We start from the raw sequence: 55,122 nt of genomic DNA, 5'->3' as shown, positions 1-55,122 counted from the left end.
TTCCGGTACGCGGCGACGGCGGCCTCGGTGCCGGCCGCGGTGGCGGGGAAGACGACGCCGTACTTGCCGACGACGGTCTGGCACTTGTCCGAGGCCAGATACGCCACCCACTTCTTGGCGCCCGCCTTGTTCCTGGAGGCCTTGGTGACGGAGTCGGCGAGGCCGTTCATCATGGTGGCGCGCTTGCCGGTCGGACCGACCGGCGTCCGGGCGGTCTTCATGTCCCGGCCCTTGAAGCCCGCGTAGGTGGAGATCATCCAGGCCCCGTCGAAGGTGGTGGCCGCCTTCCCCGCCGCGATCTGCGTGTTCTGCTGGTTGGACTGGATGTTGTAGTCCGACAGCGGCGGCATGTAGCCCTTCTTCGCCAGGCCGAAGTACCAGTCGACGACCGACTGGAAGGTCTTGCTGTCGTACTGGTACTTCGTGCCCCAGCGCGGCTTGTTCAGGTAGTTCCACCCGGCGGAGCCGGTGAAGGGGCTCCACTGCGTCTGGCCGTCGCCGAAGCCGCCGCCGCCCGTGGCCATGCCGTACACCTTGACGTTGTTCTTGTCGAAGCCCGGCTCGTCGCCCCGCTTGCCCTTCCTGTCGATCGTGAGGTGGGCGATGGCCTGCTCGAAGGTGCCGCCGTCCTTCGGGTTCCAGGACAGGCTGTTGAGCTGCTCGGCGCTGAGCCCGGCCTCCTCGGTCATCTTCGAGTTGTAGAACAGCGAGACGGTGTCCCAGTCCTTCGGAGTGCCGTAGCGGTGGCCGTCCTTGCCGACCCAGTTGGCGGCGAGGCCCGGCTGGTAGTCGGAGTCCTTGATGCCGAGGTCGTCGAGCGGTTCGAGGACCTTCAGATCGGCGAACTGGCCGAAGTTCTGGATGTGGTCGGTGAACACGTCCGGCGCGGTGCCGGCGATGAACCCGGCGGTGAGCTTGGTCCAGTAGTCGCTCCAGCCGAGCTGCGTGATCTTCACCTTCAGCCCCGGGTTCTCCTTCTCGAACCCCTTGGCGCAGGCCTGGTAGGCGGGCAGCTGGTTGGCGTCCCACAGCCAGTACGTGACCGTGTTCGCGGAGGATCCGGCGGCGCCTGACTGCGCGCATCCGCTGACCAGGGACAGCGCCAGCGCTCCGGTCGCCGCTATGAGCGGACGAAGTCGAATTCGCATCACAGTCCCCTTACTTGATCCCGGTGAAGCCGATGGAGCTGACGATGCGGCGCGCGAAGCAGGCGAAGAGCACGAGCATCGGCAGCGCGGCGATCAGCGTCGCCGCCATGAGCCCGGACCAGTCGACGCCGGTCGCCGGGGTCTGCGCCCGGAAGACCGCCAGTGCCACGGTCAGCACCCGCGAGCTGTCGCTGTAGGAGACCATCAGCGGCCAGAAGTAGTCGTTCCAGGAGGTGATGTACGTCAGCACGCCCAGCGTGATGATCGGCGTGGACGCCATCGGCAGCACCACCCGGAAGAAGATCTTGATCTTCCCGGCGCCGTCGAGCAGCGCGGCCTCCTCGACCTCACTCGGGATGTTCATGAAGAACTGCCGCAGGAAGAACACCGCGAACGGCGTCATGAACATGGTGGGCAGCGCGATACCGAGGAGCGTGTCGATCAGGTGCAGTTGCTTGATGAGCACGAAGTTCGGCAGCAGTGTGAAGATGGCCGGCACCATCATCCCGGCCAGGAACAGCCCGAAGACCTTGTCCCGGCCCCGCCAGCGCAGCCGTGAGAAGGCGTACGCGGCCATCGCGGAGAAGAAGATCTGGCAGCCGGTGATCAGGGTCGAGACCAGCACGGAGTTGAGCAGGTAGCGCCAGAAGTCGAGCCCGCCGCCCGCGCCGCCCTGTTTGACGGCCTCCTCGGCCGACTGCAGTCCCAGGGCCCGCTCGAATCCGCTTGTGGTGAGGTCCACCGGCAGCGGGTTGGTCGGGTCGGCGCTCAGGCCGGCGTTGGTGGAGAGCGCGGTGCGCAGGATCCAGTAGAACGGCAGCAGGGTGATGAGGACGATCAGTCCCATCACGGTCCAGGCGGCGGCTCGCCCGAAGGGGAACCTGCGCCGGACCGGCCGCAGGGTCGTGGGCGTCGTTGTCGTCACGGTGGCCATGTCGGTGTCTCCCTTCCGTCAGCCGAGGTCGGTCCGGCCGGCCCGGGTGAGCCGGTACTGGAGGATGGTGATCGCGCTCAGCACGACCAGCAGGGCGACGGACATGGCCGAGGCGTAGCCGAACTGGAAGCGCCCGAAGGCGGAGCCGTAGATGTAGAACTGGAGCACGTTGGTCGCGTTCGCCGGACCGCCCGCGGTGGTCACCGCGACGGTGTCGAACACCTGGAACGACCCGATCACGGTCATGATCAGCACGACCGCGAGGATCGGCCGCAGCAGCGGCATGGTGATCCGCCAGAACATCCGCCACTCGCTCGCGCCGTCTACCCTGGCCGCCTCGTACATGTCGTTCGGGATCGCCTGGAGGCCGGCGAAGAGCAGCAGGGCGGTGTAGCCGACGTGCCGCCACACGTTGATGAGCGCGATCGTCGGGATGGCCCAGGTCTCGTCGGCGAGGAACGGGATGCGGTCGGCGCCGAGTGCGCTGATGATCTCGTTGCCGATGCCGAGCTGTGTGTCGAGGATCCATAGCCAGACGAGGCCGGCCACGACGTTCGACATCAGGTACGGCGTGAGCACGATCCCGCGCAGCATCGCCGACTGGGTCAGCCGCTGCAGCAGGACGGCCATGGCGAGCGCAGCGACCGTCTGCACGCCGATGTTGATCACGACGTACTCGACGGTGACCCACAGCGAGTCCCAGAAGATGGGGTCGTTGACCATGCGGACGTAGTTGTCCAGGCCGACCCACTCCGCCGGCGTCAGCAGGTTGAAGCGGGTGAAGCTCAGGTAGATGCCCCGGAGCGTCGGCCAGAGCAGGAAGACCAGGAAGCCGAGCAGCGCCGGCGCGATGAACACCGCGGCCAGCCGTCCGTCTCCCCGGTTGTCCCCCACCTCGGTCCGGCGTGTCCTGGGTTTGCTGCGTGCCTCCGCGGCGCCGCCCGCGGGCAGACGCGACGGAGGACTGCTGGAGGCGATGGTCATCGGGCGACTCCCTCGCATACGGCGGCTCGTCCTCTGGCGGGACTTACTTTTGGTGCGAAACAATTGCTGCGTCAAGGGGTGCGCAAACATCTTTTCGCAGGAACCCTCATCGCCTTAGAGTGGTCATGTTGGTTTCGGTGTGAAAAAAAGGGCTGAGGGGAGTCGGACGTACATGACCGCAGGCACCGCCGACTGGCTGCCGCTGAGCGCGGGGGAGCGCTCCGTGGCGATCGAAGTACTCGTCCACGGCCCGCTGTCCCGGACCGAGCTCGCCCGGAGGCTGGGACTGTCGCCCGGCAGCCTCACCCGGCTGACCAAGCCGCTGATCGAGTCGAACCTGCTGGTCGAGGCGGCCGAGGCCGGAGCGCCTGCGGAGACCCGCCAGGGCCGTCCCTCGCAGCCGCTGGACATCGTCGCCGACTCCGGTTCCTTCCTCGGCTTCAAGATCACCGAGGATACGGTCTACTGCGTCGTCACCACCCTCCGCAGCCACATCGTCGCCCGCCACGACCGTCCGCTCACCACCCACGACCCCGCCGGGGTCGCCGATGTGCTCGGCGCCATGACCGCCGAACTGGCCGCCGAGCACCCCCGGCTCGCCGGGATCGGCATCGGGGTCGGCGGCTTCGTCCGGGACCGTGCCGTGGTCGGAGAGTCCCCGTTCCTGCTGTGGCGCGACGTCCCCCTCGGCGAACTCGTCGAGGAGCGCACCGGACTGCCCGTGGTCGTCGAGAACGACGTCGCCGCCCTGGTCGAGGCGGAGACCTGGTTCGGCGCCGGGCGCGGTCTGGACCGCTTCGCCGTCCTCACCATCGGCGCCGGCATCGGCTACGGGCTCGTCCTGGGCGGGAAGCGGGTGTCCTGCGCCGAGGAGGACCGCGGCTTCGGCCGTCACTGGATCGTGGACCCGAGCGGCCCGCTCACCCCGGACGGCCGGCGCGGCAGCGCCGTCTCGCTGCTGACCATCCCCAACATCCGCTACCAGGTCCAGGCCGCCACCGGCCGCGACCGGACCTACGAGGAGATCCTCGCGCTGGCCGCCGCCGGGGAGCCGATGCCCGCCCGGGTCATCGGCGAGGCCGCACGCGCGCTGGGCACGCTCGTCGCCCAGATCTCCAACTTCGTGATGCCGCAGAAGATCCTGCTGGCGGGGGAGGGGGTCGGGCTGATGGATGTGGCGGGCGACACGGTCGAGGAGGTCATCCGCGACAACCGGCACCCCCTGGCCGCACCGGTCGATCTCGAGACGAAGGTGTCCGATTTTCACGACTGGGCGCGCGGCGCCGCCGTGCTGGCTATCAAGGTGCTGGTCCTGGGATCGGCCGAAGCGTGAACAGCCTCACGTTTACCGGGAGATGGACGTGATCAGTAACACTGTCCGGAATGCCCGATTGGCTCGTGATTACTCACATCGTCTTCACGTCCGGGATCGTATGCTTCACAGCATGTCCACCACTGTTGAATCCTCATCCGAGCGATCGGCTGACGAGGTCAACGAGGAGATCCGGGCCCTGTGGCGCCGGTCGGGCGGGACACTGAGTGTCGAGCAGCGCGAGGAGTACCGGCGGCTCGTCCTGGAGTGGGCCGCCGCGGCCCCGCAGTCCGTGCCGGCGGCCTGAGCGTCATTCAGATCCGCGGACACCCCGGACCCTCGTCCCCCGGGCACCCCTGACCAAGGGGGTGCCCTTCTTTCATGCACCTCTCTCATGCGCCCCGGACGTCCGCCGAGGCGCCCCCGATCCGGCAGCCATCATCCCCAAGTGGCCGAGTAGTACTGCCGATACGCCTTGCGGTCCTGCTCCGTGCGGATCCAGCGGGTAGCCACCAGGGCGAGGAGGCTGCCCGCGATGACGAGCAGGCCGGGGCCGACGTTGCGCGGGTCGGTGAGGCGGGTCAGCACCCCCGCCACGTCCTCGCCCGTCACCGGTGCCGACGAGCCGGGCGAAGCGGCACCCGAGGCCGACGGCGCGGGCGCGGCGCCACCGGCCTGCTCGGCCACGATCAGCTTGACTCCCAGCTCGGTCAGCGCCTTCGTCACCGGCTGGAAGAACGTCGTGCCGCCCGCCCTGCAGTCCCCGCTGCCGCCCGAGGTCAGGCCGAGCGCGATCCCGTCGGCGAACATCGGGCCGCCGCTGTCGCCCGGTTCGGCGCACACGTTCGTCTCGATCAGCCCGGTGACCGTGCCCTCGGGGTAGTTGACCGTCGCGTTCAGCGCCGTCACCTCGCCCTCGCGCAACCCGCTGGTGCTGCCGCTGCGGAAGATCTTCTCCCCGACCTCGGCATCGGCCACACCCGTGATCCGCACACCCTCGCCCTCGCCGACCGCGACGACCTCCGCGCCCTTGCCCGCCTTGCCGCTGTCGTACTTCACCAGGGAGTAGTCGTCGCCGGGAAAGCTCCCCTTCAGCGACGTGCCGACCTGGTCGCGGCCCCGGTCGTCGGAGAACCAGACGGAGCCGTCGGGTCCGCAGTGCCCCGCCGTGAGGATGTAGTCGGTCGTCCCGTCCGTCACGTTGAAGCCCGCGGAACAGCGTCCGGCGGTCGACAGGATCGGCTCCGCGCCGTTGATGCGCGTCGTGAACGTGCCCTCGGTGCGCTCCATGCGCACAAAGCCGCCGATGCCGTCCGCGACCTCGGTCAGCCGGGACCAGTCGGACGAGGAGACCGTGCTGTCGCCCCGCACGACGACCTGGTTGTTCTGATAGTCCAGGGCCCAGGAGGTCCCGGCCACCCGCGGCGCCGAACGCAGCGTCGACGTGGCGGACTTGAGGGCGCTCATGCTGTGGCGCACCATCTTTGCCTTGGCGCCCGCGCGCTCGACCTCGGCGGCCGCCTTCTCGTCGGTGACCGCGACGACCGGGCGCCCGGACGAGTCGACCCAGCTGCCCGCCGTGCGGGAGGTCCCGAGCCGGGACACGAGGTCGGTGCCCATGCCCGTGCCCGGCTTCGCCGAATAGGGCACGCCGACGGTCGAGCCGGGGGGCTCGCTCGCCACAGCGGTGGTGACCATCGTTCCTCCGAGGAGGAGTCCGCCGACGGCCGCCAGCTGTGTCACTCGCCGGACGACCCGTCGTCGTGCGTGCCTCATGCATGGCTCCCGAACCCGAACATCGCGGTGCGAACACCGCGGGGCCCTCCTTGAGTTGAGCGCCCTGTTCTCCATACGGAGCGGAGCCGCGCCGTGTTCAGCGCGCGCGTGATCTCTTCACCGCCGGGCCGGTGACCGGAGCGGCCGGGGCCGCGAGCAGCGCCAGGCTCCGGGTGTCGCCCCACACCGAGGCCGGATCGACATAGGGCCGCAGCAGGGCGGTGAGCTCGCGGTCCCCGCGCCCGTTCAGCTCGTCGGAGGCGATCTTGCGGGCGATCCCGGCCAGGAAGTCCGCCACCTGCACCCGCGCGTCCTCGCGCGCGACGACGAGCCGCAGCCCGGCCAGTGCGACCCCCGCACGCCGGGCCGCCTCCCCGATCCACGCGATGCGGTCGGGCGTCAGCATGTTCTGCCGGTCGTGCACCAGACGGACCTCCCGCCCGTCCCCGCTCCAGAGCGCGGACGTTCGCACGATCGCCGGGAGCAGCGGGTTGAGCACCGGGATCAGGGGCGGTCCGTCCAGGAAGCCGGCCCGATAGGACACCGCGCGGGACCGGGTCGCCCCGAGCCGGGCCAGGACCCTCCCGGCGTCGGTGTGCGGATGCGCCTGCCGCAGGGCGTCGACCGTGTCGTAGAACCCCTCGACGGGGGCGCCCGGCTCTCCGTTGTTGCGGACCCGCAGGAGCCTGTTGGCCGCCTCCAGAAAGGCCCGCCAGCCCTCCTCCCCGAAGGTCCGGCGTCCCTCGCGGAACAGGACGACCGCCGCGGCCGGGTCGCCCAGCAGCAGACCGGCCGTCCGGTCCACCACGAAGAACGACTTCTCCATGAGATGCACCCGCGCCTGCCCGTGTATCGGGCCCTCCGGCACCAGCAGCCACTCCAGCACCGCGCGGTGCTTCTCCCGCAGCAGGTGGTTCGCCTTGTACTCCTCCGCTGGCGATCTGATCCGGTCCCGGATCTCCCGTACGGCCGCCGCGGCCGACGTCACGGACAGCGAGACACTGGCGTGCGCGAACACGTCCGTGTTCCCGCCGGTGAGGTTCTCGCCGTCCGACCCCGACTCGTCGCAGGCGATCTCCAGGAACCGCCCGCCGGCCCCGCCCCGCACCCCGTCCGTAAGATTCCCGCTCACCGCACAGCCTTCTATCGTGTGACCATGACCAGGATCCCGCACGAGACGTCCGGTGAACCGAATCCGCTGCGAGTCCTCTCCCTCGACCGCCTCCGTCGCCGTACGAGCATGAAGTGGCGCACCTACCCGGAGGACGTGCTGCCCCTGTGGGTGGCCGAGATGGACGTGCCGCTCGCCGAGCCCGTCGTGCGGGCCGTCACCGACGCACTCGCCCTCGGGGACACCGGCTACCCCGCCGGCACGGCCTACGCGGAGGCGCTGGCGGCCTTCGCCGAGAAGCGGTGGAACTGGGACGGGCTCGCCGTGGAGCGCACCGCGATCGTGCCCGACGTCATGCTGGGCGTCGTCGAGATGCTCAAGCTGGTCACCGGGAGCGGGGACGCGGTGGTCGTGAACCCGCCGGTGTATCCGCCGTTCTACCAGTTCATCGCGCACATGGACCGGCGTGTGGCGGAGGCTCCGCTCGGGGCGGACGGGCGTATCGACCCCGGTGCCCTGGAGGAGTCCTTCCGGCAGGCGGTCTCGGGCGGAGGGCGGGCCGCCTACCTGCTGTGCAGCCCGCACAACCCGACCGGCGTCGTCCACACGGAGGAGGAACTGTCCGCCGTCGCCGCGCTCGCCGAGCGGTACGGCGTGCGGGTCGTCGCCGACGAGATCCACGCGCCGCTGGTGGTCGGTGGCAGGGACTTCGTGCCGTACCTGAGCGTGCCGGGCGCCGAGCGCGGCCTGTCGCTGATGTCGGCCTCGAAGGCCTGGAACCTCGCCGGGCTCAAGGCCGCCCTCGCGATCGCCGGGCCAGGGGCCGTCGCCGACCTGGCCCGGATGCCCGAGGAGGTCGGGCACGGACCGAGCCACGTCGGCATCATCGCCCACACCGCCGCCCTGCGTGACGGCGTCGCCTGGCTGGACGCCCTGCTGACCGGCCTCGACACCAACCGGCGGTTGCTCGCGGATCTGCTGGCCGAGCACCTGCCCGCGGTCCGCTACCGCCCGGGTGACGCCACCTACCTCGCCTGGCTCGACTGCCGCGCGCTCGGCCTCGGCGGGGACCCGGCGGACGTTTTCCTGCACCGCGGCCGTGTGGCCCTCAACTCCGGCCTGCCCTTCGGCACCGGCGGCGCCGGGCACGTCCGCCTCAACCTGGCGGCCTCGCCCGAGGTGATCACGGAAGCGGTGCGCGCGATGGCCGCCGCGCTGCGCTGACCCGGGGGCGCGCCGCGCGGGTCACGCTCATACACTGCCCGCCATGGACGACAGTGCGCTGGACGAACTGGGTGCGGGCAAATACCTGCTGATCACCAGCTACCGCAGGAACGGTACGCCGGTCGCCACCCCCGTCTGGGTGGTACGCGACGGGGACGCGCTCGGCGTCTGGACGGTGGCCGACTCCTGGAAGGTCAAGCGGATCCGCAACCGCGCCGACGTCCTGGTCGGCCCCTGTGACCTGCGCGGCAACCCCACCGGCGAGCCGGTGCCCGCGACGGCGGAGATCAGCGACCCCGCCACCACCGCCCGCTACCGGAAGCTGATCGCCCGCAAGTACGGCCTCACGGGCCGGCTCACCCTGCTCGGCAGCCGGCTGCGCCGGGGCCTGGACGGCACCGTGGGTCTGCGGATCGTTCTCGCACCCCAAGACGCCGAGCCCGCAGGCTGAAGGACGGTCAGCTCCAGGCCCGGTACGGCTCGTCCAGCAGCTGGAAGACCGGCTCGCTCCGTACCGGGTCCTTGGCCGTGGAGAGCCGCACCCGGTCCCCGCTGTGGATGCCGATCGGCGGGCCCATCACCCGGCCGCGCACGACGAACCCCTCGGCCATCTCGATCATGGACACATTGCGCGCCGCGGGTGTGTTGCGGTGCACCACCGTGGAGTGGCGCACCGTGCCCGTGCCCTCGCTGCGCTCCGTCCGCAGGTCGCTGCCCCGGCAGACCGGACACAGCAGGCGGTGGAACATGGCGGTGCCGCACCAGGTGCAGCGCTGGAAGAGGATGGCGTCCGTGTCCTGGGCCCTCGGGTCGAGGAGACCCATGGAGGATCCGGCGGCCTGCTGAGTGACGCTTCCTGGGTGGTGGTACACGCTGGTCAACTCCCTGCACTCGGGCGGAATCCCGGGTGCGCGGTCTCCCGCGCACACGCGTGCCCGGTTCGCCGTGCCACCGTGCACGCAGCACAGCGTATGGCACTCAGTGCCACTCGTAAAGGCACTCCGTACCCTCGAATGTGCGGACCTTCAGGATCGCCCCAGCGTCGACTCGATCTCCTGCACGACCCGCCACAGAGGCGCTCCGCGCCGCGAGACGACGACCACCACGTCCTCCGGCTGCGGGTCCGCCACCGGTGCCGGCGTGCTGCCGAAGGCCGACTGCACGTACGCCAGCGCGTGGTCCACCGTGGCGCCGGCCTCGTCCTGTCCGTCCGAACGCAGCCAGGAGCGCAGCGCGTTGTTGTGTGCCGCGACCACCGCCGCCGCGATCACGTCGGCCTGCAGGGTCCCGTCCCGGCGGGCCGCGAAACGCCGGCGCAGATACTCGGCGAGGGCGCGCTCGTAGCGCCACACCACCGACAGTTCGTAGGCGCGCAGCCCGGGGACCTGCTTGGTCAGGCGGTAACGCTGGACGGAGAACGTCGGGTTCTCGGCGTACATCCGCAGCACGAGCCGCGCCGCGTCGCAGACCCGCCGCACGGGCTCGTCGTCGTCCGAGCCCTCCGCCAGGAAGGCCGTCATGTCGGCCAGGCACCGCTCGTGGTCCGGGAAGACCACGTCCTCCTTGGAGGGGAAGTAGCGGAAGAACGAGCGCCGTCCGACGCCGGCGAGCGCCACGATGTCGTCGACGGTGGTCTGCTCGTAACCCCGCTCGAGGAACAACTGGAAGGCCGCCGCCACCAGGGCGTCCCGCATCGGCGGCTTTCCGTTCCCGAGGTCGGCTTTCTCGGAGCTCATGGGCTGGAACGTAGCACCCGAAAGGCCGCCGATGGCACTCAGTGCAGTCATCGGAAGGAACTGAGTGCTCTCTGAACTCCTGGCCCGGAAGCCGCGTATCTAGCGGCGGAACGATCCTCGAAGACGGGCGCCTGTGAGCCCGGACGGAAGGAGAGCAGCGTGTCGACACCGTCCGAGCCCCGGCAGCCGCACGACGGCCCGGCCCTCGAACCCATACGCGTCCTGCGGCCCCGCCGCACCGACGGGCTGGCCGAACTGATGCGGGAGTACCGGGAACAGACCGCCTCCGCGTCCGGCGTACCCGAGTCCGGCGGCTACGAATCCGTCGCTCTGCCGGGACCGCCGCCCGGCTCCGAGGCCCTGACGCAGGAGATCCCGCCGGTGGCCCGAGCCCGCCGTGACGGCCGTGCCGTACGCCCCGGATCCGGACTGCGCCGCGCCGCCACAGCGGTGGCGGTCGTCGCGGCGGCGGTGATCGGCTTCGGCGGTGCGCTGCTGCTCCGCGGCGAGAAGACCGAGGACACCGCGGCCCCCGCCCCCCGCCCGACCGCGTCCGCCCCCACGCCTGCCGCTACGCCCACCCCCACCCCACCCGCCGCCGTTCCGGCCGACCCCGACGGCCCCGGCACCCTTCGCGAGGGAGCCACCGGCCCCGAGGTCACCGAACTCCAGGAACGCCTCCTGCGCATCCCGGACGTCTACCGGGACGGCTCCACCAGCGGCAGCTACGACCCCACCCTGACCGCGGCGGTAGCCCGTTTCCAACTCTGGTACGGCATCCGCGGCGACGAGACAGGCGTCTACGGCAACGACACCCGCACGGCCCTGGAGTCCCGCACCGCGGCGAACACGAGCTGACGGGCGTCGCCTGCCTCTGCTGTCGGGTCGCATCGGCCCCGGCGGCGGCACCGTGTCCCGGCATGGCACCCCCACTCCCGGCATGGTGAGGTGAGGACGAGAGGTGTCAGCCACGGTGGCGGAGGTGTGGTGGTGTGGGCATGGACGCGTTCGTCGGTCTGCTGGATTCCGACATGTGCGTGGTCACGGCCGTCGCGGAGGGCGAACGGGCGGGCTGTCTGGTCGGGTTCGCCTCGCAGTGTTCGATCCGGCCCGTGCGGTTCGTGGTGTGGCTGTCCGAGCTCAACCACACCTTCCGGGTGGCCCGGAACGCCGAGGTGCTGGCCGTGCACCTGCTCGACCGTGAACAGCGCGGCCTCGCCGAGCTGTTCGGTGGGCGCACCGGCGACCGGACGGACAAGTTCCAGGGGCTGCCGCTGAGGGAGGCGTACGGAGGGGCCGTCGTCCTGGAGGACGTGCCGGCCTGGTTCGTCGGCCGGATCGTGACGCGTGCCGGCGGCGGAGACCACATCGGCTTCGTTCTCGACCCGGTCGAATGGGGCGGACAGGAGGCGTACGAGGGTCACCTGCTGCGTCTGTCCGACGCCCAGGCCATCGCGCCGGGTCACCCGGTCGACTGATCTCGCACCCCGCCTGCGACACCGCGGTGAGTCCCGCCCCGGGGCCCCGGCCTGCCCTACCGCTTCGGGACCCTCGGAACCCTGACGTCCACCACGCACACGTCGTCCCGCCGCTCCTCCGGGAGCATCCGCGCGAGCAACGGCCCGAGCGATCCGGGCCCGTCGGTGTGCGGAGCCGCCACCGCCTCGGCGAGCCGCTCCATCCCTCGGTCGATGCTCTCCGGAGGGTGCTCGACCAGACCGTCGGTGAAGAGGATGAGCCGGTCGCCCGGTTCGAGGCGGCACTCCGTCTCTTCGTAGACCGGCGTGGAGGTCGCCCCGAGCACCATGCCGCGGGGCCGGCGCAGATACCGCGCCTCGCCGTCCCGCAGCAGCAGGGGCGGGGGATGCCCGGCCTGGGCCCAGACCAGGCGCCGCTGCCGGGGGTTGTAGCGGGCCAGCACCATCGTGGCCGTCGCATGGGAGTCGCGGGAGTGCAGCAGCAGCGTGTTCAACCGGGCGAGCGCGCCGGTCAGCGACGAGCCGGTGATGACCATGCCCTTCGCGGTGAAGCGGAGCTGCGCCATCGTGGCGACGGCGCCGACGCCGTGCCCGGCGACATCGCCGACCACCAGCAGCGCCCCGTCGTCGGGCAGTTCCACGGCGCTGAACCAGTCGCCGCCGACGTGCACCCCCGACTGGGCGGGCAGGTAGGCGACCTCGACGCGCAGTCCCGCCAGTTGCACCGGCCGGTTGGCCATCGGCAGCAGCGCGTGCTGAAGCCGGGACGCCAGGGTCCGCTCGGCCCGGAGCACGTCGTTCTGCGTGAGGATCGCCTGCTCGCTCTCGACCAGGGCCAGCTCCGCACGCCGCTGGTCGGTCAAGTCCTGTACGACACCGTGCACTTCGACGGGCGTGCCGTGCATGTCGGCCACGGTCTCGGCCACCAGGCGCAGATGCCGGATGACCCCGGACGTCCTGATGCGGAACGGCAGGTCGAACGCCCGGCCGTCGTCGACGAGCGCGCGGACGGCACGGGTCAGCGCGGGCGCGTCCTCGGGCAGCGCGAGCTCCGGAAGACCGGCGAGACCCACCGGGCCGTCCGCGGGGTCCCGGCCGAAGATGGCGAACACCTGGGTCGACCAGGAGGCCTCCAGGGTGGCCAGGTTCCAGTTCGCCCAGCCGAGGTTGCCCAGCCGCTGGAGATCCGCCAGCCGCTGCTCCTGCCGGTCGGAGGAGCCGCTCCGGACCCAGCTGACGACCAGTGCGTCGCCCAGCGGCGCCACCCGCGCCGTGTACGTGGAGAGCGCGGCGATGCCCGCCAGGACCTCCTCGTGCGCGAACTGCTCGCTCTCGTACGGCTCCCCAGTGGCCAGTGTGTGCACGCAGCCCCACCACAGCGGCTCGCCCGCCAGAGCGGGCCGGAACTCCAGCAGCCGCCGCCCGGCCAGCTCCTCACCGGGACGGCCCAGCAGATCGCCCGCCTGAGCGGTCGCGGCCTCCACCCGGAAGTCCTCGGTCTCACCCGACGCGGTGCTCAGCGGGGTGAGCAGCATCGCCGCGAGCGGCAGCGCGTCGAACAGTTCCTGCACCGCGTCCGTGGCGGCGTCGGCGGACCGCTCCGGCGGTGCGTCGAAGGCACGCAGCCGGCCGGCGCACAGCCCGGTGACACCCCGCAGGTGAGCGCGGTCGCGGGGCGTGAACGACTCGGCCCGGCCGCGCAGCACGCCGATGCAGACGGCGGCCGATCCGGCCGTGGACACCGGCAGCCAGGCACGTGACCGCCACCGCTCGGGGGGCTCGCCGATCAGCAGGTACCGCCGGGCGTCCGAGGCGAAGTCCTCCAGCCAGCGCGGCTCGCCGGCCCGCAGCGCGTCCAGCGCCGCGATCCCGCTCAGCGGCGGCACCTGGCTCCACTGGGCGGCCAGCTGGTCCTCGATGCCGGCGTGCCCGATCAGTTCGAGGCCGCCGTCGGGCCTGCGGGCGTAGAGCATGATCGCGTCCGCGGCCATGTCCGGCGCGAGATGCTCCAGCAGGCACCGCGCGAGGTCCTGCGGTGTCGTCACCCGGACGAGGGCCTGGCCGATCCGGGCCAGGGCGGCGGCGACGTCGTCCGGGGTGGTCGTGTCCTCCGGGAAGCCGGGCACGGGCCCCGAGGTGCCGGTGCCGACGGGACCGGTCGCCTCGCCCGGGTCGGGCGGAGCCGGCGCCAGACGCCCGAGCGTGATCCAGCACTCCTCCAGCAGGGTGTGACGGGCCGCCTTGGCCCGCTGGAGCAGCTGTTCGCCGGCCGCGTCCGCGGAACACCCGGTCAGCGCCATCTCCGCGCCCGTGGCCCGCTCCACGACAGCTGACATCGCCGCCTGGTCGCGCAGCCGGTCCAGCTCGGCGCGCTGCCGGGCGACGATCTTGGCCAGTTCGACCAGGTCCGGTGCGGCACTGGGCTGCGCCGGTGTCACAGGCTCGCTCGTCACGCGTCGAGCATGGCACACCCGGGCCCGTTCGAAGACCGTCTTGTGCGCACGGACCGCCCCCGGGACCCCGCCGCGTCCTGCCCGTCAGGTCCGGCTTCCCGCGCTGGTCAGTGGCCGTCGCGCGGATACAGCCACAGCCGCAGCAGCCGGCTGAGCCGCGGCATCACCAGATAGGTCAGCACCGGCAGCAGCACCAGGGGAAACACGGCGGCCCGCAGCGGCAGCGGCCAGCCGGTGGTCTGCGGCGTCACCAGCCACGTGATGAGCAGCGTGAACGGATAGGCGCCGAGGAACGTCGTGAGGACCATCTTCCACCTGGGCGGGGCCTGCACGGTCGTGCCCGGCAGACTGAACCACGTCTCCATGCCGGTGGTCGACTGGCGCTCGCTGGTGACCTCGGTGGCGATGTCCTCGATCTTCCGGTGCCAGCGTGCCCGCTCCCCGGACTCCAGCCAGGCGGCGAGCCGGTGCTGGTCGGACCAGCGCAGCACCGCGTGGAAGCGGTGGCCGTCCTCCGGCTCCAGCCAGGAGACGCCCTCGTTGCCCGGGAACTGCCTGGCACAGCGGGAGATGCCACGCGTCCACTTTTCGAACTCGCGCTCATGACCGGGGCGCACCTGCCAGGTCAGGACCGTGGTCACCGGCTCTCCGCGCCGGACTTCGGTGGTGCTCATTCCGTCACGTGTGCCACGCACGGCGCGGGTCATGCACCCCCGGTCCCCGGGGTCACGGCTGGCGGTTCGCCTCCACCAGCGCCTGGGTGACCGCCCGGACGCTGCGCGCGATGTGCTGCAGCTGCATGACCTCGGCCGCGTACAGCTTGATCGTGTGCTCGATGACGCCCTCGTGCAGGCCGAGACCGGGCAGGTCGGCGCGGGCGGTCTGCAGGGCGGTGCGGGCGACCCGGATCTCCTGCTGGACCTGGATCTGGGCGTGCCGGGCGAGGAGGACGGGATGGCGGATGAACACCGGGTAGCCGCCGTAGCGCGTGGGCACCAGCTCGCGCAGCCACTTGGCCGCCGAGCGCTCCCAGTCGTAGCTCCCGGGGGTCTTGACCTGGCAGGGCCAGTCCGGGCTGATGCGCGTGGTCGTCAGGGGCATGATCATCGCTTCCGGGTGTGCGGCGTCGTGAGGGTGGACGACGGGTCGGGGCGGCCCCGGCCTAGGGGATGGCCGGGGCCGCCACGGACACCCGGGACGCCGGAGTGGGTAGGACCCGGCCTCCACGGGCGGGAACGGATCCGGAAGGGCCGGGTCGCGATCCGTGAGCAGTATTTATATATGCCATCCGGTTTGCAAGGAGCATGAAAACATTCATGCGTGCTTTGTTGCGGATGATCCCTTTGTCTGGTCCGGTGACCGGTCCGGCCCGCCGTGCCTCAGTCCCTGAGGAAGAAATGGTGCTGGTCGGCGACCTGTTCGTACTCCTCGAGCCGGGCTTGCGTCCGCTCCGGGTCGGCGTCCGTCATGGCCTGCAGCAGCGCCGAGCACATCACGCCCGGGGCCGCGTAGGAGTCGAAGACCAGGCGCGATCCGGTGCCGGTGGCGAAGGCGACGTCGGCCTCGTCCGCGAGCGGCCCGAGCGCCAGGTCGGTGATCAGGGCGACCTTGAGCCCGGCACCGCGTGCCACGCGCACGGCCGTCAGGGTCTCCTGTGCGTGCCGGGGCATGGAGAACGCCAGCACCCAGGTGCCGCCCGCCTCCCGCGACTGCAGCAGGGCGTCGTAGGCGACACTGCCGCCCCGGGTCACGAGCCTGACGTCCGGGTGGATCCGCCGGGCGGCGTAGGCGAAGTACTCGGCGAGCGAGACGGAGATGCGCAGTCCGAGGACGGTCAGCGGGGTCGACGACGACAGTTCACGGCCGATGTCGATCACCAGGTTCGGATCGGCGAGGTCCCGCCGCAGGTTCTCCAGGTTCTCGATCTCGGCGTCGACCGCAGCCTGCAGTTCGTTGCCCCGGATCTCTTCGGCCGGGCCGCCCGCGAGGGTGCCGAGCGCGATCGACTGGAGCTTCTCCCGCAGCGCCGGGTACCCGCTGAAGCCCACCGCCGAGGCGAACCGTGTCACCGACGGCTGGCTCACGCCCACCCGGTCGGCGAGGTCCGTGATCGACAGGAACGCCGCCTCGGTGATGTGCTCGATCAGGTACTGGGCGATGCGCCGCTGGCCCGGGGACAGCCGGGGCCGGTCGAAGAGTGTTCGCAGCTGGGAGGACGGGGAGACCTCCGCTTCGGGTGCGGCCTTCCCCGAGGTGATCGCGGATGCCTGTGCGCGTGCCTGCTGCGGCGATGGCACCGGTGCGCCTCCTTCGTCTCCCACGAACGTTCAACATAGCTCACGCCCTGAGGTGACCAGGGCTTCCTCGGACAGCACATGAGGTGCCCGGCGCGGGGATACCCGGACGCCGGGCGGGAACCCGCCGCCACAGATCATCCCGAGAGGAGCAACCGCCATGACCGTCCCCGAGGAGAACCGGCCGAAGACGCAGACCACGGACGAGATCCTGGAGCACCAGGACGATCCCCGGTCCCGGCCGCCGGGCGCCACCGGCCGCACGCTCCGCGAGGCCCTGGAGGAGGCCGAGGTGCGGCCCGACGACTTCGAGGAGCGGTAGTCGGCACCAAGTCCCCCTTCGCCCCGACCCACCCGACGACGTTCCGGCAGGTGACACCGTATGGGCGCGCTGAGTGCGCTGGAAGAAACCCTGGAGAACCGATTTGACGCCCTGTGGGCCCGGGTCCGGGACAAAGGCCCGGTCGAGGTCGTCGACGCCCTGCGACGTGAGTGCGACGACAAAGCCGTGGTGTGCCGGGAGGGCCGTGTCATGGTCCCCAACGCCTACGACGTGGAACTCGTCGACGACATCCACGACCGCCTGGCCTGCCACAGTACGTATGTGTGCCAGGCCCTCACCGACGCCCTGGTCCGCCACGCGGAACGCAAGGGTTACGAGTTCGCGGGGCCGCTGGCCGTCCACGTCGCCAGGTGCCCCGAGGTCCCCAACGGCCGCTACCACGTGGCGAGTCGCGTCATGGAGCACGTGAGCGTGGACGGCTTCTTCCACGCGACCCATTGAGCATCGCTCAACGGCGATAGATCGTGATCGAGTGCCCCACGTCGTCAACGGGGCGGCTGCTGCCGATCAATCCGGCCAGCCGCCCCGTCGCCTTCGCGGCAGCCGAGTCCGACACCACCAACAGCCCCCGCACATCACCGTCGGGCACCCCACGCGGATCCCCGGCCTCGATGCCATACGCGGCCGGCACTCCGCTGCCCTTGTACACCAGCCACACCCGCTCGTCCGGATACCGCTCCCGCAACCGCTCCGCGAGCCGCCCGAGATCCTGTCCCCAGTCCACGTTGGAGTCGTGCAGCCGCTCCCGCGTCCGGCCCGGCCCTCCGAACGCCTCGTTGGAGTACGGCAGATAGCAGGGAAACGTACGCACCGAACTGACCGCGACGAACACCACCAGCGCCCCCACCAGACCGGACACCCACCGCCGCCGCACCACGAGAACACAACCCGCCCCCACCGCGAGGAACAGCGGCAGGAAGACGGCGTACCGGGTGCCGAAGTCCCGTGCCCCCTGCATGGCCGCCAGCAGCAGCACCACAGGAGCGGCCAGCACATACGGCGCCGCCGGCCGCAGCCGCCGCACCGCGGTCACCACCACCGCACCGCAGACCCACAGGCCGAGCATCCCCAGCGGCGTCTTCACCAGCAGCGCGGCCGGCAGGTAGTACCAGAGCGAGCCCGAGTACAGCCGGCCGAACAGAAAGCCCTGCCACGGCCGGCTCTCCAGGCCGAACTGGATCCGCATCCCGTCCCGGTACGCCTCCGGGAACGGCAGCAGCTCGACCAGCAGCCCCCGCAGCCCCCGGACGTGCGGCACCTGCTGCTCGGGAGCCCACCGCAGTCGCGGATCGACCATCAGATACGTGGCCCACACGACCGCGACCGCGGCCAGCGCCATCACACCCGCGCCCGCCACCGCCCGGACCAGCACCCGGGCCCGGGTGCCCGCCGACGCGTGCCACACCGATACGGCGCCCAGTGCCATGAGCACCGGTACGGCGGGAAGCGTGCTTATCCTCGTCGCCAGGGCCGCCCCCAGCGCCACCCCGGCGAGCGGCATGTACAGCAGGGGCCCGCGGCGGGCCCGCCACAGCAGCCACGCCGACGTCAGCACGAACCCCGCGGCCGGCACGTCGAGCGTGGCGAGCGAGCCGTGGGCGATGACGTCGGGGGAGAAGCAGTACAACGCGAGCGCGGTCAACGCGCCTGCCGTCCCGGCCACTTCACGGGCGAAGGCGAACACGACCAGACCGAACAGCAGCGTCAGCGCGATCACGGGGAGACGGGCCCACAGCATCAGCCGCCACGGGTCGTTGCCCGACTCGTAGAGCAGGTGCTGTCCCAGCCTGCCCTGGTCTCCGGTGAAGGAGGGGTCGAGGTGCGGTTCCGCGAGGGCCACCCCGGCGCCGATGACCAGCTTGCCGAGCGGCGGATGCTCGGGGTTGTGGCGCAGCCGGTGCTCGTGCGTGTACTCGGCGGCCGCGCCCACGTACACCGGTTCGTCGATGGTCGGGGTCTGCCGCACGGCGGTCGTGACCATCGCGAAGGCCATCTGCGCGAGCAGCACGATCACCAGGAGCGGCACCCACCACCGGCGGCCGGGCCGCCGCAGGGCCCCGGCCGGTGCCGGGGGAGGGAGCGGCACCGGCCGGGGAACGGCGGGGGCGATGCGGAGGTCCCTCATGGGCCCACTCTGCATCAGCCCCCGCCGCGCACGGCGTCACCGCAGCACGAGTCGCACCGAGAGGCCCTCGGACGTGTGCACGGGCACGGCTCGCAGCGTGTCGGAATCCAGCTCGACGCGGGCGAACCCGCCGCGCAGGGCCGGAGCGGACAGGACCGGGACCGTCGTCCCCGCGACCGGCGGGCGCTCGGTGTCGAGCCGCAGCGACAGCACGCTGCCCCGGCCCAGCAGGACCCGCCGGCTCACCGTGAGTGCCGGGCCGTGGTTCTTGCGGAGCGTCAGCTCCAGCGTCGACTCGCCCTCCTGGACGTAGGAGCCGCGCACCCGCAGCACCTTGACCGCGCGGAGCGTGCCGCCGGTGACCCTGACGTCGCCCTCGCCGAGGGCGTTGGGGGAGGCGGCGACCAGCACGCCGTTCTCGACGACCGTCCCGCCGTGGTAGCGGTTGTGGCCCGTGAGGGTGAGCGTGCCGGTGCCGCGCTTGGTCAGCCCGCCGTCGCCCTCGATGTCGTTGCGCCAGCTGTCGGCCGCGTGGAAACCGCCGGCCGACGCGTCCAGCGTCACGGTGACATCGCGGTCGAAGGCGCCGTACCCGTCCGCCGCCGCGAACAGGTTCAGCCGGCCCCACTGCTCGAAGCCGTCCAGCAGGACGTACCCGGAGGGCAGCGCGGTCGTCCGCAGCACCTCGCGCCGCTGGGCCGCGTCCAGATAGGGCAGCCGCGTCTCCAGCAGGACCTCCGCGCCCTTGGGCACCGCGAGCGGCTTGTCGCGGCCCCGCCGGGGCAGGATGTACGTCAGCCGGGGCCGGACCGCACGGGCGTTGGCGTCCCGGTCGGCGTAGGGGTCGGTGCCGGTGTCCGCGGAGTGCGCGTACGCGTACAGGGTGTCGGCCGTCGTGCCGGTCTTCTCCGTGAAATAGGCCAGGGCCTGGGCGCGGGCCGCCGCCTTGAGCCCGGCGTTGGCCGGGTCCGCCAGCGTGGCGGCGGCCAGCGCGGTGGCCATGATCCGGCCGCCGATCACATCGACGGGGGAGTGCATGCCGGCCACGATCCGGGTGTGGGCGAGTTCCAGGGCGCGTGTCACCAGTTCCTGGAAGCGCTCGGGAACCGCGTACGCGTAGGCCAGCGACGCCAGATGCAGGGCGTTGGTGTGGCCGCTGGGGAAACCACCGTCCTCGGCCGGCTTGTCGCCGCGCTGGCGCAGCAGCTGGGGGGCGACGACCACCTTCGAGTCGTAGACGGGGAAGCCGAACTCGTCCGTCCTGCCGGTGTCGACGACTTCGCTGTCCTCGTTCATCCGCCACGGCCGCGGGTACTGGTAGGCGAACTTGGCCGGGTTGCTGGAAGCCCAGTTGCCGCGCAGGGTGTCCTGCAGCCGGGCCACCTGGCCCAGCTCGGAGTCGTACGAGCCCGCGCCCAGCGCGGAACCGGCCGGGGCGTCGGCGGGCACGGCGTCGTTGATCTTGGCCGGCGGGGTGCCGTCCGGTGCGCTGGTGATCGACGTGACCGCCTTGGCGCCCTTCTTGTAGAGCGCGGAGAGCGGACCGAGGCCGTCGATCACCGAGTAGCTCTGGTGCTGGCGGTCGATGACGAAGGCTTCCTTCGCCTCCGCGTCGGTGCGCTCGGCGGTGATCCGCTCGCAGTAGCGCACGTTGGCGCGCAGAATCTCCGGCATGAGCGGTGTGCCGGTGTTCCAGACGCCGGTCTTCCATATCTGGGCGAAGCCCCCCAGGACCCGGACTACCGCGTTGGTCTCGGGGGTCAGGTTCGTCGCGAGGTTCGACTTGTAGTCGTCGACGAACGCGGCGGGACGGGTGGCGGCCTTCGCGTCGGCGGCGGTGAGCCAGGTGGCGAACGTCGGTGCGGCGAGCATGCCCGCCGAGGCACCGAGGGAGGTCTTCAGAAAGCCCCGTCGGTCGACGGTTGCGCTGGAGCGGTGCCCGGCTGATGACGGCATGTGTGCGCCTCTCTTGAGTTCTGCGAAGGGGGCCAGCGGAGGGTGCTTCGGCCGTACGGCCGGGAGCTGCTGCGGAGTGTGCGACTCGGGGTGCCTCTGGCGACTTCTGTGGCACCTGTTGCGTACGAGCGAAGATCTACGGCCGTGTCGTGACCCTTTGGAGAGGGAACGGCCACCGGCCGGTGTCCGGAACGTGAACGGCGGCTGCCCGGCTCACAGGAGTGAACGGGCCAGCGCCACCGCTCCCTCGACCGGCGGCACGCGCAGAGGGTGCGGCCGGGCCCCGGGCAGGACTTCGGCGAGCGCGGAGACGAACGCCGTGTACAGCGCGGGCTGAGCGAGCACCATGCCGCCCGCCACCACCACGTCGTCCACCGCGACCCCGCGCCGGGCGAGCCGCACGACGAGCGCGGCGAGCGCCCGGCCGCCCTCGGCGATCACGGCCCGGGCGAGCGGTGAGCCCGCCTCGGCGGCGGCGAACACCACGGGGGAGTGCCGGCCCCACTCGGCCGAGACGTCCGCGGCGGCCTCCAGTGCCGCGCCCAGCGCGGGCACCTCGGCCACCTCGAAGGCGGCGATCAGCCCGGCGGCCAGGGCGTCGGGCTGATCGCCACGGTCGTGCGCCGCCCAGACGGCCCGCGCGGCCTCGCGGACGAGTCCGGCCGCGCCGCCCTCGTCGCCGAGCACGGCACCCCAGCCGCCGACCTGGACGGGACCGCCGTCGGGCAACCGCCCCACCGCGACCGAACCGGTACCGGCGACCAGACCGACGCCCTTGTCCAGCCCCGCCGCGGGGACGAGCAGTTCGGCATCGCCCACCACCAGGACGGGGACCCCCAGCCGCTCATGGAGCGCGGCCCGGATCGCTTCGCACTGGCGTGGTGTCTCGCAGGCGTGACCGCCCACGGCGACGGCGGACGGCTGCGCGCCGGCCGGAAGGGCGTCGTGGATCAGGGCGGCCAGCCGGTCGGCGGCGGCCCCGGGGTCGTGCGGTCGCCAGCCCGTACTGCCGCGGACGAGATCGACGGCGCGGTCACCGTCCGCGACGGCCCGCAACTGTGTCTTGGTGCCGCCCACGTCGATACCGACCGCGTAAGGAGTGGAGTCCTGCACGGGTCCTCTTTCGTCGTTGCGCGGTCATGACGGACGCAGGCGAACTGCCCGTCGGACCACGGCGGTTGAAGAGGTAAGGAAGCCCCGGGACGGGCTTCTGCCGACCACGGCAGGCGAGTACCGTGAAGTTCGTTAGGAAGTTAACTAACGAAGTATGGTGCGTCAAGAGGCACGGAAGACCCGATGCCGCGCCACCCTCGCGACCGGCCGGTACGGCCGCAGCACGACCTGGGGAGACCATGCGCCTGAGTGAGAGTGCCCGTGTGGTGTTCGACGTACTGGCCGGGGCGGGCACGGCCACCCGCCCCCAGCTGGCGGCCGGTGCGGGCCTTTCCAAGCCGACCGTCTCCTCGGCCGTGGCCGAGCTCGAGGCCGCGGAGCTGGCCGCCCACTCCGGGCGGGCCTCCGGCGGCACCGGCCGCAGCGCCGCCGTCTACCGGCTCGGCCCGGCCGCCGGCGCCGTCCTCGCCGTCGACCTGGGCCCGGCCCGGACCCGGGTGCGCGGCTGCGCTCTGGACGGCACCCTCCTCGCGGAGGGCACCGGCTCCCGCCGGGAGGCCGCCGGCACCGTCCGCAAGGTCCTCGGCGCACTGCCCGCCGGTGCCCCGCTGCGGGCCGTCGTCGCCGCCGTCGGTGATGTCACCACGCGCGACGGGGAGGGCGCCGGGGAACGCCCCGCGACCGCCAAGGCCGGACCCGTCTTCGACGCCATGGCCGTCGCCCTGCCCGAGGGTGTGCCCGTCCACCTGGAGAACAACGTCAACTGCGCCGCCCTCGCGGAACTGCACGAAGGCGCCGCCGCGGGCCGTGACACCTTCGGCTACCTGCGCATCGGCGTCGGCATCGGTCTCGCCGTCGTCATCGGCGGCCGGGTCCTGCGCGGTGCGAACGGCGCCGCCGGCGAGGTGGCCCGGCTGCCCTACCCCTGGGACGACACCCGCGCCCCGCACCACGAAGGCCTGGAGCAGCGCATGGGCTCGCGCACCCTGCTCCGCCGGGCGGCCGAGACCTGGCAGGACACCGACGGCCCCCGCCCCCGCACGGCCGAGAGGCTCCTCACCCTCTCCGGGCAGGGGCATGCCAGAGCCCGTGCCGTCCTCGACGCGCACGCCACCGACGTGGGCCGGCTCGCCGCCGCCGTCGTCGCCGTCATGGACCCCGGACTGATCGTGCTGGGCGGCGCCACCGGCGCGGATCCGCAGCTCCTGCCCGGTGTGCGGGCCGAGCTGGCCCGGCTGAGCTGGCCCACCGAGGTGGTCAACAGCGTGGTCGGGGACACCGGCACGGTCGCGGGCGCCGCCAAGCTCGCGGTCGCCCATGGAATCCAAACCGTGACCGGAGCTGTGCTGGCGAGGCATTGACGGCTGCGCCGTCGGTCTGCCAATGTCCGGACAAGCGCTTTCTGAGTCGGCCGGGACGCCGACTCCGGGTGAGCCTCCCGCTCGTACGCGAAGTACGGCAGCCGCACGAGGGCGTGCTTGTGCGACGTCGGCCGTCATGGCCGGGGACCCCACCCGTCAGGGCGATGCGGCCGGGCGAGGCCGTGCCCCCGGAAAGCGAAATTTCCTGCAAAATGCACCCGTGCCGCCTCGGCTGGCGCCGTGCTTCTTCCGCTACGACGAAAAGGGATTGAAGATGACCAGTCTGGGTGTGCGGCGCTCGCGCCGGCTCGGCCGCGGCGGCATACGCCGCGTTGTTCCCCTCGCTGCCGTGGCCACGGCAGGTGCCCTCCTGCTCACCGCCTGCGGCGGCTCGGACTCCGGCTCGGGCGGGACCTCCAAGTCGCTGACGTTCTGGATCTCCACGGTTCCGGGCCAGGACGCGGGCTGGAAGAAGATGGTGGCGCAGTACAAGAAGGAAACCGGCGTCAAGGTCAACCTCGTCAACATCCCCTACGACGGCTACGACGCGAAGCTGCGCAACGCCGCGCAGGCGAACTCCCTGCCCGACGTGGCGGCGGTGCCGAAGCTGGACCCGATCTGGGCGAACAAGCTGATCGACCTCGGCTCCATCGCCAACAAGAAGAGCAACAAGATCAACAAGAACTTCATCGCCAAGGACTCGTCCGGGAAGGTGCTGTCCATCCCCTCGGACATCACCGCGTCCGGCATGTTCATCAACAAGTCGCTTTTCGAGAAGGCCGGCGTCTCCTACCCGACCTCGCCCGAGAAGACCTGGACCTGGACCGAGTTCATCAAGGCGGCGGACAAGGTCCGGGAGAAGACCAAGGCCAAGTACTCCCTGACCTTCGACCCGTCGCCGTCCCGGCTGCGCGCCATGGTGTACGAGATGGGCGGCAAGTACGTCCACGCCGACGACTCCGGCAAGTTCTCGGTGGACGCGGCGACCAAGAAGGCCGTGAACACCTTCGTCGGATGGAACGACGACAAGACCATGCCGAAGTCGGTGTGGACCAGCGAGGCCGACCCGTCGGCCATGTTCCAGAGCGGTGACGTCGTCGCCTACTGGTCCGGCGTGTGGCAGGTCGCCGCCTACGCGGAGAGCATCACGAAGTTCGAGTGGGCGAGCGTCCCGACTCCCGCCGAGCCGGTGCAGGCCAGTGACGTCAACAGCGGCGGCATGACGGTCGGCTTCAACAACAACGCCGACGCGGCCGCCGCCGCGGAGAAGTTCCTGTCCTGGCTGTACGAGCCGGCCCACTACCAGGCGCTGTGCGAGGCGTCCGGGTTCCTGCCCGTCGAGACCGGTCTGAACCCGAAGTACCCCTTCAAGTCCGAGGCGGCGCAGGCGGCGTTCAAGCTGTACAACGAGTCGATCCCGCTCTATGACCCGATCTCCGGCTACTTCAACCGCGCGCAGACGCAGTGGGCGCTGAAGGGCAAGAGCATCACCGAGGACCCGACCCCGACGGAGCTCGGCAAGGCGATCAACGGCCAGCAGTCGGCCGACAAGGCCCTGGAGAACATCGTGGCCGGCTACAACCAGCAGGTCGGCGGCGCATCGTAGACCACAGGGCAGGGCGGCGGGGTCCAGACCCGCCGCCCGGCCCTGGGCGCCCACGTGATGCCGGGCTCATGGCCTGAGCCCACAGCAATCCATTCCACCAGCACGGAGTCAGGAAGATGACAAAACGCGCCTCGGCCGTGTCCGCGAGCCCGCCCAGGAGACGCAGTAAGTACACCGTCGCGCCGCTCGTGCTCATCGCGGGCAATGCCGTGCTCTTCGCGCTGTTCTTCGTCTGGCCGGCGGTGATCGGGCTCGTCTACTCCTTCACGAACTACACGGGCATCGGGGCGTTCCAGTTCGTCGGACTGGACAACTACAGCAACCTGCTCGGGGACTCCACCTTCTTCGACGCGCTGACCCGGACGCTGCTGTACACAGTGCTCTTCGTTCCGCTGAACTTCGTGTTGTCGCTGCTCATCGCCAATGTGCTGGTGAGCAAGCACGCCAAGGGCGTGTCGGTCGCCCGCGTCTTCTTCTTCATCCCGTGGCTTCTGTCGCCCATCGTCGTGGGTGTCCTGTGGCGGTGGCTGTTCGGTGAGAACTTCGGACTGGTCAACCACATCATCGAGAAGCTCGGCGGAAGTGCCGTTCCGTGGCAGTCGAACGCGGACCTGTCGCTGATCGTGGTGGTGGTGGCGGCATCCTGGGCCTGGACGGGCTTCTCCATGCTGCTGTTCATCGCGGCGATCAAGAACGTGCCGGTGTCGTACTACGAGGCGGCCGCGCTCGACGGTGCCGGTCCGTGGCGCCAGTTCATCAGCATCACACTGCCGAGCATCGCGCCCACGTCCTTCATCGTCATCCTGCTCAACACGATCCACGGGATGAAGGAGTACCCGCTGTTCGCCTCCCTCAACAACGGCGGACCCGGAACGTCGAACAACCTGCTTGTCCAGTACATCTACCAGACCGGCTTCAAATCGGGCCAGATCGGCTACGCGAGCGCCGCGTCGTTCGTGCTCATGCTCATCCTGATGGCCGTCGCGGTCATCCAGCTGATGGTCAACCGGCGGGTGGAGAACCGATGACAACCACAGACATGCCACGCAAGGTCGACGCCGGGCCCGGACGGGCTGTTCCCAAGAAGCGGCCCCGCGGGGCGGCCAGCGGCGGGCTTCGGCGCGCGGTGCCCGCGACCACACTGCTGTGGGTCCTGGCGGCCATCTACGGGTTTCCGGTGCTGTGGTTCGTCCTCAGCTCGTTCAAGCCGGCGGGAGACCTGTTCTCCTCGCTGTCGCTGTTTCCGGACGACCCCACCCTGTCGGGCTACAAGGCAGCGTGGGACGGCGCCAACTTCTCCCAGTACTTCATCAACACGGCCATCGTGTGTGTGATCGCGACGGTCCTCACGGTGGGAGTCAGCTGCTGCACGGGGTACGCGCTGGCCAAGTACGACAACAAGTGGCTCAAGGTCTTCTTCGTCGGCATCCTGGCCACCACGATGCTGCCGGGCGAGGTCATGCTCGCCCCGCAGTTCCTGGTGGTCCGCGACCTGGGCCTGTACAACTCGCTCACCGGCATCATCGTCCCGGCCTTGCTCACCGCGACCGGATGCTTCATGTTCCGCCAGTTCTTCCTGACGGTCCCCGACGAGCTCATCGAGGCGGCCCGCATCGACGGGGCGCGTGAACTGTCGATCTTCCTGCGGATCATGGTGCCGATCTCCCGGCCCATCATGCTGACCCTCGCCATCCTGTCGTTCCAGTGGCGATGGAACGACTACATCTTCCCGCTGCTGATGCTCAACGACCCCAGCAAGTTCACCGTGCAGATCGGCATCCAGAGCCTCGTCGGCGCGCAGAACATCAACTGGTCGGTGGTGCTCGGCGGCTCGGTCATCACCATGATTCCGCTGATCGTCGTCTTCCTGGTGTTCCAGCGCTACGTCATGAACGCCGACATCAACGCCGGACTGAAGGACTGATCTTGCCCACCCCGCTCGACCACGAGTTCGTCCGCGCGGTGGCCCGCGCCGCCGACCGGTCGGTCGCCCCCCTGGCGGCCGACCCCGACGGGGAACCCGCCGGTCTGCACCACCGCGCTCTGGCGCGCCGAGTGAAGACCCTCGTCGCGGCGTACCGGTCCCCGGACTCGGCACTGCACGGCGACAGTGGGGCCGTCGCCGCCGCGACGGCCCATCTCCGCGCCCTGCGGGCCGCGCAGACACCCACCGGACTCTTCGCCGGCGGCGACAACGTGCAGTCACCGCCGGACTCCGGGTTCACCGTCAACGACCTGTGCGACGCGCACCTCCTCGCAGCGGGCGCGGGGCCGGAACTGCACGAGGTGACGGCGGCGCTCGCCGAGATCGCCGACGCCGCCTCCGGCAGCCTCCTGACCGGCGGGGTGCACACCCCGAACCACCGCTGGGAGCTGTCGGCGGCGCTGGCCCGGCTGCACCGTTCGTTCCCGGACGACCGGCTGCTCGCCCGCATCGAGGAGTGGCTCTCCGAAGGCGTCGACATCGACGCGGAGGGCCTGTACTCGGAACGGAGCGCCAACTACGCGGCCCACGTGTCCAACCCGTCGCTGCTGCTCCTGGCCGACGTACTCGGCCGCACCGACCTGCGGGACGCCGTCGAACACAATCTCGCCACCACCCTGGACCTGATCAGGCCGGACGGCACGGTCGAGACCGTCCTCTCACGACGGCAGGACCAGAAGGCCCCGTTCCCGCTGGCGCCCTACCTGCCGCACTACCGGCTGCTCGCGATCCGCACCGGCCGGGGCGACTTCGCCCGGGCGGCGCGCCTGGCGGCCGCCGGCGGCATCGACGACCCCGACCTGCTCGCCGAGACCCTCCTCACTCCGGACCTGTGCCGCGTCCTGCCGGCACCGGACGCGGAGACCCTTCCGCGCGACCGGTACATCACCACCGCGCGCCTCGCCGCACGTGCCTCGGCCACCGCGCACACGGTGGTGTACGGCGGCTCGGACGTGCCCGAGCACCGGCGCATCCGCTCGGGCCTCGCCTGCAATCCCACCTTCCTGCGCCTGTTCGCCGGTGACGCGGTCCTCGACGCGGTCCGTCTCTCGCGGGGATTCTTCGACCTGGGCCCGTTCCGCGCCGCCGGCATGGAACAGCCCGCCGACCACCGGTACCGGCTCACCGAAACCCTCACGGCCGCCTACTACCAGCCGCTCCCGAAGGACGAGAGGCGGGACGACGGCGTCTACCGGCTGGTGGACGACGGACGCTTCTCGGCCTCGATGGCCTTCCCGGACCGGCCCCGGGACGAGGTCTCCCACACGACCCGCGTCGAGGTGGACCTGAGGGACGACGGTGCCGACCTGCGGATCGACATCAGCGGACCGCGGGTGCCCTGGGCCCTCGAACTGACCTTCCGGCCGGGTGGAGTGCCGGAGGGCGCCGTACCGGTCGGCGAGGGGCGCTGGTGCCTGACGACCGGGCCGATGACCTACCGGGCCGGTGACGACGAGATCCGGGTCGAGGCCGACGTCGAGGCGGGCGAACCGCTGGCCGGGCCGGACCGGAGCGACGTACTGCGGTACGACCCGGGGCAGGACTACACCGTGGTGGGCGGCACCGACGCCACGACCGGGAACCGCGTCTACATCGGTGGCCTCGGCCCGCACACCCTGACCGTGGCGCTGCGCGCCCGTCGGCCCGCACCTGTCGTGTGACGCCCGTGTGAGGCGGCCCGGGCGTCACAGAGGCAGGCCCACCAGGCCCCACCCGCGTCGGTCGGCCTCGGTCACCACCACGCCCCACTCCCGCAGCAGCACCGAGAACTCGTCGAAGTCCTCGATCCACCGCCCCGGGCACGCGGCATGCGTGCCGTACGGCTCGCGCAGGCCCTCCAGCAGGGGTGCGGCGCGTGCCCAGCGCCCGGCCAGCGCGGACACGGTCGCGGGCGGGCAGGCGAGGAGCAGCCGGGGGTGCCAGGGGTCGGTGTTCGCGGGGAACAGCCCCGGGACCGAGGTGTCCTCGGTGTCCCGGATCAGGTCCCGCAGGACGCGTCCAGGTGCTCACGCGTTTCCGGGGCGGCATGCTCCCGTACGTCCTCCCACGCCTGTCCCGCCCAGAAATGGGGCTTGTAGGAGCCGGGGGTGCTGTGGAATTCGTACCGGCCGCACCAGGGGACGTTCGGCGCGGCGGGCCACACCCAGCCGCGCTGCGGCTCCGCGTACCGGTCGAGCTCGTCCTCGGGCAGCGCCGCGTCCTCGAGCAGCGCGTACCGCTCCTCGCACGGCGTCTGCTCGAGCCGTTCCCAGTCGACGGCCAGCACCGTGATGTCCAGGCCCATGGTCACGTCTCCACACGCGGCAGCGCCGACTCCGGCACCACCAGGTCGGCCCGTCCCCGGGTCGTGGCGATCAGCTCGGCGTTGGGCTGGTCCGAGCGCGACACCCAGGCCTCCGCCTCCTCGGGGGACTTTCCGAACCGCTCGTGCCGGGCGACGAGCCGGCGGACACGCTCCCGCTCGGGGAGTTCGCAGAACCACACCTCGTCGAGCCGGTGGCGGACCCGGGCCCAGGCGCCGTCGTCCAGGAGCAGGTAGTTGCCCTCGGTGACGACCAGCCGGGCCGACGGCGGCACCGGGACAGCCCCCGCGAGCGGCTGTTCCAGGACGCGTTCGAAGCCGGGTGCGTAGACGACGTCGTCGTGACTCTCCTCGCGCAGCCGCCCCAGCAGCGCCGCGTACCCGGCCGCGTCGAAGGTGTCGGGCGCGCCCTTGCGGTCCCTGCGGCCGAGCCGCTCCAGTTCCGCGTCGGCGAGGTGGAAGCCGTCCATGGGCACGTGCGCGACCCAGGGTTCGCCGGATCCGTTCAGTTCCCGCACCAGGTGCTCGGCGAGCGTCGACTTGCCCGCGCCCGGGCTGCCGGCGATGCCGAGGATCGCGCGCCGGCCGCCCTGAGGGAGGGCGCGGGCGCGGTGGACGAGGTCTTCGAAGGCGAGCGGCACACCGCAGAGTGTGTCACCCCGTGCCAGGGCCGTCCGGGCACGTGTGTGTGCGCCGATCACTGGAGGCCTCCCTGCGGGGAACCGGTCTTGTATGACGCAGCTCGGTCTTCCCGAAGACATCCACGCCTGCCTCTTCGATCTCGACGGTGTCGTCACCAAGACGGCCGTCGTGCACGCTGCCGCGTGGAAGGAGATGTTCGACGCCTTCCTGCGCGAGCGCGACGGCGAGGACTTCCGGCCGTTCGACGCGGCGTCCGACTACGACGAGTACGTCGACGGCCGGCCACGTGCCGACGGCGTGCGTACGTTCCTCGCCTCCCGGGGCATCGACCTGCCCGACGGGGACCCTGACGACCCACCGGGCGCGCAGACCGTGCACGGGCTCGGCAACCGCAAGAACGACCTGCTCCTGGAGAAGATCCGCACCGACGGCGTGGAGGCCTACGACGGCACCCTGCGCTATCTGGAGGCCGTCCGCGCCCACGGCCTGAGCACGGCCGTCGTCTCCTCCAGCGCCAACTGCCGGGACGTACTGCGCGCGATCGGCGCCGAGCACTTCTTCGACGTACGGATTGACGGTGTGGTCGCAGCCGAGCGCGGGCTGCCGGGCAAACCGCGCCCCGACACGTTCCTGGCCGCCGCAGAGGACCTGGGCATCGAACCGGCCGCGGCCGCCGTCTTCGAGGACGCCCTGGCGGGCATGGTCGCGGGCCGCGCGGGCCGCTTCGGATACATCGTCGGCGTCGACCGCGTCGGACAGACCGACGCGCTGTACCAGCACGGCGCCGATGTGGTGGTGAAGGACCTCGACGAGCTGGGAGGCCAGGAGTGATCGAGCAGCGGGCGTACGCCGTCGAGCCGTGGACCGTGCGCGGGACGGAACTCGACCTCGACGTCCTGGCGCAGAGCGAGTCGGTGTTCGCCCTGTCCAACGGCCACATCGGCTGGCGCGGCAACCTCGACGAGGGCGAACCGCACGGCCTGCCCCCCCGGCTCCTACCTCAACGGCGTCCACGAACTGCACCCGCTGCCCTACGCCGAGGCCGACTACGGCTACCGGGAGTCCGGCCAGACGTCCATCAACGTCACCAACGGCAAGGTGCTGCGCCTCCTGGTCGACGACGAGCCGTTCGACCTGCGCTACGGACGGCTCGTCACCCGTGAGCGGACCCTGGACCTCAGGCGGGGCGTGCTGGAACGGGTCTGCGAGTGGACCTCCCCGGCCGGCTCCACCGTCCGTGTGGGCTCCACGCGGCTGGTGTCCCTGACCCAGCGGGCGATCGCCGCCGTGGCGTACGAGGTGGAGCCCGTCGACAGCCGTACCCGCGTCGTCGTCCAGTCGGAGCTGGTCGCCAACGAGAGCCTTCCCGAGCCGGATGGCGACCCGCGCGCCGCCAAGGCCCTGAAGTCGCCGCTCCAACCCTCGCCTCGGGCAGCCGGCTGCGCCTGGTCCACCGCACCCGGCGCAGCGGCCTCAGGGTCGCCGTGGCCGCCGACCACGCCGTCACCGGCCCAGACCTGGCCTACGCCTACACGGCCGAGGCCGCGCTGATGGACCGGGGGACCTGGAGCACAACACCCGCGACGGACCGCACATCACCTCGCTGGCCGTCCCTGGATGGCGCTGGTCGCCGGGTTCGGCGGCATGCGGTGCGCCGACGGGACCCTGCGGTTCGCGCCGCGCCTGCCCGAGAGGTTCAGCCGGCTGGCCTTCACGGTGGGGTTCCTCGACCGCTGCCTGCGCGTGGAGCTGGCCGCCGACCGCGCGACCTACACCCTGAGTTCCGGCCCGCCCTTGACGCTCCATCACCACGGCATCGAGCTGACGGTGAGTGAGGACGCCCCGGTGACCCGGACCGTGGCCCCGCTGACACCATGTCCGGCCCCGAGCCAGCCCCCGCATCGCGTCCCGAACGCCCGCTGACGCTCACTTCGCGTCAGGCACTTGGCCGTATTCCACCCTGCGTTCTTCTACCCCGCGCGTTAGTTTGTCCATGTTTGTCAAGTTTTAGGACAATAGGACAAGGGGCGGAACATGACCGACGGCTCGAACGCCATCCTGGTTCGCAGGCGAAGACGCGAACAGACGGCCGGGCCGGGCGCGCCCCGAGGAGTCCGGGGGAACCGGGCGCTCGCCGCGGTGGCGGCCGTCTTCACGCTGGCTCAACTCGCCCTGGTCCGGCCCGTGCTGGGCCTCGGCTGGGACGAGATCGTCTACGTCAGCCAGGTTACCCCCGACACCCCCGCGGCCTTCTTCAGCGCCCCGCGTTCCCGGGGCGTCTCGCTGCTCGTGGCGCCGGTGGCGTCCTGGTCGACGTCCGTCCCGCTGCTGCGCGTCTACCTGGCCGTGCTGTCCGGCCTCGCCCTCTACCTGGGCCTGCGCGCCTGGCGGGGCCTGTTCCCGACCCGTGTCCTGGTCGTCGGCGGCGCCCTCTTCGCGTCCTTGTGGATGACCCTCTTCTACGGTCCGCAGGCCATGCCCAACTACTGGGTCGCGATCGGCGCCCTGATCTGCGCGGGCTGCTTCCTGCGGGCCCGGCAGGAAGCAGCCCCCCGGGCGGCCCTGTGGGGAGTCGCCGCCGGCGCCGCGCTCATGGCGTGGATGCGACCCACCGACGCGGTCTACGTGACCGTGCCGCTGCTCGTCCTCGCACTGGCGCGGCTGCGGGGCGGCCGCCACCGGCGCCTGCTCCTCGCTCTCCTGGCGGGCCTCGCCGCCGGCGCCGTCCCGTGGGTGATCGAGGCCTACGTCGGCCACGGCGGCCTGGGGGAGCGCCTGTCGGAGGCCTCCCGCATCCAGGGTGGACTGGGCTGGTACTTCGCCGTCGACGACCAGCTGCGCAGCCTCGGCGGCCGGGCCCTGTGCCGGCCGTGCACCGGCGCGATGCCCAACCCCCTGGTTCTCATCTGGTGGTTCGTCCTGCCCGTACTGGCCGGCCTGGGACTGGTCGTCGCGGCCCGGGCCCGGCGCCTGGGGCGGACCCTCGTCCCGCTGGCCTGCGCCGCCACCGCCGCACTGCCGTACCTTTTCATGATCGGCTACGCGGCCCCCCGCTTCCTCACCCCCGCCTACGCCCTGCTCGCGATCCCGGTCGCCGACGCCCTGTGGCACCTGGTCACGACCCCGCGCGGCACCTGGCGGCCGGTGGCCGCCGCGCTGGTCGCGCTCGGGCTGGCCGGACACCTGGCGGCGCAGCTCGCGGTCCTGAACGGGGCCGTGTCCCGCAACACCGAGAGCCGCCGCGACTGGGGCCGCACCGCCGACGCCCTGCACCGTCTCGGCGTCCGCCCGCCCTGCCTGCTCACCGGGCACGAGGCCATCCCGATCGGCTACTACACGGGCTGCTCCTCGGGCGCGACCTCCGGCAACAACGAGAACACCACCGCGGGCGCCATCCTGCGCACCGCCGACCAGCTCCCGGTCGCCCACATCGCACCGGCCGACGGCACCCCGCCCCGCTACGCCCGCGCCTGGCCCGTCCACCGGATCTCGGATCTGGACGTCCGTGTCGCACCGCGGCCGCCGCGGAACGGCCCCTGACCCGGCGCTCCTCCCGCTCCTCGTCCGATGGCCTCCGCCGAGGTTAGAGCCCGCGTATCGGGAAACGCGGAACGGGCACATGAGACCGACGAGTCGACGCAGCGCGACAGGGAGGCAGCAGTGATGGGCACGGAACCGATGCGCCCCGAACCGATGGCGGACGACGTGTACCAGCCCACCGGGACCAACGAGGAGCAGGCGGACGCCGCCTCGCTGGATCTGCAGGACGCCGTCGACGAACGGACCTACGACGACACCCTCGACGAGGGCTACTCCCCGCCGGAGAAGCCGCTCGGCGTCACCAGGAGCGGCACCACAGCCGCCGAGCAGCACGAGGGCGAGACCCTCGACGAGCGGCTGTCCCAGGAGGTCCCCGACGTGTCGGCGGAGCCGGCCGGGGACGGCGTGGGCGACAGCCCCGACAGCGACGGCGAACCGGTGGACCCGGAGGCGGGGACCGCCCGCGCCGGGCGGCTGGTCGCCCCGGACGAGGGCGCCCACGCGGACATCACGAAGGAGACCGTCGCGACCGACATCGGCATCGACGGCGGAGCGGCCGGCGCGGAGGAGGCCGCCGTACACGTCGTGGAGGACGACGGCACCCTGCCCGGGGACGACGGCAGGGCCTGAACCGGCCGTGGCCGACAGGACGGCCCCCTCGGCGGACTGCCGAGGGGGCCGTCGGCTACGGCAGCAGCTTCTCGAGCGCGGCGGGCCCCTCGGCAGCCAGCTTGCGCCTGGCCCATTCGAGATTGTGCGGGGTGAGGTCCTTGCCCGAGGCGAGGACCAGGTCCTCCGGCGACACGTCGGTGCCGGTGCGGGCGTGGAGCAGGCGGTCCGGGGTGGCGCGGTCCTCGGGCGGCCGGGACGCGTGAGGCTGTGACGTCGACATGTTCTCTGCTCCTAGGGTCCGGATCGCTGGGGCGGCCCCGGTGCTGAAAAACGGGTCCGCTATCACCATTCCCCGCGGGAGCGCGGTGTGCATCCGGAGAGCACGCACCCCGGGCGGGGAAGTCCCCGCCCCCGTTCGGACGCCCACCGATGTCGCCCCGCCGCACCCCGGGCGACGGTGGAGACACGTGTCCCCTCCGACTGACAGGAGCTTTCCCATGCGCACACGTGTGACCGCCGCGTTCGGCCTGGCCTGCGCCGCCCTGCTGGCCTGTGCCGGTACGGCCAGCGCCGACGCGGAGGCCGAGGCCATCTCCATCGGCAACCCCGGCGTCCTGTCCGGCAACGTCGTACAGATCCCCATCGACATCGATGCCAACATCTGCGGCAACTCCGTCAACTTCATCGGCGCGTTCAACCCCGCCGTCGGCAACAAGTGCTCGATCAAGGACTGATTCCACCGGTCGTACGCCCGCCGGCGGCGCCCCGCGAGGCATCGCGGGCCGCCGCCGGCCGCCGTCAGGGCACGTCCCGCGGAAGAGGCGCCAGCACGAGCATCGTGACGTCGTCCCGTACGTCCGGGCAGTGCCGGACGAGGTCGGCCCACACCCGCTCGGCCAGGGCGGCGGGCTCCTCCTCGGCGAAACCCGGCAGCCGCTCGGCCAGCGGGTAGAAGACCCCTTCGGTGTCCCTGGCCTCGGTGACCCCGTCGGACGCGAGGAAGAGCAGGTCACCGGCGCGCAGCCGCACCGAGACGACCCGGGGCGGAGCCGCGTCGGCGAGGCCCAGGCCGAGCGGTGTGCACGGCTCGATGTCCAGCTCGACGGCACGCCCGTCGCGCAGCAGCAGCGGCCCGGACTGCCCGCACGCCACGATCCGCACCACACTGGCGTCGGCGGAGAAACCGAGCAGCACGGCCGTCGCGAACAGCTCGGCGTGCGGCACTCCCGCCGAGTCCGTCACCAGCCTCCGGTCGAGCCGGGCCGCCACCGCCGCCGGCTCCGGCTGGTCCAGCACCGCCTCCCGGAAGGCCCCCAGCAGCGACGCGACCGTGGCGACGGCAGACAGACCGTGTCCCTGGACATCGCCCATGACCGCCCGTACCCCGTAGGGGCCCGCCCGTACGTCGAAGAAGTCGCCCCCGACCAGCGTCCCGCGCTGCGCGGCCCGGTACAGCCCCGCGCACCGCACCGGCCCGACCCGCTCCCGCAGCGGCGGCACGACGGCCCGCTGCGCGGCCTCGGCGACCGCCCGTTCGGTGACCAGCTGGGCGTCCCGCCGGCTGCGCACGAACGACAGCAGCACGCTCAGCACCGCCACGAAGCACACGGTGAGTAAATCGGTGCTGCCGGGATCGTTCAGGCTGAAGACCGGGATGGTCAGCACGACCACCACCAGGCCGCCCAGCACCGCCGTCGCCACCGGCCCGTGCGCGAGCACGGCCAGCGGCGGAATGGCACCCAGCAGGAAGCCGATGTCGAGCGGCTCCGGACTGATCAGCTCCGCCGCGCACACGCCGGCCAGCAGCGCGGACGGCAGCACCCGCGCCCAACCCGGCGGGGGCGCGCCGCGCAGCCAGCCGCGCCGGTCCCGGTGCGGCAGCCGGCCGCGCACACTGCTCACACCACCACGCTGCTACGCCCGGCCGGGCGCCGCACGCCGGGCCCGCGCGGTGTCCCCGGGCCTGCCGGGCGCACCGGCCGGCCGGGCCGGAGGGCCAGTCGAGACGGGCCGGGAATTCGATGGACCGCCCCTCGGCGGTCCCGTAGCCTGTGGCGCGCCACGCCCCGAGGCCCGTGGAAGGAGGGCAGAGCCGTGCAGTTCACACCGTTCCAGCGCTCCCTGCCCCTCGTCCCCGGCGTGTCTCGACCGACCTGACCGGGAGCGCTCCGCACAGCATGCTTCCCGGAGGAAGTCCATGACCGACGTGGTCATCCGCGCGCTCGACGCGAGCACCGCCGATCTCTTCGACACCCTGCCCGACCCGCTGGGCGCCAGCGAGGGCCACCGGCATACCCGGCACCGCCCCGACTGGAAGCGGGTGGCCCTGCGCGACGGCACGGTCGTCGCCCGCGGCGCCTGGTGGGGCGGCCCCGACGACACCGAGCCCGTCAACCTCAACTGGTTCGACGTGGCGGAGGGCGAGGAGGAAGCGGGCGCCGCACTCCTGCGCTCCGCGCCCTGGCAGGTGGAACTCGAACTGAGCCTGCCCGCCGGCTGGCGCGACGCCCCGGCCCTGCGTACCGCCGCCGAGACCCGCTGCACCGCGGCTCGCGAGGCCGGCTACGACCTCCTGGTCGAACGCCTGGTGTACCGCTGGACCCCCGGGCACGGCCTGCCCGAACGGCCCGGGCGCCTGGTGTTCCGCGCCGAACCGGACGACGCCGTGTTCTTCGACGCGCTGCGCCGCATCCACTCCGTCACCCTGGACGCGCACGCGCTGAAGGCCATCGAGGAGGGCGGACTCGACCGGGCGGCCCAGGAGGAACTCGACTTCTTCCACTGGTGCCCCTCGCCACGCGAGTGGTGGCAGGTCGCGTACACACCGGAGGGCGAGCCGGTCGGCATCCACATCCCGGCCCACAACCCGTCGGGCCCGTGCGTCGGCTTCATCGGGGTCCTGCCCGACCAGCGAGGCCACGGCTACGCCTATGACCTCCTGGCCGAGTGCACCCACTTCCTGGTCGAACAGGGCGCGGACTTCGTCGCCGCCGCCACGGACCAGGGCAACTTCCCCATGGCGGCGAATTTCGCCAAGGCCGGATTCCCGGTGGTCAAGGAACGGCTCAACTTCCACCCGGTGTAGGCGGTCGTCCGGCGGCGGCGCGGGCCCGAAAGCTTCTAGTGTGCGCCGCCGTTGAGCAGGTTCTCGGCCGCCGTGAGGATCTCCGTGACGCGGAGGCCGAACGCCGCGTCGCAGGCGTGCGGGCGGCCGGTGCGGGCCGCGGTGAGCAGGGTGTCCGCGGCCCGCATCAGGGCGGGGACCGCTCCGTCGGAGCTCTCCGGCAGGACCGCGACGCCGGCCTCGCCTCTCAGCTCCAGTGCGGCACCGGCCGCCGCGGGCGGTGCGGTCAGGCTCAGGGTGAGGATGCTCGACGCGCCGCCGGCGTGGTCGAGGACGACATGCGCCGTGTCCCCGGGACCGTACGCGGCGGCGGTCACGCGCCGCACGTCGCCGAGCACCGGCAGCAGCACGGACAGGGCGTGCGGCCCGACGTCCCACAGGGCGCCCTTCTCCCGCCGCCACGGTGTCGCGAAGGGGCTCTCGCTCGTGAACACCGCCCCGAGCCACTGCGCGTGGGCCGTGAACCAGCCGGGCACTCCCGCCTGTTCGGTGATCCACGCCTCCGGCTCGGGCTGGAAGCGGGTCGTGAAGAACACGACCGAGGCGACCCCCGCCTCCTCGACGGCCTCGACCACGGCCCGCCCCTGTTCCACCGTCGGCGCGAGAGGCTTGTCGAGCAGCAGATGGCACCCTGCCCGGGCCGCACGCGCGGCCAGCTCGGCCTGCACCTGCGGAGGCAGCGCCACGGCGACCGCGTCCACGTCGGCGAACAGCTCGTCGGCGTCGTCGTACGCCCGCACACCGTGCCGCTCGGCCAACTCCTTGGCGGCCTCGGGGCGGCGGCCCCACACTCCTGCGAAGTCCAGCTCCTCGTGCCCGCTCAGTGCGGGCGCGTGGGCCAGCTGCGCCCACGGTCCGGTGCCCAGCAGTCCTATCCGCATGCCGCCGCCTCTCAACGGTGCCGAAACGTCGGCGAAAACAAGAACGGAAAACAAGAAAGGCAAGGAGAGATCTCCTTGCCACTCTCAACTTATAGCGCACAGGGGGCCTTGCGGCAAGGCCCCCCTGGTGCCGCAAACTGTCCGGCCTGAGCCCAGGACCTGCGGATACGGGAGCATGACGTGACCCCCCTGACCACCAGCGCGTTCGATCTTCCCGACCGCCTCTCCCACAAGGCCGACCCCGCGCTGACCGCCGGAGACGAGCGGCACTTCGCGGCCATCGCCGAGTGCCTCGAGCAGTCGATCGCCGAACTGTCCGTCCGACTGGCGGCTGAGCGCAAGGCGCCCGGCGGCAATGGCCGGCAGGCGATGGACAGAGATGCGGAGATCTACCGGCTGACCACTCGCCTGCGCGCACTGCGCCGCTTCGGACTGGACTTGTGCCTCGGGCACATGGTCGGTGCCGACGACCCCGAGCCCGTCTACGTGGGACGACTCGGCCTCACGGACAGCGAGGGGAACCGGCTGCTGGTCGACTGGCGTTCCCCTGCCGCCGAGCCGTTCTTCGGAGCCACCCACGCCGACCCGATGGGCCTGGCCAGCCGCCGCAGGTACCGCTGGACCGGCGGCCGGATCAGTGACTACTGGGACGAGGTGTTCACCGCGGACGGCATCTCCGGGCACGCCGCGCTCGACGACCAGTCCGCCTTCATCGCCAGCCTCGGTACCGACCGCTCACCCCGGATGCGGGACGTGCTCGGCACCATCCAGACCGACCAGGACGCCATCATCCGCGCGGGCTCGCGCGGCGCCCTCGTCGTCGACGGCGGCCCGGGCACCGGCAAGACCGTCGTCGCCCTGCACCGCTCCGCCTACCTCCTCTACTCCGACCCCCGCCTCGGGCACCGCAAGGGCGGCGTGCTGTTCGTCGGCCCGCACCGGCCCTACCTGTCCTATGTCTCCGACGTCCTGCCCAGCCTCGGCGAGGAAGGCGTGCAGACCTGCGTCCTGCGGGACCTCGTCACCGAGGGAGCCGCGGCGGGGGCCGAGGCCGACCCGGACGTGGCACGCCTGAAATCGTCGGCGGACATGGTGCGGGCGATCGAGAAGGCCGTCCGGTTCTACGAGGAGCCGCCCGCCGAGGGAATGACGGTCACGACCCACTGGTCCGACATCCACCTCAGCGCCCGGGACTGGGCCGTGGCCTTCGAAGCGGCGGAACCCGGCACTCCGCACAACGAGGCACGCGACCAGGTCTGGGAGGAACTGCTCACGATCCTCCAGGACAAGCACGACGGCGACGCGCCGGCCGACCTGCTCCGCAGATCACTGACGCAGAACCGGGAGCTGCTCACGGTCTTCAACCGCGCGTGGCCGCTGCTCGAACCGGCCGACCTCGTGTCGGACCTGTGGTCGGTGCCCGCCTATCTGCGGATGTGTGCTCCGTGGCTCAGCCGGGACGAGGTCCGCAAGCTGCAGCGTGCCGATGCCCAGGCCTGGACGGTGCCCGACCTGCCGATCCTGGACGCCGCACGGCAGCGGCTCGGCGACCCGAAGACCGCCCGGCGCAAGCGCCGGAACAAGGCCATCCTCGCCGACCAGCGCGAGCACATGGCGCGGGTCGTCGACACCCTGATCGAGGCCACGGCCAACTCGGGCGCCGACGGCGACGAAGGCGAAGGTCTGGTGTCCATGCTGCGCGGCGAGGACGCCCAGGTCAGCCTGGTCAACGAGGACGAACTGGCCGCCGTCGAACCGGACGTGCTCGCCGGCCCCTTCGCGCACATCGTCGTGGACGAGGCCCAGGAACTGACCGACGCGGAGTGGCAGATGCTGCTGCTGCGCTGCCCGTCCCGGAGCTTCACCATCGTCGGGGACCGCGCCCAGGCCCGCCACGGCTTCACGGAGTCGTGGCGGGAACGACTCGAAAGGGTCGGGTTCGACCGGATCGACCTCGCCTCGCTGAGCATCAACTACCGCACGCCGGAGGAGATCATGACGGAGGCCGAGCCGGTCATCCGGGCCGTGCTCCCGGACGCCAACGTGCCGGTCTCCATCCGCGGGGGCGGCGTCCCGGTCGTCCACGGGGCTGTCGCGGAGCTGCACTCGATCCTCGACAGCTGGCTGGCCGACCATGCCGACGGGATCGCCTGTGTCATCGGCGATCCCGCCTTCCGGCCCTCCTCCTCCCGCGTCCGGTCGCTGACCCCGGAGTTGTCGAAGGGACTGGAGTTCGACCTGGTCGTCCTCGTCGACCCGGAGGACTTCGGCACCGGCGTCGAGGGAGCGGTCGACCGCTATGTCGCGATGACCCGGGCGACCCGGCAGCTCGTCGTCCTCACGAGCCCGCGAGTTCCTTCCGGATGCGGTCCAGCATGAACGCCGACGACTCCCGGGCCCGCTCCTCCCAGGCGAAGACACACGACGTGGCGACACCGTCGAAGCCCAGCTCGCGCAGGGTGCCGAAGAAGACGTCCCAGTCGACCTCGCCCTGGCCGATGTCCAGGTGCTGGTGGATCCGGGCGGGGGTGCCCGGCGGGTTGAGGATGTAGCGCAGGCCGCCGCCCCCCTTGTGGTTGAAGGAGTCCGCGATGTGCACGTGCTGGAGCTTGTCACCGGCGTAGCGCATCATCGCCGCGATGTCCGCAGTCGGCTCGGAGCCCGAGAGATGGAAGGTGTGCGGGGCGCAGTACAGGTAGTTCACCCACGGCTTGTTGATCGCGCGGACGAGATCGACGGCCGGGGTGTTCTCCTCGCAGAAGTCGTCCGGGTGGGCCTCCAGGTTCAGAGCGATGCCTTCGCGCTCGAACACCGGCAGCAGTTCCTCCAGCGAGCGCCAGAAGGCGGCCTCGCTCTCGGCGGCGCGCTCGGGGCGACCGTTGAACTCCGAGTTCATCAGCGGGCAGCCCAGCTCGGCGGTGATCTCGATCATCCGCTTCCAGTTGCGGACCGCGGCCTGCCGCTCGGTCTCGTCCGGCGAGGACCACTTGTACAGCGGCAGCACCGAGGACAGCTGGACACCGTGCGTGCGCAGCGCGTTCTTCAGCTCCGCCACCCGCGCGTCGTCCGCACGCGGGTGCAGGAAGAACGGCATGAACTCATCGCGCGGCGACAACTCGATGTACTCGTAACCGAGTTCGGCGACCGTGCGGACCATCTCGTCGATCGGCAGGGCGCGGAGCATGTACGGGTCGAGGGCGATCTTCACGCGGTGCCTCCGTAGAACGTGGGGCGGGGCTTCATGTCGGTGGTGACGGTCTCGCCGCCGGACTCCAGGGACCGGACGGCGGCGTCCGTGATGACGGTGGCGGCGTAGCCGTCCCAGGCGGACGGGCCGGTGAGCTCGGCGCCGGCGGCCACGGCGGCGACCCACTCGCGGAACTCCGTGTCGAAGGCCTCCGCGAACCGGTCCTTCCAGTCCTGCAGCACACCCGTGCCGTGCCGGGCCGCGGTGCGGACCCCGACGGCCGCCGGGTCGGGCAGCCGGACCAGGCCGTCCTCGCCCACGACCTCGCACTGGATGTCGTAGCCGTACTGGCAGTTGACGAAGACCTCCAGGTCGATGCGGACGCCCTCGGCGGTCTCGAAGATCATGATCTGCGGGTCCTTGAGGTGCCCGAACCGCTTGCTGGTGGCGCGCGGGGTGACCACCTGGGCGGAGACGATCTCGTCGTCGAGCAGCCAGCGCAGCACGTCGATCTCGTGCACGGCCGTGTCCTGGGCGGCCATCGCGGAGTGGTACGAATCCGGGACGGTCGGGTTGCGGTGGGCGCAGTGCACGATCAGCGGCGCCCCGAGCGAACCGGTCGACAGGACCTCCTTCATCTGGCGGTACCCGGCGTCGAAGCGGCGCATGAAGCCGACCTGCACCAGCCGGCGGCCGTTCGCCCGCTCGGCCTCGACGATCCGCAGACAGTCCTCCGCGGTCGTGGCCAGCGGCTTCTCGCAGAACACCGGCTTGCCGGCCGCGATCGCGTTCAGCACGTGCTCGGCGTGGGTCGGGCCCCACGAGGTGACGAGGACGGCGTCCACGTCGGGGGAGGCGACCAGGTCCGCGCCGGTGGGCAGCGCGGTGGCACCGAAGCGGGCCGCCACCTCGGCGGCACGCTCGGTGTCGACATCGGCCACCGCCGTGACGGTCGCCCCGGTGACGACCTCGGTGAGCCGCCGGGCGTGGTCCTGGCCGATCATTCCGGCGCCGATGACGCCTACACGTACGGTCATGGAGGACTCCTCGAAAGATGATCAGGAAAAGCGCGTCCGGAGCTCGGCCTCGAGCGATTCGAGGGTGCGGCCCTTGGTCTCGGGGACGTACAGCTTCACGAAGGTGAGGGACAGCAGGCCCGCCACCACGAACAGGAAGAAGGTGTTGGAGATCCCGATCCCGGAGACCAGGGACGGGAAGACGAGACCGATCACGAAGTTGGTCAGCCACAGCACCACGGCCGCGACGCCCATGCCGAAGCCGCGCATCCGCATCGGGAAGATCTCCGACAGCATCAGCCAGGTCACGGGCGAGATCGCGCCCTGCTGGAAGGCGAGGAACGTGACCGTCATGGCGAGCACCGCGAACGCCCGCGGATCACCGGACGGCAGCACGAGGGAGAACACCCCGATCAGCAAGAGGGCCGCGGTCGTGCCGAGCTGGCCGGTCATCAGCATCGGCCGGCGGTTGACCCGGCCGAGCAGCCAGATGCCGACGAAGGTCGCCAGCACCGAGATCACACCGTTGGCGATGTTCGCCGTCAGCGCGCTGTCGGCGGCGAAACCGGCGTCGGTGAGGATCTGCGTGCCGTAGTACATGATCGTGTTGACGCCGGTGATCTGCTGCACGATCGCGATGCCGAACCCGACGAACATCAGCTTCCGCACCCACGGCGTGCTCTTGATGTCCTGCCAGCCGCCGAGCTTCTCCCGCCCGTCCTTGACGGCGAGCGCGGAGACCTCCTTCAGCTCGGCCTCGGCCCGGGCGTGCGACCGCACCTGCTTGAGGACTTCGAGGGCCTCGCCGAAACGGCTCTGGGAGGCCAGCCAGCGCGGGCTCTCCGGCATCACCAGCATGCCGAACCAGAGCACCACCGCCGGCAGTGTGGCGATGACCAGCATCCAGCGCCACACCCCGCCGGACTCGCCGCCGATCTGCGCGATGATCGCGTTGGACGTGAACGCCAGCAGCTGACCGGAGACGATCATCAGTTCGTTGCGGGTGACCAGAGCGCCGCGCCGCTCGGCGGGCGACACCTCCGCGAGATAGACCGGTACGGTCACCGAGGCACCGCCGACCGCGAGACCGAGCACGAAGCGCGCCACGATCATCACCTCGGTCGTCGGGGCGAGCGTGCAGCCGAGCGCGCCGACGAAGAACAGCACGGCCAGCAGCAGGATGTTGCGCCGCCTTCCGCGCGCGTCCGACAAGCGGCCGCCGGCCACCGCGCCCAGCGCGGCACCCAGCAGCAGCGAGCTGGTGACCATGCCCTCGGTGACCGGGGTCAGGCCGAGGTCGTCCGTCATATAGGGCAGGGCGCCGTTGATGACCCCCGTGTCGTAGCCGAAGAGCAGACCGCCGAACGTGGCGATGATGGTGATCATCCGCAGCCGCCGGGAGACCGACGGCGGGGTCTCGTCCGCGACTCCGGTGGCCGGGACCGGGGCCGGGGCTGGATCGGGGGATGGTGACGTGTCGTCCCTGACGTCCATGGCCGCTCCTTACCTGTCGAAGTTCGGGCGGCGGGTACCCGAAAGACCGCAGCCGGCCAGGTGCTCACGGGTGCTGACCGCGATCGGCAGCGGCACCTCGGGAGCGCACGGGTACAGGTCCTGCTCGACGATCACGAACAACTCGGCGTCGAGACCGGCCAGTTCGCCCACCACATCGGCCGGGTCGGGCACCCCTGCGGGCGGCGACACGCACACCCCGCGCTTCACGGCCTCGCCGAAGGACAGGTCCTCGGCAGCGACCTGCGCCAGGATCTCCGGATCCATCTGCTTGATGTGCACATAGCCGACCCGTTCGCCGAACCGGCGGATCAGATCGAGGTTGTCCCCACCGCCGTACGCCACATGCCCCGTGTCCAGACACAGGTTCGTGTAACGGCTGTCGGACTCGTTGAGCAGCCGCTCGATCTCCGGCTGCGTCTGGACGTGACTGTCGGCGTGCGGATGCACGACCAGCCGTACGTCGAACTCCTCCAGCAGCAGCCTGCCCAGCCGGTCGGCGGCCCGCCCGAACCCGGCCCACTGGTCGGCGGTCAGCTCGGGCGGCTCGGTGAACGCGCCCGTCCGCTCGTCCCGGTACATGGGCGGGATGAAGACGAGATGACGCGCCCCCGCGGCAGCGGTCAGCGCGGCGACCTGCCGGACATGGGCGACCATCTCGTCCCATGCCCCGGGCCGGTGCAGCGCGCCGAACGCGGTACCGCCGGAGACCTTGAGGCCCCGGGCGTCCAGCTCGGCCCTCAGTCGCTGCGGATCGGTGGGCAGATAGCCGTACGGACCGAGCTCCAGCCACTCGTACCCCGCCCGGACCAGCTCGTCGAGGAAGCGGGTGTACGGCACCTGGTGCTCGTCCTCGGGGAACCACACGCCCCAGGAGTCGGGGGCGGAGCCGAGGCACAGGTTGCCGGCGGTGGTGCGGAGAGGGACGGGCGCCGTTGCCATGGTGAGTGTCCTTGAGGGGAGAGGGGGAGGGTGCCTGAGCGATGTGACGCGCGCTACTAGCGCGCTCTAGTCGAGTACGATGACCCCTGTCCAAATGTCATGTCAATAGGTGGTCGCCGGATGATTACGGGGCCCCGTGACCGGAGCCCCGCGCGAGACACCCCGTAAGGTGGGCGCCGTCGGAGGGTGGGTTCACAGGTGGATGCATCGGGCAGGCAGCGGCCCACGATGGCGGACGTCGCCGAGAAGGCGGGGGTCTCCCGCGCGCTCGTCTCGATCATCTTCCGCAACCAGGCGGGGGCCGGCCGGGAGACCCGGGAGCGGGTCCTGCGCGTGGCCGACGAGATCGGTTACCGGCCCGACAGCGCGGCCCGGCTGCTGGCCCGTGGCCGCAGTCGCACGCTCGGCGTGATGTTCGCCGTGCACCAGACCTTCCACACGGATCTCATCACCGGCATCTACCCCGAGGCCGAGCGGCTCGGGTACGACGTCCTGCTCTCCGGCTCCACCCACGGGCGCAGCGAGACCAAGGCGGTCGAGGCGCTGCTCAGTCACCGCTGCGAGGCGGTGATCCTGCTCGGCCCGGACGCCCAGCCCGGCTACCTCGGCGACCTCGGGCGGCGCACGGTCACGGTCTCGGTCAGCCGCCGCGTGCCCCAGGCCCATGTCGACTTCGTCCACTCCGCCGAGGGCAAGGGCGTCCGGCAGGCCATGGACCATCTCGTGGAGCTGGGGCACCGCCGGATCGTGCACATCGACGGCGGGCGCGGTCCCGGTTCGGCGGAGCGGCGGCGTGCCTACCGTGCCGCGATGCGCCGCCACGGGCTGGAGGCCGAGGCCCGGGTCATTCCCGGACATCACACGGAGGAGTCCGGTGTCGAGACCGGCCGTCTGCTCCTGGCCGAGCGTGACGGCGGACGGCCGTTGCCGACGGCGGTGCTCGCCGGCAACGACCGCTGTGCGATGGGTCTGCTGATGTCCCTCACGCGGGCGGGCATCGAGGTCCCGCGCGACTTGTCCGTCGTCGGCTACGACGACAGTCACCTCTCCCATCTGATGCCGATCGGCCTGACCACGGTCCGTCAGGACGCGGTCCTGATGGCCGAGCACGCCGTCCGCTTCGCCGTCGAGCGGTTGGAGAACCCTGAACTGCCGCCGCGTGAGGCCGTGCTGGATCCGAAGCTGGTGATCCGTGGGACGAGCGGCCCGGTCCCGGCGCAGTAGCCGAGCGGCCCGGTCCCGGCGCAGTACCGGCTCGGGGCGATCGTCGTGGACCACGAGACCCAGGGTGCTGTGTGAGGTTGGTGGAGGAGGTGCCAACCTGCGCCGCCCCCTCCTATGATCCTCCCCTCGGCTTCGGCTGACTCGCGGTCAGAACGGACTCGTCGCTCATGGGGGAGAGTTGAGGAACCGGACCACTCTGCGTGGGCGCACGCGTCCTCGTACACAGCGCTCGACGCCGCCGGACACTCCGGAGCCGTGGTGGAAGAGACATACGAGGTTGCTCTGGCTCGGCGCGGGCGTCCCCGTGATCGGTGCCGTGCTGACCGCGATCGCCCTCAAGTCGCTGGGTCTGAGCGGGGAGTCGGAGCCGAGCCCCGCAGCGACGGGGGCAGATGCGTCCTCCGGGAATCCGTCGGTGGCACCCTTCGTCGTGACCGCCCGGCAGGAGAACGAGGCGGGCTGCACGGCTCTGGCACGTCGGGTGTCCTCGCCGGAGGACCGCGCGGAACTCGTGTCCGGCGGCGACGTGAATGCCGTGTTGCGGCGAAACCAAGGGGTGCGGGTCGGCGAACTGAACGTCGGCCTCACGCTTGAGGGCGGTTCGAATTCGCTGACGATCACGTCGATCGACATCAAGCCGAAGGCGCCCCGTGCGGCCGAGCCGCTCTCCGGAACGCTGTTGTGCGAACCGAACGCCGGGGGAGAGCCGAAGATCGAGCTGTTCGCGGACATGGACCGTCCGGAGCCCGTCTTCCTCGCGGGGAGGAAATCCACGCGGCCGTACTTCAAGGAAAGCGTCATCACGCTCAAGCCGGGAGAGCAGGTCAATCTGTCGGCGACCTTCCTGGCCAGGAACGGCTCTCGCGCATTCGGGCTGTTCATCCGCTACGTGCGGAACGGCAAAGAAGGCTCGTTGCCGGTTCCCGCCCCACGAGGAGGTCGCTACGCGGTGACCGGCTTCGCCCCGCGCTACGGGGCCGTGTACGCGGGTTCTCCCGGCGGCGTCTACCGCCAGGCCGAAGATCCCCGCCCCTGCCCATGGCTGCCCGCGGCACAGGGATGCTGACCGATATCGAGGAACGGGGAGCCGAAATGCCCGCACAGCACGCTCGCATCGCCTGGCACACCGGGTGCGGAATCCTCCTCACCATCAGCCTCTTGGTGCTGTTGGTCAGCGACGGCGGCACGTCGAGAAAGCCGCTTGAACGCCCCGACACACTGGAAGTGGCCTGGACCTTTCGAACCCCTGAAAGGGCGCTGGACGTTTCGAACCGCCCCGCACCGGTGAACGACGGAATGCTGGCAATCCCGCAGGGCAGGACGGTGAGTGTCGTGGACACGCGTGACGGCCGCCTCCTCTCCACTCTGCGGAGTCCCGCGAAGGAGTTCACGCCGATGGGTTTCTCGGGTGGAGTGCTGCTCGCTGTGGAACAGGGATACGACAGACGGAATTCACTGACCGCCTACGAGCCCGCGACCGGTCGGAAACTGTGGCACAGGACCGCGAGCCCGGTCGCCGGGCAGGAAAAGGACGCCAACTGGCTGAGGGCGGCGCCCCTTCTGACGGTTCCCGGGCCTGTCGTCGAGATGGCCGACGGCCGGCTCGTGGGGCTCGAGCCGCGAACCGGAGCGGTCCGCTGGAGCAAACGGATGCCCGCACTCGCACCGTGCGAGCAATCCGAGCCCGGCGATTACCCCTTGCCCTCCTCTCGCTACAACGGCGGGACGACGGCGCATCGCATCGTCCTGCTCGACAGTTGCCCGGGCCGGACCGAGGAACTCGAGGTGGTGGACCCCGAGGACGGAGACACCGTCTGGAAGAAGAAGACGGGGCCTTGGCGGGACGGCATCCAGCTCAGCGTGGTTCGTGATGCGATCGGTGTGACCGTCGACAAGGAGCTGCGGGTCTTCGCGGAGTCGGGCGAGGAACTCCTGCGGCGAAAGGCAGGCCGGACCTCCGAACTGTGGCCTGTGGCGGAGGCTCGCGGGGTCGTGTACCTCTCGGAGTCCCACTACGACGGGGAGCCGGACTCCGGGGCGCTCCGGTCCCGCACCCTGCACGCCGTACGGTCGGACACCGGGAAAACCCTGTGGAAACGCTCGCAGGAACTCCTGGGCGGCGACGAGCTGAGCAGTGAGGTGATCGTCGGCTCCGCGGACGTCGCCGGTGCGTACGCCGGAGACCTGCGCTGGTCGGTCGGAGACGCGCGTCTTCGGGGGCCGGGCGCGAGCAGCCTGACGGACCTCGCGGGCAGGCGAAGTGCCCCCGTTCCCTGGCCGGTGGCCGGGACATACGTGGGGATGAGCGGAGAACTGCTCATCGTCCGGAGCGAAGAGAGGGACGGTACCCGCTACACCGCCCTGCGGCCCGGCCACCGCGGAGTGGACGCGGAGCATCCTGTCGCGCTTGGTGGAGCCAATCGGACGGACTGGCCGGACGCTTGCGGACTGGTCGGTGCCGGACTTCTCTCGGAACTCGGCCGGGGCTACGTCAAGCTGCCCGTGGAGTCGAGCCGTACCGTGCTGGGCACGAAACTGCCCCGGCCGAGCGTCTGCCGCTTCGCGACGCCATCCGGATCAGACGAGGACATCTTCTCCGTCACCGTCCGATGGGTGGCACCCGACGCGAAGGCCGCCCGGACCTACGCGACGAGCGCCATTCCCTGGGGCTGCAAGTCCTGGCTGGGCAAGTGCTACACAGCCGAGGTCACGCAGCCGCGGCGCGGTGTCCATCTCTACACCTACCGAGTGGGCCTGAAGGACGAACTCGTGGCGCACGCGACGGTGGTGTCGGGCCGCCATGTCCTCGGAATCAGCGCGGGGAACGACAAGCCGCGGACCCGGCAGCTGATTCGGCGCGTGGCGATGCAGCTCTCCCCAGACCTTGCCGACCAGGGCGTGGATCGAAAGTAGATCTTGGTCGGGAGATGATCTCGGTTCGTGGCGCGTGGAGACCTGACGGATGAGTAATGGGCGGTGCTGGAGCCAGGCCACCGTCCTCGGTGCCGCCATCAACGAGTGGTTGTCGCCAGCCGACCTCAACCGCCGGCAGTACCTCCGGCAGGAAGGCGGGCACCGAATGGCCGGTGAACCCGGCCAGCTCGCCAGTGGACCGGATCTCCACGGCGAACAGGTCGAAGCCCTGTGACTCCCACTCGCTCTCCCATGCCTGGACCCCGCAGCGAGTCTGCTGTTCGTCACGGACGCTGCCGTCACGGACCCACCGCATGACCTCGGGGTCGGCGTTGACGGCAGCCATGGGCGCAACGTCTTCCTCGCGCCAGCGACGCAGGATCAAACGGGGAGTCTCAAGCGTGACCATCCCATCATTCTGGCTCACATGGCTCTCCGCCATCGTGGCTGGATCTTGGTGATCATTAAGATGCGGCCATGACGAAGACGCATGTGGTGGCTGTACTGGCCTTCGACGGAATGGCGCCCTTCGAACTGGGCGTGGTGGTGGAGGTCTTCGGCCTGTCCCGGCCTGAGCTCGGAGACCTGCCCTGGTACGTGCTGCGGGTGTGCGCCGAGGAGCCCGGCCGGGATCTGCGGGCGGTCGGCGGGTTCACGCTGCGCGCCGAGCACGGGCTCGATGCACTGGCCGCGGCGGACACGGTGATCGTGCCGGGGGCGGCCGAGGCCGGGGCGGAGGTCTCGCCCACCCTGGTGGAGGCGCTGCTGCGGGCCCATGCGCGGGGGGCGCGCCTGGTGTCGATCTGCTCGGGGGCGTTCGTGCTGGCCGCGACCGGCCTGCTGGACGGCCGGCGCGCCACCACCCACTGGCGCTATGCCCGCGCGCTTGCCGAACGGCATCCCGGGATCGAGGTCGACCCCGACGTGCTGTACGTCGACAACGGCGATGTCTTCACCAGCGCGGGCAGCGCGGCCGGTATCGACCTGTGCCTCTACCTGGTCCGGGCTGATCACGGTGCGGCCGTCGCCAACGCGGTGGCGCGCCGTTTCGTCGTTCCGCCGCACCGCGAAGGCGGGCAGGCCCAGTTCATCGAGGCGGCGGTGGGAGAGATCGGCCCCGAGGACGACGGCGTCACGCAGAGCATGAACTGGGCGCTGCGTCAGCTGCACACACCTCTGTCCGTGGCCGCCCTGGCCCGGGCCGCGTGCATGTCGGAACGCTCGTACTTGAGGCACTTCACCCGCCGCAACGGCGTGAGCCCCATGCGCTGGGTCATCGCCCAGCGGGTGGCTGTCAGCCTGCCACTGCTCGAGTCCGGCGAGGGCACCGTGGACGAGGTCGCCGCCGCGGTCGGCTTCGACAGCACCGCGACGTACCGGCACCACTTCACCCGCCAGATGCGTACGACGCCGACGGCCTACCGCAAGACGTTCACCCGCGTCCTCGCGCACCCGTGAGGGCAACTCCGTACGACTGGCGGAATCTTGGCGACTTCAGGCGTTTACGCCACTCGTGGGACGGGTCCAGCGATCAGAGGATGGAGCCGTCGTCGGCCGGGGAAACCCGGCACAGCCCACCGGACCCCGTCCCGACCAGCAGGAACAAGAGGTGCTCCCATGCCTGCCACCGCTTCCGCCGAGATCACCAGCGCCGTCCTGAGCGTGCCCGCCGCCGCCCCGGCCGAGGCCGCCGCCCACTACGCCGCCCGTCTCGCCTTCGAGGCGGACGTCTCCGACGTCCACGCCGATCTGGCATCCGGCTCACCCGGCGTCGTGGTGGTCGACACCCGCGGCAATGCCGCCTGGGACCAGGGGCACATCCCCGGCGCCCTCCACATCCCCACCGCACGGATCGCCGACCTGGCACCGCGACTGATCGACCCGGCCCAGACCGTGGTCACCTACTGCTGGGGCCCAGGCTGCAACGGCGCGACCCGCGCGGCGCTGGCCTTCGCCCGCCTCGGCTACCCCGTCAAGGAGATGCTCGGCGGCTTCGAGTACTGGGCACGCGAGGGCTTCGCCTACGACTCCGCCACCGGTGCCGAGCAGCGCCCTGTCGACGACCTGACCGCCCCGCGCTCGGGCATCTCATGCGCATGCTGAAGGACACCGCACGGCCGGGCGACGTAATCCGTCCGGCCACCGCGGCCGACCTGCCGGCGACAGCCCACCTGTGCGCCGCCCACGCCGCCTTCCAGCGCGCCGGACTCCGGGGAGTTCTCCACCTGGCAGGCGACTGCCTACGTCCACCTGGACTGCCTGTTCGTCACCGAACCCCACCGAGGAGAGGACTGGGGACACGCCCTGCTCAAGGCCGTGAAGGACGCGGCCTGCTGTGCCTGGCGCCCGTCGCCAACCCGAGTCACTGGCTGGTATGCACCCAGCCCTGCCCCGCATCCGGCCGTCGGCCCCTGGAGTTCTGCTCCTCCTGGTGCTGAGGCCGCGTCCGGTTCCTACGCAACCTGGGCCTGCTGCCCGGCGGCCCGGAGGTGTGCTCCCGCGATTGCGCACGCAGCACCTGGACCTGCCCAAGGACACCGAGACCGTGAGCCTCACAGCCCATTTCCCGACGTCGCCGAATCGGCGTGGCCGCCGCTCACCGCGACTCAGGCCCGGGAGATGACGATCCACTTTCCATACCCGCCCTAGTACTCCAGTCTGACTTCGCGATCTTGTGGCGGACCCGGCTGGGAACGGGCACGGCCACCGCGTGATCGTCGGCGTACGGGTGGAAGTGCCCAGACTTGGCTGGGGCGTTCTAGCTCTGCGTCGGGTTGCTGTCCAGCTTGCGCTGTTCCCGGCGGTTTGGGTGGCGGATGACCACTCCACCCATGCCGCCGGACCCGGTGAGCCGGATCAGCGGAGTGCCCGGCAGCCGGTCGGGAGTGGTCTCGTCCGTCAGGCCGCCGGTGCCGGGGTCCATGCCACTGGGGTCTGCGGCCCAGGAGTCGGGGATGACGATCGTGACACCGGAGGTCTCCCCGTACGCCTCTACGGCCACTTCCGTGAGGCGGCACTCGACCCGGGTGAAGTCGACCTTCACACCCCCCACGCCCCCGTGCGCGATCACGTGTCCGGGCACCTCCCAGCGCCCGGGGCCTTGAGACACGCCGAAGGCGCCGCCCTTGAGCACCAGCGGCGGCCGGGCTCCGGGAGACGTCGGCCTCGGCAGGTCGGCGGTCAGGGCGGCCAACTCGGCGTGAGTCCTGGACGTCAGAGCCTGCTCCAGGCGTGAATCCAGCTCGTCGAGATCGATGCGCCCCTCGGCTGCCGCGTCGCGCAACTGCTCTACCACTGCTTCCCGGTCGTCGTGAGAGGCACGGAGGTCTCCTGACGGAGCAGGGAGCGGAGGGAGCTCCGGAGGCTGGGTAGACATGGCCCCAAGGATAAGCAGCCGGCGGACCGAGCGGGCTGGGACTGCACATCCAGAACAACTTCGTAGCTGCCCAGCGCCCACATCTGGAAGTTGACGGAAGATCAGCCCGAAATGCCGTGGTGTGAGCCCTGCGTCTGGGCACATTCACCCGTACCTGCCTGGGCACATTCGGGAGTACCCCGACAGTGATCATCGGGTGGCCGCCCGCAGCCCACGACCCGATCGCGCTGAGCGTCCCAGAGATCCGCCACCTGCTCGTCGCTGTCTTCGTCCCACCGGCCTTTACCGCCGCCAGACTGCTGCACTGGTCCACGTGGCGCAGACGCCACCAGGCCGCAGCCCGCCGCAGCCACTACCAACGGCGGTCTGTTGACGAACCTGCTGGATAGATCACGAAACCGCACTGGAGTACTAGTCTTCTGAGTCAGGAATTCTGTTCAGATAGCTGGCGAGGCGTTCGAGGATCTCGTCTGCGGTCTTCGTCCAGACGTAGGGCTTGGGGTCGGTGTTCCAGGCGGCGATCCAGTTGCGGATGCCCGTCTCCAGGGCATGCACGGATCGGTGGACGCCTCGCCGTATCCGCTTGTTGGTCAGTTCGGCGAACCACCGCTCCACCAGGTTCAGCCAGGACGACCCGGTGGGTGTGAAGTGCAGGTGGAAGCGGGGGTGGGCCAGCAGCCAGGTCGCACCGAGCGGACAGCAGCTCTGACAGACTTCCTGCACACCTACAACCACCACCGCTGCCACTCCGCAACCGGCGGCCAGCCACCCATCAGCCGCGTGAACAACCCTGCGGGTCAATACACCTAGCGCGTCCCCTTCTTCGCGAACTCCGCGACGGTGTCGGCGTTGTCCTTCGTGATGAACGCGGGCCCGGTGAGTACGGGAGCCGTGCCCCCGCCGCTGATGTTGCCGTTCGTCCTGTACAGCCACAGCGCGTCGACGGCGAGATAGCCCTGGAGGTAGGGCTGCTGGTCGACGGCGAACTCGATGTCGCCGTCCTGGACGGCGGTGACGAGGTCCTTGTTGAGGTCGAAGGTGGCGACCTCGGCCTCGCTGCCCGCGTCCCGTACCGACTGCACGGCGGTCAGGGCGATGGGGGCACCGAGCGTGACCACCTGGTCGATGGTGGAGTCCTTCTGGAGCTTGGCGGTCAGGGTCGACTTCACGGAGGGCATGTCGGTGCCGTTGACGTACAGGTTCTCCGTGGTGCCCTTGAAGCCCTTCTTCAGGCCGGCGCAGCGTGCTTCCAGCGCGACCTGGCCCTGCTCCTGGATCACGCAGACGGCGTGCTCGGCCCCCAGCTGGTTGAGGCGCTCGCCGAAGGCCTGGCCGGCGATGTTCTCGTCCTGGCCGAAGTACTCGAGCATGCCGAGTTCCTTCCAGTCGTCCAGGCCGGAGTTGAAGCCGGCGACGGGGATGCCGGCCGCCCTGGCCTTGGCCACCGCGCCCTTCATGGCGTCCGGCTTGGCCGCGGTGAGCGCGATGCCGTCGACCTTCTGGTCGATGGCGTTCTGCACCAGGTTGGCCTGGTTCCCCGCGACGGGGTCGCTGGAGTAGACGACCTTGATGTTGTCCTTCGCGGCAGCGGCCTGCGCGCCCTTGCGGATCAGGTCCCAGAAGGTGTCGCCCGGCGCCGCGTGGGTGATCACGGCGACGGTCATCCGCGGGGTGGTGGCCTTGCCGGCCACGGCGTCCGTACCGCCGGCCTCGGACTGCTTCCCGCCGGAGCCGCTGGAGCAGCCGGCGGCGAGCAGCGCGCCCACGAGGGCGGCGGCGGTCAGGGCGGCGGGTCTGTGGTGTCTGCGCATGTCGGGTGCACCTCACTGTGCGGGGAGGGAGTGCCGCGCCCGGTCGGGGGAGGCGGGTGGTGGACGGATGTCCGGGGCGGTGCTGGAGCGCGTTACTAGCGCGCTCTAGTGGCAGGTACTATGCGACCGCCTTCTGGGGATGTCAACAGCTTTGTCAGGACGTACCAACAAAGCGGAGGTGGCGGCGCAGCGGAGCCGCCCGTGCGCGCCGGTCTGGGGACGGCGCGCACGGGCGGCCCGGGGTGGACGGTCCTGGACCGTCCCGGTCGGTTCCGCTCAGCTCCCGGATGCGCCGATGTTGACCATCCACGGGGTGCCGAAACGGTCCGTGCACATGCCGAACTCGTCTCCCCACATCTGCTTCTCCAGCGGCACCGACACCGAGCCGCCCGCGGACAGCTTCTCCCAGTAGCCGCGCAGCTCGGCGTCGTCGTCGCCGCTCAGGCTCACGGAGAAGGGGTTGCCCGGCGCGGATTCCATGCCCGGCGGGTTGTCGGCGCCCATCAGGGTGAAGCCGCTGGTGGTTTCCAGCATGCCGTGCATGATCTTGTCGGCGTTCGGGGCGTCGGCCTGGCCGAAGTCGCCGTAGCTGTTGAGGGTGAGGTTGCCGCCGAAGACCTCCTTGTAGAACTCCATCGCCTGCCGGGCTTCGCCGTTGAAGGTGAGGTACGGATTGAGGCGCGTGACCATGTGAACCTCCCGGAGGGGCAAAAGGGTCATTTGCGCGCAGCGTAGCGCCGGGCACTGACAATGGCTCGCCGAGCGCGTCGCGCAGAGGGCGGGGAGCGGGATACGAGGCGGCGCCGAAAAGGCCGCGGTGGGCGTCAACCGAGTTGTTAGCGTTGGCCTTTGAGCAGAGGGGGACGGAGAGGCTCATGACATCGACCACCTTCCGCATCGGCGGGGATCTGGACGTATGCCGGCTCGGCTTCGGAGCCATGCACCTGCCGACCGAGCCCGGGCCGGAACGGGAGAACGCCCTCGCGGTCGCCCGGCGGGCCGTGGAGCTGGGCGTCACCCTGATCGACACGGCTCACCTGTACGGCGGGGGAGCCAACGAGGAACTGCTCGCCGAGGCGCTGCACCCCTATCCGGAGGGGCT

Annotated in this window: 53 protein-coding genes and 5 pseudogenes (2 of these 58 cut by a window edge); 29 read left to right on the top strand and 29 right to left on the bottom strand. The window is 71.1% G+C overall.

Annotation, left to right across the window (positions count from 1 at the left end; all coding sequences use genetic code 11):
- The 3 genes in view from ACFZBT_RS23820 to ACFZBT_RS23810 are tightly spaced (at most 18 nt apart) and all read right to left on the bottom strand, a layout consistent with a single transcriptional unit that may run on beyond the window.
- Window positions 1–1,148, bottom strand: the 5' portion of a protein-coding gene (locus ACFZBT_RS23820; RefSeq protein WP_391106606.1) for an extracellular solute-binding protein. Its footprint begins 202 nt before the window's first position; the window shows 1,148 of its 1,350 coding nt (coding positions 1–1,148); its start codon is at window positions 1,146–1,148; its stop codon lies off the left edge, out of view.
- Window positions 1,149–1,158: 10 nt separating this feature from the next.
- Window positions 1,159–2,082 (bottom strand): ABC transporter permease subunit, encoded by a 924-nt coding sequence (locus ACFZBT_RS23815; RefSeq protein ID WP_391106603.1) that lies wholly within the window; start codon window positions 2,080–2,082, stop codon window positions 1,159–1,161.
- An 18-nt stretch (window positions 2,083–2,100) separates the two neighbouring features.
- Entirely contained in the window at window positions 2,101–3,066 is a 966-nt protein-coding gene (locus ACFZBT_RS23810) for an ABC transporter permease subunit (protein ID WP_391106600.1), read from the bottom strand.
- Window positions 3,067–3,238: 172 nt separating this feature from the next.
- Between ACFZBT_RS23810 and ACFZBT_RS23805 the strand changes: the two genes are divergently transcribed.
- On the top strand, window positions 3,239–4,399 hold the full coding sequence (locus tag ACFZBT_RS23805; protein WP_391106597.1) for an ROK family protein: 1,161 nt from the start codon (window positions 3,239–3,241) through the stop codon (window positions 4,397–4,399).
- Between the two features lie 100 nt (window positions 4,400–4,499).
- Entirely contained in the window at window positions 4,500–4,685 is a 186-nt protein-coding gene (locus ACFZBT_RS23800; protein ID WP_189727635.1) for a hypothetical protein, read from the top strand.
- A 131-nt stretch (window positions 4,686–4,816) separates the two neighbouring features.
- On the opposite strand, the gene ACFZBT_RS23795 is transcribed toward ACFZBT_RS23800, so the two are convergent.
- Complete coding sequence (locus tag ACFZBT_RS23795) at window positions 4,817–6,154, bottom strand: alpha-lytic protease prodomain-containing protein (RefSeq protein ID WP_391106593.1); 1,338 nt, start codon at window positions 6,152–6,154, stop codon at window positions 4,817–4,819.
- Between the two features lie 97 nt (window positions 6,155–6,251).
- Entirely contained in the window at window positions 6,252–7,286 is a 1,035-nt protein-coding gene (locus ACFZBT_RS23790; RefSeq protein WP_391106590.1) for a hypothetical protein, read from the bottom strand.
- Between the two features lie 24 nt (window positions 7,287–7,310).
- Between ACFZBT_RS23790 and ACFZBT_RS23785 the strand changes: the two genes are divergently transcribed.
- Both ACFZBT_RS23785 and ACFZBT_RS23780 read left to right on the top strand, forming a co-directional pair.
- On the top strand, window positions 7,311–8,489 hold the full coding sequence (locus ACFZBT_RS23785; RefSeq protein ID WP_391106587.1) for an aminotransferase class I/II-fold pyridoxal phosphate-dependent enzyme: 1,179 nt from the start codon (window positions 7,311–7,313) through the stop codon (window positions 8,487–8,489).
- Between the two features lie 43 nt (window positions 8,490–8,532).
- Complete coding sequence (locus ACFZBT_RS23780) at window positions 8,533–8,940, top strand: PPOX class F420-dependent oxidoreductase (protein ID WP_391106584.1); 408 nt, start codon at window positions 8,533–8,535, stop codon at window positions 8,938–8,940.
- Window positions 8,941–8,947: 7 nt separating this feature from the next.
- Here the strand turns inward: ACFZBT_RS23780 and ACFZBT_RS23775 are convergent, their stop codons facing one another.
- The gene (locus ACFZBT_RS23775; protein WP_391106582.1) at window positions 8,948–9,361 is read right to left on the bottom strand and encodes a zinc ribbon domain-containing protein; all 414 of its coding nucleotides are present in this window, start codon (window positions 9,359–9,361) and stop codon (window positions 8,948–8,950) included.
- A gap of 153 nt (window positions 9,362–9,514) precedes the next feature.
- A complete protein-coding gene (locus ACFZBT_RS23770; RefSeq protein ID WP_391106580.1) occupies window positions 9,515–10,225 on the bottom strand; it encodes a TetR family transcriptional regulator in 711 nt (236 codons plus the stop codon).
- Window positions 10,226–10,384: 159 nt separating this feature from the next.
- Here ACFZBT_RS23770 and ACFZBT_RS23765 point away from each other — a divergent pair, with 159 nt between their 5' ends.
- Window positions 10,385–11,083, top strand: coding sequence for a peptidoglycan-binding protein (locus ACFZBT_RS23765; RefSeq protein ID WP_391106577.1), 699 nt, complete (start codon window positions 10,385–10,387; stop codon window positions 11,081–11,083).
- A 140-nt stretch (window positions 11,084–11,223) separates the two neighbouring features.
- Window positions 11,224–11,703 carry a flavin reductase gene (locus ACFZBT_RS23760; RefSeq protein ID WP_391106575.1) on the top strand — a complete coding sequence of 160 codons (480 nt, stop codon included), beginning with the start codon at window positions 11,224–11,226 and terminating at the stop codon, window positions 11,701–11,703.
- A gap of 56 nt (window positions 11,704–11,759) precedes the next feature.
- On the opposite strand, the gene ACFZBT_RS23755 is transcribed toward ACFZBT_RS23760, so the two are convergent.
- The 4 genes from ACFZBT_RS23755 to ACFZBT_RS23740 form a co-directional block, all read right to left on the bottom strand.
- On the bottom strand, window positions 11,760–14,156 hold the full coding sequence (locus ACFZBT_RS23755; protein WP_391106572.1) for a SpoIIE family protein phosphatase: 2,397 nt from the start codon (window positions 14,154–14,156) through the stop codon (window positions 11,760–11,762).
- Between the two features lie 107 nt (window positions 14,157–14,263).
- Window positions 14,264–14,830: an antibiotic biosynthesis monooxygenase gene (locus ACFZBT_RS23750; RefSeq protein WP_391106569.1), complete on the bottom strand. Its 567-nt coding sequence runs from the start codon at window positions 14,828–14,830 to the stop codon at window positions 14,264–14,266.
- Between the two features lie 52 nt (window positions 14,831–14,882).
- Complete coding sequence (locus ACFZBT_RS23745) at window positions 14,883–15,263, bottom strand: hypothetical protein (protein WP_391106566.1); 381 nt, start codon at window positions 15,261–15,263, stop codon at window positions 14,883–14,885.
- A 272-nt stretch (window positions 15,264–15,535) separates the two neighbouring features.
- Window positions 15,536–16,453 carry an SIS domain-containing protein gene (locus ACFZBT_RS23740; RefSeq protein WP_391106563.1) on the bottom strand — a complete coding sequence of 306 codons (918 nt, stop codon included), beginning with the start codon at window positions 16,451–16,453 and terminating at the stop codon, window positions 15,536–15,538.
- A gap of 157 nt (window positions 16,454–16,610) precedes the next feature.
- On the opposite strand from ACFZBT_RS23740, the gene ACFZBT_RS23735 reads away from it, so the two are divergent.
- The gene (locus ACFZBT_RS23735) at window positions 16,611–16,772 is read left to right on the top strand and encodes a hypothetical protein (RefSeq protein ID WP_391106560.1); all 162 of its coding nucleotides are present in this window, start codon (window positions 16,611–16,613) and stop codon (window positions 16,770–16,772) included.
- 60 nt (window positions 16,773–16,832) lie between these two features.
- Window positions 16,833–17,234 carry an FhaA domain-containing protein gene (locus tag ACFZBT_RS23730; RefSeq protein WP_391106557.1) on the top strand — a complete coding sequence of 134 codons (402 nt, stop codon included), beginning with the start codon at window positions 16,833–16,835 and terminating at the stop codon, window positions 17,232–17,234.
- A 7-nt stretch (window positions 17,235–17,241) separates the two neighbouring features.
- Here ACFZBT_RS23730 and ACFZBT_RS23725 read toward each other — a convergent pair whose 3' ends face one another.
- The 3 genes from ACFZBT_RS23725 to ACFZBT_RS23715 form a co-directional block, all read right to left on the bottom strand.
- Window positions 17,242–18,918 carry a phospholipid carrier-dependent glycosyltransferase gene (locus ACFZBT_RS23725; RefSeq protein ID WP_391106554.1) on the bottom strand — a complete coding sequence of 559 codons (1,677 nt, stop codon included), beginning with the start codon at window positions 18,916–18,918 and terminating at the stop codon, window positions 17,242–17,244.
- 36 nt (window positions 18,919–18,954) lie between these two features.
- Window positions 18,955–20,874: a phosphatase PAP2 family protein gene (locus ACFZBT_RS23720; RefSeq protein WP_391106551.1), complete on the bottom strand. Its 1,920-nt coding sequence runs from the start codon at window positions 20,872–20,874 to the stop codon at window positions 18,955–18,957.
- Between the two features lie 213 nt (window positions 20,875–21,087).
- Window positions 21,088–21,987: a BadF/BadG/BcrA/BcrD ATPase family protein gene (locus ACFZBT_RS23715; protein ID WP_391106548.1), complete on the bottom strand. Its 900-nt coding sequence runs from the start codon at window positions 21,985–21,987 to the stop codon at window positions 21,088–21,090.
- Window positions 21,988–22,226: 239 nt separating this feature from the next.
- Here ACFZBT_RS23715 and ACFZBT_RS23710 point away from each other — a divergent pair, with 239 nt between their 5' ends.
- The 5 genes from ACFZBT_RS23710 (at window position 22,227) to ACFZBT_RS23690 (ending at window position 28,599) form a co-directional block, all read left to right on the top strand.
- Entirely contained in the window at window positions 22,227–23,348 is a 1,122-nt protein-coding gene (locus ACFZBT_RS23710) for an ROK family protein (RefSeq protein ID WP_391106545.1), read from the top strand.
- Between the two features lie 274 nt (window positions 23,349–23,622).
- The gene (locus ACFZBT_RS23705) at window positions 23,623–24,954 is read left to right on the top strand and encodes an extracellular solute-binding protein (protein WP_391106542.1); all 1,332 of its coding nucleotides are present in this window, start codon (window positions 23,623–23,625) and stop codon (window positions 24,952–24,954) included.
- A gap of 116 nt (window positions 24,955–25,070) precedes the next feature.
- Complete coding sequence (locus ACFZBT_RS23700; protein WP_391106539.1) at window positions 25,071–25,982, top strand: ABC transporter permease subunit; 912 nt, start codon at window positions 25,071–25,073, stop codon at window positions 25,980–25,982.
- On the top strand, window positions 25,979–26,878 hold the full coding sequence (locus ACFZBT_RS23695) for an ABC transporter permease subunit (protein ID WP_391106536.1): 900 nt from the start codon (window positions 25,979–25,981) through the stop codon (window positions 26,876–26,878). The genes ACFZBT_RS23700 and ACFZBT_RS23695 overlap by 4 nt, the downstream gene beginning before the upstream one ends.
- Before the next feature lie 2 nt (window positions 26,879–26,880).
- Window positions 26,881–28,599 carry a hypothetical protein gene (locus tag ACFZBT_RS23690; protein WP_391106533.1) on the top strand — a complete coding sequence of 573 codons (1,719 nt, stop codon included), beginning with the start codon at window positions 26,881–26,883 and terminating at the stop codon, window positions 28,597–28,599.
- A 24-nt stretch (window positions 28,600–28,623) separates the two neighbouring features.
- Here the strand turns inward: ACFZBT_RS23690 and ACFZBT_RS23685 are convergent, their stop codons facing one another.
- The 3 genes from ACFZBT_RS23685 to ACFZBT_RS23675 form a co-directional block, all read right to left on the bottom strand.
- Window positions 28,624–28,821: a hypothetical protein gene (locus ACFZBT_RS23685; protein WP_391106531.1), complete on the bottom strand. Its 198-nt coding sequence runs from the start codon at window positions 28,819–28,821 to the stop codon at window positions 28,624–28,626.
- Between the two features lie 95 nt (window positions 28,822–28,916).
- Complete coding sequence (locus tag ACFZBT_RS23680; protein WP_391106528.1) at window positions 28,917–29,222, bottom strand: hypothetical protein; 306 nt, start codon at window positions 29,220–29,222, stop codon at window positions 28,917–28,919.
- A 2-nt stretch (window positions 29,223–29,224) separates the two neighbouring features.
- Window positions 29,225–29,881: a nucleoside/nucleotide kinase family protein gene (locus tag ACFZBT_RS23675; protein WP_391106525.1), complete on the bottom strand. Its 657-nt coding sequence runs from the start codon at window positions 29,879–29,881 to the stop codon at window positions 29,225–29,227.
- A 91-nt stretch (window positions 29,882–29,972) separates the two neighbouring features.
- Between ACFZBT_RS23675 and ACFZBT_RS23670 the strand changes: the two genes are divergently transcribed.
- The 5 genes and pseudogenes from ACFZBT_RS23670 (at window position 29,973) to ACFZBT_RS23650 (ending at window position 34,052) form a co-directional block, all read left to right on the top strand.
- Window positions 29,973–30,713, top strand: coding sequence for a beta-phosphoglucomutase family hydrolase (locus tag ACFZBT_RS23670; RefSeq protein ID WP_391106522.1), 741 nt, complete (start codon window positions 29,973–29,975; stop codon window positions 30,711–30,713).
- Window positions 30,710–31,399: pseudogene (locus tag ACFZBT_RS23665) on the top strand (family 65 glycosyl hydrolase); the annotation flags it as partial. The gene ACFZBT_RS23670 and the pseudogene ACFZBT_RS23665, both read left to right, overlap by 4 nt.
- A 100-nt stretch (window positions 31,400–31,499) precedes the next feature.
- On the top strand, window positions 31,500–31,805 hold the full coding sequence (locus ACFZBT_RS23660) for a glycosyl hydrolase family 65 protein (RefSeq protein ID WP_391106519.1): 306 nt from the start codon (window positions 31,500–31,502) through the stop codon (window positions 31,803–31,805).
- Between the two features lie 111 nt (window positions 31,806–31,916).
- A complete protein-coding gene (locus tag ACFZBT_RS23655; RefSeq protein ID WP_391106516.1) occupies window positions 31,917–33,422 on the top strand; it encodes a hypothetical protein in 1,506 nt (501 codons plus the stop codon).
- A gap of 138 nt (window positions 33,423–33,560) precedes the next feature.
- Window positions 33,561–34,052: a DUF5709 domain-containing protein gene (locus tag ACFZBT_RS23650; RefSeq protein ID WP_391106641.1), complete on the top strand. Its 492-nt coding sequence runs from the start codon at window positions 33,561–33,563 to the stop codon at window positions 34,050–34,052.
- A 55-nt stretch (window positions 34,053–34,107) separates the two neighbouring features.
- Here ACFZBT_RS23650 and ACFZBT_RS23645 read toward each other — a convergent pair whose 3' ends face one another.
- Window positions 34,108–34,314, bottom strand: coding sequence for a hypothetical protein (locus ACFZBT_RS23645; RefSeq protein ID WP_189727596.1), 207 nt, complete (start codon window positions 34,312–34,314; stop codon window positions 34,108–34,110).
- A 217-nt stretch (window positions 34,315–34,531) separates the two neighbouring features.
- Between ACFZBT_RS23645 and ACFZBT_RS23640 the strand changes: the two genes are divergently transcribed.
- Window positions 34,532–34,768 (top strand): chaplin family protein, encoded by a 237-nt coding sequence (locus tag ACFZBT_RS23640; protein WP_391106513.1) that lies wholly within the window; start codon window positions 34,532–34,534, stop codon window positions 34,766–34,768.
- A 64-nt stretch (window positions 34,769–34,832) separates the two neighbouring features.
- On the opposite strand, the gene ACFZBT_RS23635 is transcribed toward ACFZBT_RS23640, so the two are convergent.
- Complete coding sequence (locus ACFZBT_RS23635; protein ID WP_391106509.1) at window positions 34,833–35,936, bottom strand: SpoIIE family protein phosphatase; 1,104 nt, start codon at window positions 35,934–35,936, stop codon at window positions 34,833–34,835.
- A gap of 295 nt (window positions 35,937–36,231) precedes the next feature.
- Here ACFZBT_RS23635 and ACFZBT_RS23630 point away from each other — a divergent pair, with 295 nt between their 5' ends.
- On the top strand, window positions 36,232–37,119 hold the full coding sequence (locus ACFZBT_RS23630; protein WP_391106507.1) for a GNAT family N-acetyltransferase: 888 nt from the start codon (window positions 36,232–36,234) through the stop codon (window positions 37,117–37,119).
- Between the two features lie 35 nt (window positions 37,120–37,154).
- Here the strand turns inward: ACFZBT_RS23630 and ACFZBT_RS23625 are convergent, their stop codons facing one another.
- Window positions 37,155–38,039 (bottom strand): Gfo/Idh/MocA family oxidoreductase, encoded by an 885-nt coding sequence (locus ACFZBT_RS23625; RefSeq protein ID WP_391106505.1) that lies wholly within the window; start codon window positions 38,037–38,039, stop codon window positions 37,155–37,157.
- Window positions 38,040–38,219: 180 nt separating this feature from the next.
- Between ACFZBT_RS23625 and helR the strand changes: the two genes are divergently transcribed.
- Window positions 38,220–40,418, top strand: a complete 2,199-nt coding sequence (gene helR / locus ACFZBT_RS23620; RefSeq protein ID WP_391106503.1) for an RNA polymerase recycling motor ATPase HelR — start codon at window positions 38,220–38,222, stop codon at window positions 40,416–40,418.
- On the opposite strand, the gene ACFZBT_RS23615 is transcribed toward helR, so the two are convergent.
- From ACFZBT_RS23615 to ACFZBT_RS23600, 4 genes are read right to left on the bottom strand one after another with little or no spacing between them, the layout of a single operon-like run.
- On the bottom strand, window positions 40,378–41,247 hold the full coding sequence (locus tag ACFZBT_RS23615; protein WP_391106501.1) for a TIM barrel protein: 870 nt from the start codon (window positions 41,245–41,247) through the stop codon (window positions 40,378–40,380). The two genes, helR and ACFZBT_RS23615, sit on opposite strands and share 41 nt — an antisense overlap.
- Window positions 41,244–42,263 carry a Gfo/Idh/MocA family oxidoreductase gene (locus tag ACFZBT_RS23610; protein WP_391106499.1) on the bottom strand — a complete coding sequence of 340 codons (1,020 nt, stop codon included), beginning with the start codon at window positions 42,261–42,263 and terminating at the stop codon, window positions 41,244–41,246. The genes ACFZBT_RS23615 and ACFZBT_RS23610 overlap by 4 nt, the downstream gene beginning before the upstream one ends.
- Window positions 42,264–42,284: 21 nt before the next feature.
- Entirely contained in the window at window positions 42,285–43,736 is a 1,452-nt protein-coding gene (locus tag ACFZBT_RS23605) for a sugar porter family MFS transporter (protein WP_391106497.1), read from the bottom strand.
- Window positions 43,737–43,745: 9 nt separating this feature from the next.
- Complete coding sequence (locus ACFZBT_RS23600) at window positions 43,746–44,696, bottom strand: TIM barrel protein (RefSeq protein ID WP_391106495.1); 951 nt, start codon at window positions 44,694–44,696, stop codon at window positions 43,746–43,748.
- A gap of 228 nt (window positions 44,697–44,924) precedes the next feature.
- Here ACFZBT_RS23600 and ACFZBT_RS23595 point away from each other — a divergent pair, with 228 nt between their 5' ends.
- The 4 genes and pseudogenes from ACFZBT_RS23595 to ACFZBT_RS23580 all read left to right on the top strand — a co-directional run bounded on the left by ACFZBT_RS23595 (window position 44,925) and on the right by ACFZBT_RS23580 (window position 48,833).
- A complete protein-coding gene (locus tag ACFZBT_RS23595) occupies window positions 44,925–45,920 on the top strand; it encodes a substrate-binding domain-containing protein (RefSeq protein ID WP_391106639.1) in 996 nt (331 codons plus the stop codon).
- Between the two features lie 277 nt (window positions 45,921–46,197).
- Entirely contained in the window at window positions 46,198–46,986 is a 789-nt protein-coding gene (locus tag ACFZBT_RS23590; RefSeq protein WP_391106493.1) for a hypothetical protein, read from the top strand.
- Window positions 46,959–47,561, top strand: a pseudogene (locus tag ACFZBT_RS23585) (PQQ-binding-like beta-propeller repeat protein); the annotation flags it as partial. The gene ACFZBT_RS23590 and the pseudogene ACFZBT_RS23585, both read left to right, overlap by 28 nt.
- A gap of 57 nt (window positions 47,562–47,618) precedes the next feature.
- Window positions 47,619–48,833, top strand: coding sequence for a hypothetical protein (locus ACFZBT_RS23580; protein WP_391106646.1), 1,215 nt, complete (start codon window positions 47,619–47,621; stop codon window positions 48,831–48,833).
- Between the two features lie 91 nt (window positions 48,834–48,924).
- Here ACFZBT_RS23580 and ACFZBT_RS23575 read toward each other — a convergent pair.
- Window positions 48,925–49,179: pseudogene (locus ACFZBT_RS23575) on the bottom strand (GNAT family N-acetyltransferase); the annotation flags it as partial.
- Between the two features lie 131 nt (window positions 49,180–49,310).
- Between ACFZBT_RS23575 and ACFZBT_RS23570 the strand changes: the two are divergent.
- Both ACFZBT_RS23570 and ACFZBT_RS23565 read left to right on the top strand, forming a co-directional pair.
- Window positions 49,311–50,291, top strand: coding sequence for a helix-turn-helix domain-containing protein (locus ACFZBT_RS23570; protein ID WP_391106491.1), 981 nt, complete (start codon window positions 49,311–49,313; stop codon window positions 50,289–50,291).
- A 159-nt stretch (window positions 50,292–50,450) separates the two neighbouring features.
- The gene (locus ACFZBT_RS23565) at window positions 50,451–50,936 is read left to right on the top strand and encodes a rhodanese-like domain-containing protein (protein ID WP_391106489.1); all 486 of its coding nucleotides are present in this window, start codon (window positions 50,451–50,453) and stop codon (window positions 50,934–50,936) included.
- 655 nt (window positions 50,937–51,591) lie between these two features.
- Here the strand turns inward: ACFZBT_RS23565 and ACFZBT_RS23560 are convergent.
- Together ACFZBT_RS23560 and ACFZBT_RS23555 are read right to left on the bottom strand one after the other, a co-directional pair.
- On the bottom strand, window positions 51,592–52,209 hold the full coding sequence (locus ACFZBT_RS23560; protein WP_391106487.1) for a DUF1707 domain-containing protein: 618 nt from the start codon (window positions 52,207–52,209) through the stop codon (window positions 51,592–51,594).
- Window positions 52,210–52,620: 411 nt separating this feature from the next.
- Window positions 52,621–52,896: pseudogene (locus tag ACFZBT_RS23555) on the bottom strand (IS630 family transposase); the annotation flags it as partial.
- A gap of 3 nt (window positions 52,897–52,899) precedes the next feature.
- Between ACFZBT_RS23555 and ACFZBT_RS23550 the strand changes: the two are divergent.
- Window positions 52,900–53,019: pseudogene (locus ACFZBT_RS23550) on the top strand (IS481 family transposase); the annotation flags it as partial.
- Here ACFZBT_RS23550 and ACFZBT_RS23545 read toward each other — a convergent pair.
- Window positions 53,016–54,020 (bottom strand): substrate-binding domain-containing protein, encoded by a 1,005-nt coding sequence (locus ACFZBT_RS23545; protein ID WP_391106485.1) that lies wholly within the window; start codon window positions 54,018–54,020, stop codon window positions 53,016–53,018. The pseudogene ACFZBT_RS23550 and the gene ACFZBT_RS23545 overlap by 4 nt on opposite strands.
- Window positions 54,021–54,296: 276 nt before the next feature.
- On the bottom strand, window positions 54,297–54,710 hold the full coding sequence (locus tag ACFZBT_RS23540; protein ID WP_391106483.1) for a VOC family protein: 414 nt from the start codon (window positions 54,708–54,710) through the stop codon (window positions 54,297–54,299).
- 185 nt (window positions 54,711–54,895) lie between these two features.
- Between ACFZBT_RS23540 and ACFZBT_RS23535 the strand changes: the two genes are divergently transcribed.
- A protein-coding gene (locus tag ACFZBT_RS23535) for an aldo/keto reductase (RefSeq protein WP_391106481.1) crosses the window boundary here: on the top strand, window positions 54,896–55,122 show its start. The gene runs 637 nt beyond the window's last position; 227 of the gene's 864 nt are visible here — the first part of the coding sequence; it begins with the start codon at window positions 54,896–54,898; its stop codon lies beyond the right edge, outside the window.

Source organism: Streptomyces sp. NPDC008137 (assembly GCF_042957035.1).
In the GTDB taxonomy this organism is placed as follows: domain Bacteria; phylum Actinomycetota; class Actinomycetes; order Streptomycetales; family Streptomycetaceae; genus Streptomyces.
This window is presented reverse-complemented; position numbering and strand designations above follow the sequence as displayed.

Excerpts from the sequence above, each read along its gene's own strand:
- ACFZBT_RS23670 (WP_391106522.1), top strand. The coding sequence starts at position 29,973 with ATGACGCAGCTCGGTCTTCCCGAAGACATCCACGCCTGCCTCTTCGAT.
- ACFZBT_RS23680 (WP_391106528.1), bottom strand. The coding sequence starts at position 29,222 with ATGGGCCTGGACATCACGGTGCTGGCCGTCGACTGGGAACGGCTCGAG.
- ACFZBT_RS23770 (WP_391106580.1), bottom strand. The coding sequence starts at position 10,225 with ATGAGCTCCGAGAAAGCCGACCTCGGGAACGGAAAGCCGCCGATGCGG.
- ACFZBT_RS23545 (WP_391106485.1), bottom strand. The coding sequence starts at position 54,020 with ATGCGCAGACACCACAGACCCGCCGCCCTGACCGCCGCCGCCCTCGTG.
- ACFZBT_RS23785 (WP_391106587.1), top strand. The coding sequence starts at position 7,311 with ATGACCAGGATCCCGCACGAGACGTCCGGTGAACCGAATCCGCTGCGA.
- ACFZBT_RS23730 (WP_391106557.1), top strand. The coding sequence starts at position 16,833 with ATGGGCGCGCTGAGTGCGCTGGAAGAAACCCTGGAGAACCGATTTGAC.
- ACFZBT_RS23660 (WP_391106519.1), top strand. The coding sequence starts at position 31,500 with ATGGCGCTGGTCGCCGGGTTCGGCGGCATGCGGTGCGCCGACGGGACC.
- ACFZBT_RS23705 (WP_391106542.1), top strand. The coding sequence starts at position 23,623 with ATGACCAGTCTGGGTGTGCGGCGCTCGCGCCGGCTCGGCCGCGGCGGC.
- ACFZBT_RS23725 (WP_391106554.1), bottom strand. The coding sequence starts at position 18,918 with ATGAGGGACCTCCGCATCGCCCCCGCCGTTCCCCGGCCGGTGCCGCTC.
- ACFZBT_RS23745 (WP_391106566.1), bottom strand. The coding sequence starts at position 15,263 with ATGATCATGCCCCTGACGACCACGCGCATCAGCCCGGACTGGCCCTGC.
- ACFZBT_RS23815 (WP_391106603.1), bottom strand. The coding sequence starts at position 2,082 with ATGGCCACCGTGACGACAACGACGCCCACGACCCTGCGGCCGGTCCGG.
- ACFZBT_RS23735 (WP_391106560.1), top strand. The coding sequence starts at position 16,611 with ATGACCGTCCCCGAGGAGAACCGGCCGAAGACGCAGACCACGGACGAG.
- ACFZBT_RS23795 (WP_391106593.1), bottom strand. The coding sequence starts at position 6,154 with ATGAGGCACGCACGACGACGGGTCGTCCGGCGAGTGACACAGCTGGCG.
- ACFZBT_RS23760 (WP_391106575.1), top strand. The coding sequence starts at position 11,224 with ATGGACGCGTTCGTCGGTCTGCTGGATTCCGACATGTGCGTGGTCACG.
- ACFZBT_RS23750 (WP_391106569.1), bottom strand. The coding sequence starts at position 14,830 with ATGAGCACCACCGAAGTCCGGCGCGGAGAGCCGGTGACCACGGTCCTG.
- ACFZBT_RS23805 (WP_391106597.1), top strand. The coding sequence starts at position 3,239 with ATGACCGCAGGCACCGCCGACTGGCTGCCGCTGAGCGCGGGGGAGCGC.
- ACFZBT_RS23570 (WP_391106491.1), top strand. The coding sequence starts at position 49,311 with ATGACGAAGACGCATGTGGTGGCTGTACTGGCCTTCGACGGAATGGCG.
- ACFZBT_RS23645 (WP_189727596.1), bottom strand. The coding sequence starts at position 34,314 with ATGTCGACGTCACAGCCTCACGCGTCCCGGCCGCCCGAGGACCGCGCC.
- ACFZBT_RS23595 (WP_391106639.1), top strand. The coding sequence starts at position 44,925 with ATGGCGGACGTCGCCGAGAAGGCGGGGGTCTCCCGCGCGCTCGTCTCG.
- ACFZBT_RS23780 (WP_391106584.1), top strand. The coding sequence starts at position 8,533 with ATGGACGACAGTGCGCTGGACGAACTGGGTGCGGGCAAATACCTGCTG.
- ACFZBT_RS23800 (WP_189727635.1), top strand. The coding sequence starts at position 4,500 with ATGCTTCACAGCATGTCCACCACTGTTGAATCCTCATCCGAGCGATCG.
- ACFZBT_RS23630 (WP_391106507.1), top strand. The coding sequence starts at position 36,232 with ATGACCGACGTGGTCATCCGCGCGCTCGACGCGAGCACCGCCGATCTC.
- ACFZBT_RS23625 (WP_391106505.1), bottom strand. The coding sequence starts at position 38,039 with ATGCGGATAGGACTGCTGGGCACCGGACCGTGGGCGCAGCTGGCCCAC.
- ACFZBT_RS23600 (WP_391106495.1), bottom strand. The coding sequence starts at position 44,696 with ATGGCAACGGCGCCCGTCCCTCTCCGCACCACCGCCGGCAACCTGTGC.
- ACFZBT_RS23655 (WP_391106516.1), top strand. The coding sequence starts at position 31,917 with ATGACCGACGGCTCGAACGCCATCCTGGTTCGCAGGCGAAGACGCGAA.
- ACFZBT_RS23710 (WP_391106545.1), top strand. The coding sequence starts at position 22,227 with ATGCGCCTGAGTGAGAGTGCCCGTGTGGTGTTCGACGTACTGGCCGGG.
- ACFZBT_RS23610 (WP_391106499.1), bottom strand. The coding sequence starts at position 42,263 with ATGACCGTACGTGTAGGCGTCATCGGCGCCGGAATGATCGGCCAGGAC.
- ACFZBT_RS23700 (WP_391106539.1), top strand. The coding sequence starts at position 25,071 with ATGACAAAACGCGCCTCGGCCGTGTCCGCGAGCCCGCCCAGGAGACGC.
- ACFZBT_RS23540 (WP_391106483.1), bottom strand. The coding sequence starts at position 54,710 with ATGGTCACGCGCCTCAATCCGTACCTCACCTTCAACGGCGAAGCCCGG.
- ACFZBT_RS23650 (WP_391106641.1), top strand. The coding sequence starts at position 33,561 with ATGCGCCCCGAACCGATGGCGGACGACGTGTACCAGCCCACCGGGACC.
- ACFZBT_RS23560 (WP_391106487.1), bottom strand. The coding sequence starts at position 52,209 with ATGTCTACCCAGCCTCCGGAGCTCCCTCCGCTCCCTGCTCCGTCAGGA.
- ACFZBT_RS23605 (WP_391106497.1), bottom strand. The coding sequence starts at position 43,736 with ATGGACGTCAGGGACGACACGTCACCATCCCCCGATCCAGCCCCGGCC.
- ACFZBT_RS23720 (WP_391106551.1), bottom strand. The coding sequence starts at position 20,874 with ATGCCGTCATCAGCCGGGCACCGCTCCAGCGCAACCGTCGACCGACGG.
- ACFZBT_RS23810 (WP_391106600.1), bottom strand. The coding sequence starts at position 3,066 with ATGACCATCGCCTCCAGCAGTCCTCCGTCGCGTCTGCCCGCGGGCGGC.
- ACFZBT_RS23695 (WP_391106536.1), top strand. The coding sequence starts at position 25,979 with ATGACAACCACAGACATGCCACGCAAGGTCGACGCCGGGCCCGGACGG.
- ACFZBT_RS23565 (WP_391106489.1), top strand. The coding sequence starts at position 50,451 with ATGCCTGCCACCGCTTCCGCCGAGATCACCAGCGCCGTCCTGAGCGTG.
- ACFZBT_RS23640 (WP_391106513.1), top strand. The coding sequence starts at position 34,532 with ATGCGCACACGTGTGACCGCCGCGTTCGGCCTGGCCTGCGCCGCCCTG.